General features: G+C 52.1%; 57 protein-coding genes and 1 pseudogene (2 of these 58 cut by a window edge). 20 read left to right on the plus strand and 38 right to left on the minus strand.

The features are described from left to right. From pyrE to H9X86_RS01355, 13 genes are all read left to right on the plus strand, one after another. Positions 1–353 carry the 3' portion of an orotate phosphoribosyltransferase gene (gene pyrE / locus H9X86_RS01295; protein ID WP_204899789.1) on the plus strand. Its footprint begins 322 nt before the window's first position, so 353 of the gene's 675 nt are visible here — the last part of the coding sequence; its start codon lies beyond the left edge, outside the window; the stop codon is at positions 351–353. Further along, entirely contained in the window at positions 353–1,066 is a 714-nt protein-coding gene (locus H9X86_RS01300; RefSeq protein ID WP_204899790.1) for a JAB domain-containing protein, read from the plus strand. The genes pyrE and H9X86_RS01300 overlap by 1 nt, the downstream gene beginning before the upstream one ends. 23 nt (positions 1,067–1,089) lie before the next feature. Then, positions 1,090–3,051 carry an excinuclease ABC subunit UvrB gene (gene uvrB / locus H9X86_RS01305; protein WP_204899791.1) on the plus strand — a complete coding sequence of 654 codons (1,962 nt, stop codon included), beginning with the start codon at positions 1,090–1,092 and terminating at the stop codon, positions 3,049–3,051. Positions 3,052–3,059: 8 nt separating this feature from the next. Continuing rightward, positions 3,060–3,554 carry a Cys-tRNA(Pro) deacylase gene (gene ybaK, locus H9X86_RS01310; RefSeq protein WP_204899792.1) on the plus strand — a complete coding sequence of 165 codons (495 nt, stop codon included), beginning with the start codon at positions 3,060–3,062 and terminating at the stop codon, positions 3,552–3,554. Positions 3,555–3,566: 12 nt separating this feature from the next. Continuing rightward, positions 3,567–4,577 (plus strand): aldo/keto reductase, encoded by a 1,011-nt coding sequence (locus H9X86_RS01315; protein ID WP_204899793.1) that lies wholly within the window; start codon positions 3,567–3,569, stop codon positions 4,575–4,577. A gap of 30 nt (positions 4,578–4,607) precedes the next feature. Then, positions 4,608–7,448 (plus strand): excinuclease ABC subunit UvrA, encoded by a 2,841-nt coding sequence (gene uvrA / locus H9X86_RS01320; RefSeq protein ID WP_204899794.1) that lies wholly within the window; start codon positions 4,608–4,610, stop codon positions 7,446–7,448. 3 nt (positions 7,449–7,451) lie between these two features. Beyond that, complete coding sequence (locus H9X86_RS01325; RefSeq protein ID WP_346011407.1) at positions 7,452–7,937, plus strand: COG2426 family protein; 486 nt, start codon at positions 7,452–7,454, stop codon at positions 7,935–7,937. A 64-nt stretch (positions 7,938–8,001) separates the two neighbouring features. Beyond that, a complete protein-coding gene (locus H9X86_RS01330) occupies positions 8,002–8,289 on the plus strand; it encodes a hypothetical protein (protein WP_204899795.1) in 288 nt (95 codons plus the stop codon). 53 nt (positions 8,290–8,342) lie between these two features. Further along, positions 8,343–9,839 (plus strand): carboxypeptidase M32, encoded by a 1,497-nt coding sequence (locus H9X86_RS01335; protein WP_204899796.1) that lies wholly within the window; start codon positions 8,343–8,345, stop codon positions 9,837–9,839. Between the two features lie 10 nt (positions 9,840–9,849). Further along, complete coding sequence (locus H9X86_RS01340; RefSeq protein ID WP_204899797.1) at positions 9,850–10,410, plus strand: TIGR01440 family protein; 561 nt, start codon at positions 9,850–9,852, stop codon at positions 10,408–10,410. After that, positions 10,394–11,554 (plus strand): helix-turn-helix domain-containing protein, encoded by a 1,161-nt coding sequence (locus H9X86_RS01345; protein ID WP_204899798.1) that lies wholly within the window; start codon positions 10,394–10,396, stop codon positions 11,552–11,554. Before H9X86_RS01340 ends, H9X86_RS01345 begins: the two co-directional genes overlap by 17 nt. A gap of 95 nt (positions 11,555–11,649) precedes the next feature. Beyond that, positions 11,650–12,879, plus strand: a complete 1,230-nt coding sequence (locus H9X86_RS01350; RefSeq protein WP_204899799.1) for an MFS transporter — start codon at positions 11,650–11,652, stop codon at positions 12,877–12,879. Positions 12,880–12,938: 59 nt separating this feature from the next. Beyond that, entirely contained in the window at positions 12,939–13,610 is a 672-nt protein-coding gene (locus H9X86_RS01355; protein WP_204899800.1) for a DUF421 domain-containing protein, read from the plus strand. 59 nt (positions 13,611–13,669) lie between these two features. Here H9X86_RS01355 and H9X86_RS01360 read toward each other — a convergent pair whose 3' ends face one another. Further along, a complete protein-coding gene (locus H9X86_RS01360) occupies positions 13,670–15,043 on the minus strand; it encodes an MATE family efflux transporter (protein WP_243416772.1) in 1,374 nt (457 codons plus the stop codon). A gap of 158 nt (positions 15,044–15,201) precedes the next feature. On the opposite strand from H9X86_RS01360, the gene H9X86_RS01365 reads away from it, so the two are divergent. Further along, positions 15,202–16,269 carry a GDSL-type esterase/lipase family protein gene (locus H9X86_RS01365; protein ID WP_204899801.1) on the plus strand — a complete coding sequence of 356 codons (1,068 nt, stop codon included), beginning with the start codon at positions 15,202–15,204 and terminating at the stop codon, positions 16,267–16,269. A 55-nt stretch (positions 16,270–16,324) separates the two neighbouring features. Here the strand turns inward: H9X86_RS01365 and H9X86_RS01370 are convergent, their stop codons facing one another. Beyond that, positions 16,325–18,127, minus strand: a complete 1,803-nt coding sequence (locus H9X86_RS01370) for a M56 family metallopeptidase (protein WP_204899802.1) — start codon at positions 18,125–18,127, stop codon at positions 16,325–16,327. Between the two features lie 2 nt (positions 18,128–18,129). Next, positions 18,130–18,495, minus strand: coding sequence for a BlaI/MecI/CopY family transcriptional regulator (locus H9X86_RS01375; RefSeq protein WP_204899803.1), 366 nt, complete (start codon positions 18,493–18,495; stop codon positions 18,130–18,132). A gap of 184 nt (positions 18,496–18,679) precedes the next feature. Between H9X86_RS01375 and H9X86_RS01380 the strand changes: the two genes are divergently transcribed. Beyond that, the gene (locus H9X86_RS01380; RefSeq protein WP_204899804.1) at positions 18,680–19,678 is read left to right on the plus strand and encodes a CPBP family intramembrane glutamic endopeptidase; all 999 of its coding nucleotides are present in this window, start codon (positions 18,680–18,682) and stop codon (positions 19,676–19,678) included. A gap of 78 nt (positions 19,679–19,756) precedes the next feature. Here the strand turns inward: H9X86_RS01380 and H9X86_RS01385 are convergent, their stop codons facing one another. The 6 genes from H9X86_RS01385 to H9X86_RS01410 form a co-directional block, all read right to left on the minus strand. Beyond that, complete coding sequence (locus tag H9X86_RS01385) at positions 19,757–20,905, minus strand: glycerate kinase family protein (protein WP_204899805.1); 1,149 nt, start codon at positions 20,903–20,905, stop codon at positions 19,757–19,759. A 325-nt stretch (positions 20,906–21,230) separates the two neighbouring features. Beyond that, positions 21,231–22,442 carry a tyrosine-type recombinase/integrase gene (locus tag H9X86_RS01390; protein WP_204899806.1) on the minus strand — a complete coding sequence of 404 codons (1,212 nt, stop codon included), beginning with the start codon at positions 22,440–22,442 and terminating at the stop codon, positions 21,231–21,233. 141 nt (positions 22,443–22,583) lie between these two features. After that, positions 22,584–23,816: a tyrosine-type recombinase/integrase gene (locus H9X86_RS01395; RefSeq protein WP_204899807.1), complete on the minus strand. Its 1,233-nt coding sequence runs from the start codon at positions 23,814–23,816 to the stop codon at positions 22,584–22,586. 67 nt (positions 23,817–23,883) lie between these two features. Next, positions 23,884–24,120: a helix-turn-helix transcriptional regulator gene (locus H9X86_RS01400; RefSeq protein ID WP_154258918.1), complete on the minus strand. Its 237-nt coding sequence runs from the start codon at positions 24,118–24,120 to the stop codon at positions 23,884–23,886. Positions 24,121–24,129: 9 nt separating this feature from the next. After that, positions 24,130–24,660, minus strand: a complete 531-nt coding sequence (locus H9X86_RS01405) for a type II toxin-antitoxin system PemK/MazF family toxin (RefSeq protein ID WP_204899808.1) — start codon at positions 24,658–24,660, stop codon at positions 24,130–24,132. A 610-nt stretch (positions 24,661–25,270) separates the two neighbouring features. Further along, positions 25,271–25,624, minus strand: a complete 354-nt coding sequence (locus tag H9X86_RS01410; protein ID WP_243416773.1) for a sigma-70 family RNA polymerase sigma factor — start codon at positions 25,622–25,624, stop codon at positions 25,271–25,273. A 603-nt stretch (positions 25,625–26,227) separates the two neighbouring features. Between H9X86_RS01410 and H9X86_RS01415 the strand changes: the two genes are divergently transcribed. Continuing rightward, a complete protein-coding gene (locus H9X86_RS01415; RefSeq protein WP_204899810.1) occupies positions 26,228–26,560 on the plus strand; it encodes a helix-turn-helix domain-containing protein in 333 nt (110 codons plus the stop codon). Between the two features lie 32 nt (positions 26,561–26,592). Here H9X86_RS01415 and H9X86_RS01420 read toward each other — a convergent pair whose 3' ends face one another. From H9X86_RS01420 to H9X86_RS01440, 5 genes are all read right to left on the minus strand, one after another. Beyond that, positions 26,593–26,778 (minus strand): cysteine-rich KTR domain-containing protein, encoded by a 186-nt coding sequence (locus H9X86_RS01420; protein WP_204899811.1) that lies wholly within the window; start codon positions 26,776–26,778, stop codon positions 26,593–26,595. A 202-nt stretch (positions 26,779–26,980) separates the two neighbouring features. Next, entirely contained in the window at positions 26,981–27,643 is a 663-nt protein-coding gene (locus H9X86_RS01425) for an ABC transporter ATP-binding protein (protein WP_204899812.1), read from the minus strand. Positions 27,644–27,655: 12 nt separating this feature from the next. Next, the gene (locus H9X86_RS01430; RefSeq protein ID WP_204899813.1) at positions 27,656–30,688 is read right to left on the minus strand and encodes an ABC transporter permease; all 3,033 of its coding nucleotides are present in this window, start codon (positions 30,686–30,688) and stop codon (positions 27,656–27,658) included. A 46-nt stretch (positions 30,689–30,734) separates the two neighbouring features. Next, positions 30,735–32,090 (minus strand): M56 family metallopeptidase, encoded by a 1,356-nt coding sequence (locus H9X86_RS01435; protein ID WP_204899814.1) that lies wholly within the window; start codon positions 32,088–32,090, stop codon positions 30,735–30,737. Between the two features lie 13 nt (positions 32,091–32,103). Further along, the gene (locus H9X86_RS01440; protein WP_204899815.1) at positions 32,104–32,463 is read right to left on the minus strand and encodes a BlaI/MecI/CopY family transcriptional regulator; all 360 of its coding nucleotides are present in this window, start codon (positions 32,461–32,463) and stop codon (positions 32,104–32,106) included. Positions 32,464–33,050: 587 nt separating this feature from the next. On the opposite strand from H9X86_RS01440, the gene H9X86_RS01445 reads away from it, so the two are divergent. The 3 genes from H9X86_RS01445 to H9X86_RS01455 are packed head-to-tail and all read left to right on the plus strand — an operon-like array spanning position 33,051 to position 35,872. Next, positions 33,051–34,433, plus strand: a complete 1,383-nt coding sequence (locus tag H9X86_RS01445) for a radical SAM protein (protein WP_204899816.1) — start codon at positions 33,051–33,053, stop codon at positions 34,431–34,433. 29 nt (positions 34,434–34,462) lie between these two features. Further along, positions 34,463–35,536, plus strand: coding sequence for a P-loop NTPase family protein (locus H9X86_RS01450; RefSeq protein WP_204899817.1), 1,074 nt, complete (start codon positions 34,463–34,465; stop codon positions 35,534–35,536). A gap of 15 nt (positions 35,537–35,551) precedes the next feature. Then, entirely contained in the window at positions 35,552–35,872 is a 321-nt protein-coding gene (locus H9X86_RS01455; RefSeq protein ID WP_204899818.1) for a hypothetical protein, read from the plus strand. Positions 35,873–36,747: 875 nt separating this feature from the next. On the opposite strand, the gene H9X86_RS01465 is transcribed toward H9X86_RS01455, so the two are convergent. The 22 genes from H9X86_RS01465 to H9X86_RS01570 form a co-directional block, all read right to left on the minus strand. Continuing rightward, entirely contained in the window at positions 36,748–38,577 is a 1,830-nt protein-coding gene (locus H9X86_RS01465; protein WP_204899819.1) for a CHAP domain-containing protein, read from the minus strand. A 33-nt stretch (positions 38,578–38,610) separates the two neighbouring features. Next, entirely contained in the window at positions 38,611–39,399 is a 789-nt protein-coding gene (gene srtB / locus H9X86_RS01470; protein ID WP_204899820.1) for a class B sortase, read from the minus strand. 16 nt (positions 39,400–39,415) lie between these two features. Next, a complete protein-coding gene (locus H9X86_RS01475) occupies positions 39,416–39,826 on the minus strand; it encodes a DUF6075 family protein (RefSeq protein ID WP_204899821.1) in 411 nt (136 codons plus the stop codon). After that, entirely contained in the window at positions 39,826–42,183 is a 2,358-nt protein-coding gene (locus H9X86_RS01480; RefSeq protein WP_204899822.1) for a VirB4-like conjugal transfer ATPase, CD1110 family, read from the minus strand. Before H9X86_RS01480 ends, H9X86_RS01475 begins: the two co-directional genes overlap by 1 nt. Further along, the gene (locus tag H9X86_RS01485; protein ID WP_204899823.1) at positions 42,176–42,589 is read right to left on the minus strand and encodes a PrgI family mobile element protein; all 414 of its coding nucleotides are present in this window, start codon (positions 42,587–42,589) and stop codon (positions 42,176–42,178) included. The genes H9X86_RS01480 and H9X86_RS01485 overlap by 8 nt, the downstream gene beginning before the upstream one ends. A 14-nt stretch (positions 42,590–42,603) precedes the next feature. After that, positions 42,604–43,440, minus strand: a complete 837-nt coding sequence (locus H9X86_RS01490) for a VirB6/TrbL-like conjugal transfer protein, CD1112 family (RefSeq protein WP_204899824.1) — start codon at positions 43,438–43,440, stop codon at positions 42,604–42,606. Between the two features lie 70 nt (positions 43,441–43,510). After that, complete coding sequence (locus H9X86_RS01495) at positions 43,511–43,864, minus strand: TrbC/VirB2 family protein (protein ID WP_204899825.1); 354 nt, start codon at positions 43,862–43,864, stop codon at positions 43,511–43,513. Continuing rightward, positions 43,851–45,671, minus strand: coding sequence for a VirD4-like conjugal transfer protein, CD1115 family (locus H9X86_RS01500; RefSeq protein WP_204899826.1), 1,821 nt, complete (start codon positions 45,669–45,671; stop codon positions 43,851–43,853). Before H9X86_RS01500 ends, H9X86_RS01495 begins: the two co-directional genes overlap by 14 nt. Next, positions 45,658–45,855, minus strand: a complete 198-nt coding sequence (locus H9X86_RS01505) for a hypothetical protein (RefSeq protein WP_009258141.1) — start codon at positions 45,853–45,855, stop codon at positions 45,658–45,660. The genes H9X86_RS01500 and H9X86_RS01505 overlap by 14 nt, the downstream gene beginning before the upstream one ends. 14 nt (positions 45,856–45,869) lie before the next feature. After that, entirely contained in the window at positions 45,870–46,793 is a 924-nt protein-coding gene (locus tag H9X86_RS01510; RefSeq protein ID WP_204899827.1) for a hypothetical protein, read from the minus strand. A 6-nt stretch (positions 46,794–46,799) separates the two neighbouring features. Next, complete coding sequence (locus H9X86_RS01515; RefSeq protein ID WP_204899828.1) at positions 46,800–47,609, minus strand: PcfB family protein; 810 nt, start codon at positions 47,607–47,609, stop codon at positions 46,800–46,802. A 6-nt stretch (positions 47,610–47,615) separates the two neighbouring features. Continuing rightward, positions 47,616–49,052, minus strand: coding sequence for a relaxase/mobilization nuclease domain-containing protein (locus H9X86_RS01520; RefSeq protein WP_204899829.1), 1,437 nt, complete (start codon positions 49,050–49,052; stop codon positions 47,616–47,618). A 3-nt stretch (positions 49,053–49,055) separates the two neighbouring features. After that, positions 49,056–49,385 carry a plasmid mobilization protein gene (locus tag H9X86_RS01525; RefSeq protein WP_154521674.1) on the minus strand — a complete coding sequence of 110 codons (330 nt, stop codon included), beginning with the start codon at positions 49,383–49,385 and terminating at the stop codon, positions 49,056–49,058. Further along, positions 49,378–49,488 (minus strand): DUF3789 domain-containing protein, encoded by a 111-nt coding sequence (locus H9X86_RS01530; protein ID WP_148316359.1) that lies wholly within the window; start codon positions 49,486–49,488, stop codon positions 49,378–49,380. The genes H9X86_RS01525 and H9X86_RS01530 overlap by 8 nt, the downstream gene beginning before the upstream one ends. Before the next feature lie 138 nt (positions 49,489–49,626). Continuing rightward, positions 49,627–49,818, minus strand: a complete 192-nt coding sequence (locus H9X86_RS01535) for a DpnD/PcfM family protein (RefSeq protein WP_204899830.1) — start codon at positions 49,816–49,818, stop codon at positions 49,627–49,629. Beyond that, positions 49,815–50,786, minus strand: a complete 972-nt coding sequence (locus H9X86_RS01540; protein ID WP_204899831.1) for a DUF3991 and TOPRIM domain-containing protein — start codon at positions 50,784–50,786, stop codon at positions 49,815–49,817. The genes H9X86_RS01535 and H9X86_RS01540 overlap by 4 nt, the downstream gene beginning before the upstream one ends. A gap of 182 nt (positions 50,787–50,968) precedes the next feature. After that, positions 50,969–51,181, minus strand: a complete 213-nt coding sequence (locus H9X86_RS01545) for a DUF3791 domain-containing protein (protein ID WP_204899832.1) — start codon at positions 51,179–51,181, stop codon at positions 50,969–50,971. A 2-nt stretch (positions 51,182–51,183) separates the two neighbouring features. Beyond that, positions 51,184–51,423 (minus strand): hypothetical protein, encoded by a 240-nt coding sequence (locus H9X86_RS01550; protein WP_204899833.1) that lies wholly within the window; start codon positions 51,421–51,423, stop codon positions 51,184–51,186. After that, a complete protein-coding gene (locus tag H9X86_RS01555) occupies positions 51,423–51,914 on the minus strand; it encodes a DUF3990 domain-containing protein (RefSeq protein WP_204899834.1) in 492 nt (163 codons plus the stop codon). Before H9X86_RS01555 ends, H9X86_RS01550 begins: the two co-directional genes overlap by 1 nt. Continuing rightward, positions 51,911–52,219 carry a DUF6788 family protein gene (locus tag H9X86_RS01560; protein WP_204899835.1) on the minus strand — a complete coding sequence of 103 codons (309 nt, stop codon included), beginning with the start codon at positions 52,217–52,219 and terminating at the stop codon, positions 51,911–51,913. The genes H9X86_RS01555 and H9X86_RS01560 overlap by 4 nt, the downstream gene beginning before the upstream one ends. A 208-nt stretch (positions 52,220–52,427) precedes the next feature. Beyond that, on the minus strand, positions 52,428–52,760 hold the full coding sequence (locus tag H9X86_RS01565) for a DUF6664 family protein (protein ID WP_204899836.1): 333 nt from the start codon (positions 52,758–52,760) through the stop codon (positions 52,428–52,430). A gap of 184 nt (positions 52,761–52,944) precedes the next feature. Next, positions 52,945–53,298, minus strand: a complete 354-nt coding sequence (locus H9X86_RS01570; RefSeq protein ID WP_204899837.1) for a DUF1273 domain-containing protein — start codon at positions 53,296–53,298, stop codon at positions 52,945–52,947. Between the two features lie 115 nt (positions 53,299–53,413). On the opposite strand from H9X86_RS01570, the gene H9X86_RS01575 reads away from it, so the two are divergent. Further along, on the plus strand, positions 53,414–53,788 hold the full coding sequence (locus tag H9X86_RS01575; protein ID WP_204899838.1) for a helix-turn-helix domain-containing protein: 375 nt from the start codon (positions 53,414–53,416) through the stop codon (positions 53,786–53,788). Positions 53,789–53,893: 105 nt separating this feature from the next. On the opposite strand, the pseudogene H9X86_RS01580 reads toward H9X86_RS01575, so the two are convergent. Both H9X86_RS01580 and ltrA read right to left on the minus strand, forming a co-directional pair. Then, a pseudogene (locus tag H9X86_RS01580) lies at positions 53,894–55,780 on the minus strand (helicase-like domain-containing protein); the annotation flags it as partial. Between the two features lie 162 nt (positions 55,781–55,942). Further along, positions 55,943–57,671 carry the 3' portion of a group II intron reverse transcriptase/maturase gene (gene ltrA / locus H9X86_RS01585; protein WP_207752576.1) on the minus strand. 197 nt of this gene lie beyond the right edge of the window, so the window shows 1,729 of its 1,926 coding nt (coding positions 198–1,926); the start codon falls outside the window, past its right edge; it ends in the stop codon at positions 55,943–55,945.

Here is a 57,671-nt window from a genome sequence, read left to right on the forward strand (position 1 = left end):
GCGGCTCCATGGTGGGCTATAAGCCCCAGGACGGGGATCACATTGCCATCATTGAGGACGTGGTCACCGCCGGCACCGCAGTGCGGGAGTCCATCGAGCTGTTCAAGCACGTGGCAGATGTGCATATTGATGCTCTGTTTGTCTCCGTGGACCGCATGGAGCGGGGTACCCGGGAGTGCACCACTCTGGATGAGCTGCGGGAGGACTACGGCATCCAGGTCTATCCCATTGTCACCATCCGTGAGGTGATGGAGTGCCTGCACAACAAGCCTGTGGACGGCAAGGTGTACATTGACGACGCTATGCTCGCTCGCATGGAGGAGTACCTGGCCACCTACGGGGCTAAGGGCTGATGGCTGTGTCGGACAGCCCGACGAAAAAGAAACCCGGTGGGGTGCACCAGGGGCACCGCCAGCGGGTAAAAACGGAATTTATGGCCCGTGGTCTGGCAGGAATGCCAGACCATCGGGCCTTGGAGCTGTTGTTGTTTTACGCCATTCCCCAGGGGGATGTGAACCCCCTGGCCCACGCCCTGGTGGAACAGTTTGGCTCTCTGGCCGGAGTGTTCACTGCCACCCGGGAGCAGCTGTTGGCGGTGAAGGGGATCGGGGAGAATACCGCTACCCTCATCCATCTGATGCCGGCCTTGGCCGGGCGTTACTTGGAGGAACGCTCCAGTTTTGAAGGTCAGCTCACCGACAGCTGGCACTTCAAGGAACTGCTGATGCCCATGTTTTTCGGGGCCCGCAACGAGATGGTGTACCTGGTGTGTATGGACAGCAAGCAAAAACTCATTACATGCCCCAAGCTGTGCGAGGGGCTGCCTGACCGGGTGGACATCACCGGGCGACAGGTGTTGGAGGCGGCGTTGGCCTGTGGGGCTACCCGGGTGGCTCTGGCCCATAACCACGTCTCCGGCATTGCCATGTGTTCTGCCCAGGATATCCAGACCACCCGACATCTTCAGCAGCTACTGAACCAGGTGGGGATCTGCCTGGTGGATCATTTTGTCATCGCAGAGGATGAGATGGTGTCCATGCGGGACTCCGGCTATCTCAGCATATAAATTTCGGAGAAGGGAGGGATTCCATGCAGCGCTTTGAAGTGGTATCCGACTATACCCCCAGCGGGGATCAGCCCCAGGCCATTGAGGCTCTGGCACGGGGGATTGAGAACGGGCTGGATGAACAGACTCTGTTGGGCGTCACTGGATCGGGCAAGACGTTTACCATGGCCAAGGTCATCGAGGCGGTGCAGCGGCCCACCCTGGTACTGGCTCACAACAAGATTCTGGCTGCCCAGCTGTGCGCCGAGTTCAAGGAGTTTTTCCCCAACAACGCTGTGGAATACTTCGTCTCCTACTATGACTACTACCAGCCTGAGGCCTACATTCCCCACACGGACACTTTTATTGAGAAGGATTCCGCCATCAACGAGGAGATCGACCGACTGCGTCTGTCCGCCACTGCCTCTCTGCTGGAGCGGCGGGATGTGATCGTGGTGTCCTCCGTGTCCTGCATCTACGGCTTGGGCGAGCCGGAGGACTTTGCCAGCATGATGGTCTCCCTGCGGGTGGGTATGGAGATCCCTATTCCGGAACTTTTGAAGAAGTTGGTGGCCATCCGGTATGAGCGCAATGACATCGCCTTTGAGCGCAATATGTTCCGGGTGCGGGGGGACACGGTGGAGATCTGGCCCGCCTATTGGAAGGACACCGCCCTGCGGGTAGAGTTTTTCGGGGACGAAATTGACCGGATCAGTGAGGTCAATGCCCTTACTGGCTCCGTGATTCGGCGGCTGAATAATATCCCTGTGTGGCCTGCCACCCACTACGTGACCCCCAAGGAGAAGATGGATGCCGCCATCCAGGAGATTTACCGGGAGCTGGAGGAGCGGGTGGCCCAGTTTGAGGCGGAAGGAAAGCTCATTGAGGCCCAGCGCATCAAGCAGCGCACCATGTATGACATTGAGATGATGCAGGAGATCGGCTATTGCTCCGGCATCGAAAACTATTCCAGAGTGATTGAGGGGCGGCCTGTGGGGTCGCCGCCTCACACCCTGCTGGACTACTTTCCCAAGGATTTCGTGCTCTTCATCGACGAGAGCCATGTGACCCTGCCCCAGGTGCGGGCCATGTACAACGGCGACCGGGCCAGAAAGACCTCCCTGGTGGACTACGGCTTCCGGCTGCCCTGTGCCTATGACAACAGACCCTTGAAGTTTGACGAGTTTGAAAAGCGGCTCAACCAGGTGGTGTATGTCTCCGCCACTCCGGGAGAGTACGAGCGTACCCGGTCGGGGCAGGTGGTGGAGCAGGTCATCCGGCCCACCGGACTGCTGGACCCCCTGGTGGAGGTGCGGCCCATCGAAGGACAGATGGACGACCTCATTGGAGAGATCAACCAGCGCACCCAGAAAAACGAGCGGGTGCTGGTGACCACCCTGACCAAGAAAATGGCGGAGACGCTGACGGACTATCTGAAAAACGCTGGGATTCGGGTGCGGTATATGCACCACGACATCGACACCATGGAGCGTATGGAGATCGTGCGGGACCTGCGCCTGGGCGAGTTTGATGTGCTGGTGGGCATCAATCTGTTGCGGGAAGGCTTGGACCTGCCCGAGGTGTCTCTGGTGGCCATTTTGGATGCGGATAAGGAGGGCTTCTTGCGCTCTGAGACCGCTCTCATCCAGACCATCGGACGAGCGGCCCGAAATGCCCAGGGTCGGGTCATTCTCTATGCGGATGCCATTACTCCGTCCATGGCTCGGGCTATGGCGGAGACGGAGCGCCGCCGCTCCATCCAGGATGCCTTCAACCAGGAACACGGCATTGTGCCCAAGACGGTACAGAAGTCGGTGCGGGAGCTGGTGAGTGTGGCTCAGGAGGCGGAGGAGACCACCAAACGGGCCAAGAAGATGACGGATGCTGAGCGCAAGGCCGCCATAGCCCGCCTGGAGAAGGAAATGAAAGAAGCGGCAAAGATGCTGGAGTTCGAGTTGGCCGCCCAGCTAAGAGATCAAATTATTCGCCTGAAAGAGAAGGACTGACGAGAACCATGGCAAAGAAAAAAGAGGAAAAAACCAACGTGATGCGGGTTTTGGAACAGAAGAAGGTGCCCTATCAGGGCCACACCTATCCCCACGACGGGGAGACTGCCCCGGACGGGGTGAGCGTGGCACGGAGCTTAGGCCAGGACCCGGCATGCGTGTTCAAAACCCTGGTGACCCGTGGGGCTTCCGGGGGATATTATGTGTTTGACATTCCAGTGGCTGCCACCTTGGATTTGAAAAAGGCGGCAAAGGCGGTGGGGGAGAAGTCGGTGGCCATGCTGCCCAGCAAAGAACTCCTGCCCCTCACCGGATATGTCCACGGTGGCTGTTCCCCGGTGGGCATGAAAAAGCAGTTCCCCACGGTGTTTCATGACAGCTGCCTGGAGCAGGAGACTATCTATGTGTCCGCCGGGAAGATCGGCTTTCAGGTGGAGGTGGCACCCCAAGCCCTCATGGACTTGGTGCGGGCCACCGCAGCTGATGTGATTGTGGATGAATAGAGGAGAGAGAATATGAACATGGTAACATTGGGGAATACTGGATTACAGGTGTCTGCCATCTCTTTTGGCGGCATTCCCATCCAACGTTCCGATGCCGCTAACACCATGGCGGTGGTGGACGAGTTGGAGAAGTTCGGCATCAATTTCATCGATACTGCCCGGGGCTATACCGTCTCTGAGGAGTATTTGGGCAACGCTCTGAAGGGTCGGCGGGAGAAATTCATCCTGGCCACCAAGTCCATGTCCCGCAGCAATGAGGCTATGGCAAAGGACATTGATATCAGCCTGGGCAACCTGCAAACCGATTTCATTGACCTCTACCAGATCCACAATCTGCCCTTAAAGGATTTTGACCAGGTTTTTGGCCCTGATGGAGCCTATCAGGCTCTGGCAGAGGCCAAAGCGGCGGGGAAGATCGGTCACATCGGCGCCACTGCCCACTCCCTGGACGCTCTGCGACTGCTGGTGGAAGAACATGCCCACCAGATCGAGACGGTGATGTTCCCCTACAACATTGTGGAGATGCAGGGCCATGAGGTGCTGGCTCTGGCCCGGGAGAAGGGCATTGGCACCATTGCCATGAAGCCCATGGCAGGGGGCAACCTGGAGGACTGGAATCTAGCTCTGCGCTTCATTGCAGCCTCCGGAGTGATGGATGTGTCCATCCCTGGTATGGGCAGCGTGGAGGAAGTGCAGCGCAACGCCCAGGTGGATTTGACCACTCCCTTGACCCAGGAGGAACTGGAGGAATGCCAGCGCATCCGGGATGATCTGGGCACCCACTTCTGCCGCCGCTGCGGCTACTGTGCTCCCTGTACCGTGGGCATTGATATTCCCTCTCAGTTTCTCATGGCAAACTACGCCCGCCGCTACGGCCTGGCAGACTGGGCGGTGAGCCGCTATCAGGCGCTGGCCCATCACGCAGGGGAGTGCGTGGAGTGTGGGGCATGCGAGACTCGTTGTCCCTACGAACTGCCCATCCGGGAAATGCTGCGGGATGTGGCAAAGGAATTTGGCTGCTAAACACAGCCCAACATTTGAAGGAGACCCAATATGTTAGACCATATTCTCATTAAGGGCGCCAGAGAGAACAACTTGAAAAACATTGATGTGGAGATTCCCCGGGACAAGCTGGTGGTGCTTACTGGGCTGTCTGGCTCGGGAAAATCCTCCCTGGCCTTTGAGACCCTGTATGCCGAGGGCCAGCGCCGCTATGTGGAGTCCCTGTCCTCCTACGCCCGCATGTTTCTGGGACAGATGGAAAAGCCGGATGTGGACTACATCGAGGGTCTGTCCCCGGCCATCTCCATCGACCAGAAGACCACCTCCAAAAATCCCCGTTCTACCGTGGGTACGGTGACGGAGATCTATGACTATTTGCGTCTGCTGTGGGCAAGAGTGGGCACCCCACACTGCCCCAAGTGCGGTAAGGAGATCCACCAACAGACCGTTGACCAGATCATTGACCAGGTGCTGGCCCTGCCCCAAGCCACCCGTATTCAGGTGCTGGCCCCTGTCATCCGAGGGAAAAAGGGCGAGCACGCCAAGGTGCTGGAGGATGCCCGGCGCTCCGGCTACGTCCGGGTGCGCATTGATGGAGCTCTCTACGATCTGTCTGAAGAGATCAAGCTGGAGAAGAACAAAAAGCACAACATTGAGGTGGTGGTAGACCGCCTGGTCATTCGGGAGGACATCACCCGCCGCCTCACCGACTCGGTGGAGACGGCCACCGCCTTATCCGGCGGTGTGGTCATCGTCAACCTGGTGGAAAACGATGAGGATCTGCTCTTCTCCCAGAACTACGCCTGTGAGGACTGCGGTATCTCCATTGAGGAGCTCACCCCCCGTATGTTCTCCTTCAACAACCCCTTTGGCGCCTGTCCCACCTGTACGGGACTGGGGGCCCAGCTGAAGGTGGACCCGGATTTGATTATCCCAAACCGTAGCCTGTCCATTTTAGAGGGAGCTATCACCGCCTCCGGGTGGAACAACATCAAGTCCGACGGCATTTCTCGGATGTACTTTGACGCTCTGGCTGCAAAATACCACTTCAACCTCACCGATCCCATCGAGAAACTTACCCCGGAAGTGCTGGACATCATCCTCTACGGAACCAAGGGTGAAAAACTCACCATCCACTATGACCAGCCCCGGGGGAAGGGTGTGCTGTACCAGCCCTTTGAGGGCATCATCAACAACCTGGAGCGCCGCTATAAGGAGACCCAGTCCGACGCCATGAAGCGGGAGATTGAGGAGTGTATGAGCGAGTCTCCCTGTCCTGACTGCCACGGCCAGCGGCTGCGGCCTGAGTCTCTGGCGGTGACGGTGGGGGGCATCTCCATCCACCAGTTCTGTGAGATGCCAGTGGACGAGGCCTTGTCCTTTTTGGACACCATCACCCTTACCGAGACCCAGATGATGATTGCCGACCGCATTTTGCGGGAAATCCGGGAGAGACTTGGCTTTTTGAAGAGCGTGGGTCTGCAATACCTGACCCTGAGCCGTCAGGCCGGCACATTGTCCGGCGGCGAGAGCCAGCGCATCCGACTGGCCACCCAGATCGGTTCCTCCCTCATGGGAGTGCTGTATATCCTGGACGAGCCCTCCATCGGCCTGCACCAGCGGGACAACGACCTGCTGCTGGGCACTTTGAAGCACCTGCGGGATTTGGGCAATACCCTGATTGTGGTGGAGCACGACGAGGACACCATGCGCTCGGCGGATTATATCATCGACATTGGCCCCGGCGCAGGTGTCCATGGCGGCCAGGTGGTGGCCTGCGGTACCGCTGAAGAGGTGATGAACACCCCGGGCTCCATTACAGGCGACTACCTGTCCGGGCGCAAGAAGGTGCCGATACCCGACCATCGGAGGGAGGGCAACGGAAAGGTGCTGCGGGTGCTGGGTGCCAGTGAGCACAACCTGCGCCACATCGACGTGGACTTCCCCCTGGGCACCTTCATTGCGGTGACCGGCGTGTCCGGTTCTGGTAAGTCCTCTCTGGTCAACGAGATCTTGTACAAGCGGCTGGGGGCGGAACTCAACCGTACCAAGGCCAGGCCTGGCAAGCATGACGGCATTGAGGGCATTGAGTACCTGGACAAGGTCATCAACATTGATCAGTCTCCCATTGGCCGTACGCCTCGCTCCAATCCCGCCACCTATACGGGGCTTTTTGGAGATATTCGAGATCTGTTTGCCTCCACCCCCGATGCCAAGAGCCGGGGCTATGGGCCGGGCCGATTCTCCTTCAATGTCCGGGGCGGTCGGTGTGAGGCCTGCGCCGGAGACGGCCTGTTGAAGATTGAAATGCACTTTTTGCCGGACATCTATGTGCCCTGCGAGGTGTGTAAGGGCAAGCGGTACAACCGGGAGACCCTGGAGGTGCGCTACAAGGGCAAGAACATCCACGAGGTGCTGGAGATGACGGTGGAGGAGGCTTTGGGCTTCTTTGAGAATCTGCCCCGGCTGAAGACCAAACTGCAAACCCTTATGGATGTGGGTCTGGGCTATGTGAAGCTGGGCCAGCCCTCCACCACCCTGTCTGGCGGCGAGGCCCAGCGGGTGAAGCTGGCCACCGAGTTGGCCAAGCGCTCCACGGGGTCCACCATCTATATTCTGGACGAGCCCACCACCGGATTGCATACCGCCGACGTACACCAGCTGGTGGAGGTGCTCCAGCGCCTGGTGGAGTCGGGGAACACTGTGGTGGTCATCGAGCACAACCTTGATGTCATTAAGACTGCCGATTACCTCATTGATCTTGGCCCGGAGGGAGGAGCCGGGGGCGGTACAGTGGTATGTACCGGGACACCGGAGCAGGTGGCGCAGTGCCCCGAAAGCTACACTGGTCGCTATTTGAAACAAATTTTAGAGAAAGACAGAGGAGTATAAGAGATGGATTTGATGCAATGGCTGACCACCGACTTGAACGGTGAGTTTTTGCTGACACTGCTGGTGTCTATGGTGCCTGTGGTGGAGCTGCGAGGTGGTATTCCCTTCGGCGTGGCGGCAGGCCTGCCTGTGTGGGCAGCGTATCTGGCAGCGGTGATTGGGAATCTGATTCCCGTGCCGTTCATTGTGGTGTATATCCGCCGAATTTTCCTTTTCATGCGCCAGCACATGCCTCGGCTCAACAGCCTGGTGGACAAGATGGAGCGGAAGGCTCATCTGAAAAGTGCCTCGGTGCTCAAATATCAGTATTTGGGTCTGGCCATCTTTGTGGCCATCCCGCTGCCCGGCACCGGAGCCTGGACCGGAGCGCTGGTGGCAGCCTTCCTGGATATGCGCCTGAAGAAGGCCCTGCCCTCCATCGCCGGGGGCGTGCTGTCCGCAGGGCTGATTATCAGCATTCTCTCCTATGGAGTGAAAAGCCTTTTTTGAGGCAGAAGCCCTGTGACCTCCACCACCTTTGGGGCATAGAATGACCCAAAGGTGGTGGTTGGTTATGGGTGCATATCTGGTTTTAGGACTGCTGGCGGCCCTGGGACTGCTGGCTCTGAGCTGGCTGGTGCTGGGGCGACTGCTGCTGCCCATCCCACTGGCCCTCACCGTGTCTTTGAAAGGATATGGGGACGGAGAGGGACTGGAGCAGGGGGTCAAGGCACTGCACTGGATGCGGCGCACTGGCTTGTGGCGGGGCGAAATCCTCATTCTGGATGGCGGAATGTCCCCTCAGGGGCTGGAAGTGGCCCGGCATCTGGTGGAGGAATACCATGCACAATTAAACATATGAGAACTTGCCCCCCAGAAGGTTTCTGGGGGGCTTATAAGAAAGGAAGAATGGATATGGACATTCAACAGGCACTCAATCAGCTGCAAGAACTGCAAAAAAAGCTCTACGCATTTTCCGCAGCCCAGTCCTCTTTGTACTTAGACGGGGTCACCGTGGCCCCCAGGGACACCTCCGCAGGCCGTGGCGTGGCCCTGGGCGTTCTGGCTGGAGAGCAGCACAAGACCCTGTCTGACCCCCAGGTGGGGGAGATGCTGGAGGTGCTGTCTGCTGCTGGGGAGCAGCTTACCCCGGCACAGCGCCGCCAAGTGGAGCTGCTCACCCGAGAGTACCGCCAACTCTCCCGCATCCCTGCCCAGGAGTATATGGAGTATGCCATGCTGGTCAACGAGGCCAGCGATGTGTGGCACCGGGCCAAGGAGACCAACGACTTCCCCCTCTTTGCCCCAGTGCTGGAGAAGCTGGTGGACTACAACCGCCGCTTTGCCGGCTATTACGACGCCAACAAGCCTCCCTATGATGCTTTGCTCAATGAATATGAGCGTGGGATCACCATGGCGGAGCTGGACAAGTTCTTTGCTGCGGTGCGGGACAAGCTGGTGCCGCTGATCCATGCCATTGGGGAGAAAGAGCAGCCGGACGTGAGTTTCCTGCACCGCCACTACCCGGTGGAGGTCCAGCGTAAGTTCTCCGACTACCTCATGGAGGTGCTGGGCCTGGATCGGGCTCACTGCGGCATTGGGGAGACGGAGCACCCCTTCACTCTGGGCTTCAACACCCAGGATGTACGCATTACCACCCATTACCTGGAGGACGACGTGGCCAGTTCCATGTATTCCGTGATCCACGAGGGGGGGCACGCCATGTATGAGCTGAACGTGGAGCCGGAGTATGACTACACTTGTCTCACCGGCGGGGCTTCTATGGGCATCCACGAGAGTCAGTCCCGTTTTTACGAAAATCTCATTGGCCGTTCTCTGCCCTTTGTCCAGGCCATTTTCCCCAAGATGCAGGAGCTGTTTCCCCAGCAGCTGGCGGATGTGACGGCCGAGCAGATGTACCGGGCGGTGAACATGGCCCAGCCCTCCCTCATTCGCACTGAGGCAGACGAGCTGACTTACTGCCTCCACGTCATGGTTCGCTATGAGATGGAAAAGCAGCTTATCGGCGGCACTCTGGAGGTGAAGGATGTGCCTGCTGTGTGGAATCGGCTGTACAAGGAGTACCTGGGGGTGGATGTGCCTGACGACACCCACGGCTGTCTCCAGGACTCCCACTGGTCTGGCGGCATGATCGGCTACTTCCCCTCCTATGCCCTGGGCAGCGCCTATGGGGCGCAGATGCTGCGCAACATGGAGCAGGATGTGGACGTGTGGGGCAGCGTGGCCCGGGGTGATTTAGCTCCTGTGACAGGCTGGCTGAAGGACAAGGTCCACCGCCATGGCCGCATGCTGGACCCTGCCCAGCTGGTGGCGGAGGCATGTGGCACGTTTGATCCCACGGTGTACACCGACTATCTCACCGAAAAATACTCCAAACTCTATAACCTGTGAGGTGACAGACATGGCGTGGACATTGGAACAGATTGAGGACCAGAGCCGTCAGGCTGTTTTGGAGCTGCTGGAGGTGTCCGGCATGACCTCCGGCCAGATCCTGGTGGTGGGCTGTTCCTCCTCGGAGGTGGTGGGGGGCCACATCGGCAAGGCCTCCAGCCTGGAGACGGCACAGGCTATTTTCCGTGGGATTTGGCCGGTAGTGCAGGAGCGAGGCATTTACTTAGCTGCCCAGTGCTGTGAGCATCTGAACCGGGCTTTGATTGTGGAGGCAGCATGTGCGGACAAGTACGGCTATGAGCCGGTGTGCGTGGTACCTCAACCCAAGGCGGGGGGCTCCTTTGCCACCACCGCTTGGCGCAGCTTTGAACACCCAGTGGCGGTGGAGCACATTCGGGCCCACGGCGGCCTGGACATCGGCGGTACCCTCATTGGAATGCACTTGAAGGACGTGGCAGTTCCGGTACGCCTGAGCCTGGATCATATCGGGGAGGGGCTGCTGCTGTGCGCCCGCACCCGGCCCAAGTTCATCGGCGGCAGGCGGGCGGTGTACGATGGAGAGCAAAGGTAATCGACTGTTTGTAGGGGCAGTCATTCGCAGAGAACGCCTGCGCCGGGACTGGATCCAGGAGGGGCTGTGCCGTGGCATTTGCACGGTGTCCTACCTCTCCAAAATCGAGCAGGGTAAGGCGGAGGGCAGCGGCGAAGTGCTGGGCCTGCTGCTGGAGCGGCTGGGAGTGCCCTGGTATGAGGACCAGGAGACCCTGGCGGCAGGGGAGAAGTGGGTGGAGCGCTGCTATGAGGCGGTGCTGTCCGGTGATCCCGAGTCTCACGGCGCTCTGGCTCCGGAGTTTGATGCCCTGGCGCCCCGGCTTGCAAGCAGCCCATATGGGCTGGATGTGGCAGTGCTGCGGGGCTTTGTCCGCCCGGAACAGGCCATGGAGGACACGGGGCTGGAGGAGTATCTGGACCGCCGCCAGCTGGCCCTGCGCCGGGTGCAGCAGGAGCGCTACCAGGAAGCTCTGGACCTGTACCCCTGCGCCTATACCTGGATGAGGGCGGGAGTAGACCACTATTTCCGGGGGGACAGCTACACCGCTGCTGTGGAGTGTCTGAGTCAGGCCTATCAGCGTGCCTGTGAGCAGGGTTATGTGCGCTTAATGCTGCTGGCCAAGCTGTACATGGGAAATTGCTACTGCAACCAGCTTCATCTGAAACAGATGGAGGAGCAGTACCGAGTGGCCCGTCGGCTGGCCCAGGCTCTGGGCGATAAGGAAATCTTGCGCAGTATGGCCTATAATCAGGCATCGGGCTATTTGGAGTGCGGGCAATACCAGCGAGCCTACGAATATTTCTCTGCGGTGGACGAGCCCACAGGGATGGACTTGCACAAGCTGGCTCTATGCTGTGAAAAGCTGGGGTTGACGGCCCAGGCCCTGGAGGCCCTGGACCAGGCAGACGGGATGGACTGGGACTGGGAACTGGGCAGACAGATGTGCCATCTGGTGCGCTACCGCCTGGAGTATCCCGACTATCTGCGCCACACGGAATACGGGGCGCAGCTCTTACAGGTGTTCCAGGACTGCCAGACCCAGCTTCCCATCGGCTATGCGGCGTTCCACCTGCCCTGGGTGCTGGAGTGGTACACGGCAAACCGACAGTACCGCAACGCCTACGAGCTTCTCCGGAATTTTCCCATCAAACTGGATTTATAACCCATTAAGGCCCTTCCTTGGGAGAACATTTTCCCAAAGGAAGGGCCTTTTTCTACCCTTATACCCTGTGCTACCATGAATGTGAGGTGAAAGACATGAGACAGACCCTTTGGACGAAAAACTTTACCCTGGTGACTCTGGCCACCACCCTGGGGGCCATTGGCGGCATTGCGGGCAGCTTTGCTCTGTCTTTTTTGGCCTTTGATGAGACGGGGAGCACTTTAGCCTCCTCCCTCATTCTGGCTATTCAGATGGTGCCCTACTTTATCATTCCCTTATTCGCCGCCCCCTGGATGGATCGGATGCCCCGCAAGCCATTTCTGGTGGGCGGCGATGTGCTCAACGGCATCCTCTACGGGGCGGCAGGTCTTTACCTGATGTTCTGGGATTTTCACTACCTGGGATATCTGGGCTTCTCTCTGCTGCTGGCCTCTCTGGGGGCCTTTGATGAGCTGGCATACAACTGCATCTATCCCAAGCTCATTCCCAGCGGCCTGGAGGAAAAGGGGTATGCGGTATCTGCCACCCTCTACCCGGTGCTCAAGGTTATCATGACCCCGGTGGCGGCGGTGCTGCTGGACACACTGGGAGTGGCGTGGATCCTCCTCATCCAGGCCGGGCTGTCCCTGTTGGCGGCAGGGGTGGAGAGCCGCATCCAGATAGTGGAGCATGTGGAGAAGGGGGCAGCCCGGTTTTCCCTGGGTCTGTGGTGGGGGGACATCCGGGAGGCGGCCCGGTACCTCAAACAGGAGAAGGGCCTGCGCAGCATCTACGGCTATATGGCAGTGACCAACGGAGTGGCCAGTGGATATTCCCCACTGCTGGTGGCCTTTTTTCGCACCATGCCCGGCATGAGTGCATTCCTGTATGGGCTGTTCTCGGTGGCGGAGTTTGTGGGGCGCAGTCTGGGCGGGGTGGTGCAGTACCGGGTGCGTATCCCCGACGAGAAGAAGTACGGCTTTGCCTTCTTTGTCTATCAGTTCTACGAGGTCATGGACATCTGCCTGTTGTGGCTGCCCTATCCCCTGATGCTGTTCAACCGGGTCAGTGCGGGCTTTTTGGGAGTCAACAGCGCCACCATGCGTCAGGCGGCGGTGCAGCGGTATCTCCCCGAGGGACTCCGGGCCAGAATCAACGCCTTTGAGAGTATGTGCATTATGGCAGCCTCGAGTATGTGCAGCCTGGGCATGGGAGCGCTGGGGGAAGTTTTGGACTATCGGCTGTGCGTCACTCTGGGTGCTGCCTTCACTTTGGGGGTATGCTGGCTCACCATCTGGAAGAACCGAGATCGAGTGCGAAAGGTTTACCAGCCTGAGAGCGTGTAGCAGCAATGTGCATATTTCTGAGATTTCTCGCCAGAATACCAGAAAAGGAGGAGTTCGCCATGCCTGTACTCACACTCTGTCTCACCGCAGTGGGTTCCTTTGTGGTTCTGTTTCTGGTGGCAAAATTCATCGGCCACAAGCAGATCGCCCAGCTGGATTTCTTCGACTATATCACAGGAATCACCATTGGCTCCATTGCCGCCGAGATGGCCACCGAGCTGGAGGAGCCGTGGAAGCCCCTGGTTGCCATGGTGATTTACGGCGGAATCACGGTATTTTTGAGTTTTCTCTCCAGCCGCTATCCCAGGACTCGAAAGTATCTCAACGGAACTCCCACCATTTTGTTGGATCATGGCAAGCTGTACTATGAGAACATGAAAAAGGCTCGGCTGGACTTGAGTGAGTTCCTGGTCATGTGCCGTCAGCAGGGGTATTTTGACCTCACCACCATCCAGACCGCCATTTTTGAGTATAACGGCAAACTTACCATTCTGCCTGTGACCACTCAGAGGCCTGTAACACCCCAGGACATGGCGTTAACGCCAGCCCAGGAGCTGATTTTCACTGAACTCATTATGGATGGACGCATTTTGGAGGACAACCTCAAACGCATGGGATTGGATCGAACCTGGTTGGACAAGCAACTCAAGCAGCACCATATCTCCTCAGCCAAAGAGGTGTTTTTGGCGGCCTGCGATCGCAATTTGAAGTTTGTGCTCTTCAAGAAATAACCTGAAAAGCCCCCGGATGTGTGCATCCGGGGGCTTTTCAGGTAAGTGTAGGACGGAACTCAAGGGGCGTTGTGCAGACCACTTTCCAGCCGCCGGAAGAGACGGCTTAGCGTGATCACTGCCGCAATGCTGAGGATGACTTCCGCACAGAACTGCGCCCAGGCCAGACCGTACAAGGGGAACAGCAGGTTGAGAATGTAGAGAGCGGGAATTTCCAGCACGATTTTGCGCAAAATGGCAAAGATAAGAGAGTTGCGGCCCAAACCGCAGGCCTGGAATACGCCTACAGCCAAAAAGTCTGTGGCGAAGAAGGGAAGTGCCAAGCACATAGCGCGCAGGAAGGTGCTGCCGTACGCCACAACCTCAGGGCTGCTCATGAACATGGAAATGAGGTTGTGACTGAACAAGAAGTAGCAGGAAGTGAGTACCACCAGAAACACCACGGTGATCTGTCCGGTAAAGAGAATGCCTTTTTTCATGCGCTGGTAATTTTTGCTGGCATAATTGTAACTGACCAGGGGCATCAGACCTTGGGACAAGCCCATGGCCACATACATGGGCACCATATTGATTTTTTGAGCGATGCCCATGGCGGCCACAGCATTGGCGCCAAAGGGGGCTGTAAAATTGTTGAGCACCGTCATACCGGTGACATTGAGCAGGTTCTGGATGGAGGCGGGAATGCCCACGCCGCACACTCCTTTGACAATGTCGGGGCGGAAGGAGAAGTGCTTGGGATGGATGCACACGTAGGTGTTCCCCCGCCGCACCCACAGCAGCACGAAGAAGTACAGGCAGGCCACGCAGTTGGAGATGCAGGTGGCCAGACCCGCGCCCGAGGCCCCCATATGAAAGCCCCAGGGAAGGATGAAAATGGGGTCTAGTATGACGTTCAACAGACATCCGCTCATGGTGCCGATGCTGGCGTGGAGGGCGGAGCCTTCCGAGCGTACCAGATAGGCCATGACCACGTTCAAAATGGCGGGAACAGCGCCCAAACCGGTGGTCCAGTTCAGGTATGCAATGGTGCCCTGGGTTGTCTGGGCATCTGCACCCAACACCACCAGCAGAGGGGTGCGGAGGAGAAAGTAGAGCAGGGAGAATAGCGCTCCGCAGATGAGGGAACAGTAGAAGCCGAAGGCAGAGCTTTTGTACACGGTATCATAGTCCTTGCGGCCCAGAGCCCGGCTCATCATGCTGGAGCTGCCCACCCCGAAGAGGTTGTTGACGGCGTTAAAGGCCAGCAAAACGGGTGCCGCCAGGGTGACAGCGGCGTTTTCCACAGGATCGTTGAGCATACCTACGAAAAAGGTATCTGCCAGATTGTACAGTACCATCACCAGGGAGCTCATGACGGTGGGAATAGCCAGAGATGCAATGGCCCGGGGGATGGGTATGGTTTCAAATAATTGGGTTTTGTCGCTGGTAGCCAAGGGTAAAATTCTCCTCCTTTGATGGATATAAATGCTATTATACGCCAAAAGGGGAGAAAGAGCAAGGTTTGGGGAATTTGTCCAGGAGTGGAAGGAGTGTCTGATACAGCCTGCCGATATCCTGCGATGGCCGATCAAAAGAAAGGAGTCATGGAACCGTGAATCGTACCAATGGGAAGGGCAGGCGAATGGGGAAATGGGTGAGTGGGGCTTTGTTTGCAGCTATGCTGCTCTATCCCATGCCGCTGGCAGCGGCGGGATCGGACGGTGGACGCTGCTATGTGGCCCTGGGGGACAGCATTTCCAGCGGATATGGCCTGAAAGAGGAAGAGCAGATGTTCACCCAGCAGGTGGCCAACCAAAATGATTTTCAGCTCACCTCGCTGGCTCAAAATGGGGAGACCTCGGAAACTCTACTCCAGCGCTTGAATGATCCGGAAGCTGCCGCATCGGTGGCACAGGCGGATGTCATCACCATCACCATCGGCGGCAATGATTTGATGAATGCGCTGTATGCCTATTTGTTTCACCAGTATCAGGAGAAAAATCCAGATGCCACCATTAAACAGGAGGATATAAAAGCGGCTATGATGGGTGGGGACATGACCATGCTGGCCTTTGCGTTGGACGTGACTCCAGGCTTTGCGGATTCTCAGGAGGAGAAAGATGCCTTGGCCCTCTTTGTGTCCAATCTCACCCAAGTGGTGACTGCGATCCGAGACGTCAATCCACAGGTATGCCTGGTACTCACCAATCAGTATGACCCGTACAGCCATTTGGTCAAAGAGCTTTCCAAGTACCCCCTGGTTTCAGATGCAGCTGAGCAAATTTCCTGTGCGTTCAGCACAGGGGTTTCTACCCTGAACTCGGCCATCGCATCTGTGGGGGCGCTGATGGGCTGTTCCGTGGTGGACGTGTACACGGCCTTTGCCGATGCCCAGGAGAATCCCTGCAATGCTGGAATGTCTGCTGCTATGAAGCTAAACCTGGATTTCCATCCCAATGCCTATGGCCATAGTTTAATTGCCCAGGCGGTCACCGCTGCTGCCAATGCCCAGCTGGGAACTGGCACCCGCACCGTCAGCGGGCAGACCACTGACCTGATCCAGGGGGAGGACAAGGCAGGGCAGGAGATATGGCTGGTTACAGCAGGCACAGCAGGTGCGTGTTTGGTGGCTGTTGTTACAGTCTGGCGCAGCAGGCGCTGTGGTGGCTGGAAGAGGTAAGTCCAAGATGAAACACACCCCCACGGGCACCTGGCGGTTCCGTGGGGGTGTGACGTTATGGCAGATAGGCCCAATCTTCCAGGTCCAGGGGGTGGGTGGAGGCACCCGGGTCATAGACCAGGGTGTCCCCCTCTTTCCGGAAGACATAGGCATAGCGCCCTTGATTGGTATATAGGGTCAGGGTGTCCTCTGTTTCCTCATAGAGACCGGTGGTAGCAAAACTGGAGGCCATGGAGTAGGACCACCAGAAGGTGCCGTCGCTGCCCAGGTGCAGATAGGGAGAATCCAGGCCGGAGGGGGAGGCATTGGAAGCCAGAGTGCCAGGGGTGTCCGTCCCCACATAGCTGCCCTGGGTGGTGCGGCTCTCATCGCCGTAGAACAGGTCAATGACGTCCTCCCCGGTTCCATGGTACCCGCTGTCCTCTTTTTCGTAGAAAGGCTGGACTTGCAGGTGGAGGTACCACCCGTCAAGGGGCTGTACACCCTGGTCGGTGTAGGAGATGGAGCGCTCATCGTTGTCCGTAGCTGCGCTGTCCACCAGGGTCACGCAATACAAATCCGCATCCGGGGAGAGGCGGCGGATCTCCTCCTGGGGCAGGTGTTTCAGCGCCTGCAAATAAATGAACAGCTTGTAGAAACGATCCTTCCAGGGGCCGGGGCTGGGAGTGGTGACGGAGTATGTGCCCTCATCGGCGGACAGCTTCAACTGGGCATCGTAGATCTCCTGGTTCTGAACATAGAAGAAAGGAATCACTGCGGATTTTCGGATTTGAAAATCGGGTGTAAGGAAAAACTCAAAAGAAGTGGTGGACACCTGCAAAACCGAGCCATCGGACAGTCCCTCCATGGCGGCGATTTCGTCCACCATCCATTGGGGGTCCAGGTCCGCAATTTGGTCACCCGACATGGGGAGGACGCGGCTGGCCAGGGGGTTGGTGAGAAACGATACCCCCACCAAGATACATACCAGCGCTGAGGCGGTGACAGCCAGGAAGGTGGGCCTGCGGTAGCGCAGGACCGCCTTGACCCGCTGCTTGACGCTCACTTCCCCAAAGCACAAAGGCCCGGCCTTCCAGGCGGGGTGCCCCACGCTGCACAGCAGCAGAGCCTGAGAGTAGTCCGCCCGCTGCTTTGGCTCCAGGTTCTTCACCACAGCCTCATCACAGGCCAGTTCCACGTCCCGGCAGAACATTCCGTAGGCCACCCACATCAGGGGATTGAACCAGTGGACACACAGCAGCACAAAGCCCAGTGCTTTCCACCAGTGATCACGCCGTGCCAGGTGTGTCCGCTCGTGGGCTACCACATGGGCCAGGGTGTCCCCATCCAGGGAGAAGGGAAGGTAGATGCGGGGATGCAGCAGCCCCAGCACAAAGGGGGAGCGGACAGCCTCACTCTGATAGAGATTGTCCTCCAGCCACACCGCTGTGTCCAGCTGACGGCGCAAACGCAGATAGCCCAGGACGGCATATGCTAGCCCCACGGCCACCCCTAACACCCACAGTGCTGCCAGCACCGGGAGCCAAATCTCCAGAAGGTTAGGAGTGGCATCCGGCGTGGAGGAAACAGCCTGAGAGAGGGCGGGGTTGATGCTCTGGTTCAGGGTGGGAAAGCCGGTATGTACGGTGGGGGTGGAGTCGGTTAAAATGGTGGGAGAGATGGTCTGAGCGCTGGGAATGAGGCTCCAGACGCTTTCCAGAGAGAAGGGCCACACCAGGCGCACCCCAACCAGACCCCACAGCAGCATGGAAATCCATTTGGAACTGCGTCGGAGTATCAGGCGGAGCACCAACACCGCCAATACCAGCCAGCTGGCTGCAATGCTCAGATTCACCACACGCAAAAACAGCTCGGTCATGGTCACCCCTCCCTTCGGAACCGGTCGATCATCTCCTGCACCTGGTCAATCTCCCTCTGGGTCATCTTTTTGTGGCGGGTGAAGGCCGCCACAAAGGCGGGCAGGGAGCCGTCAAATTTTTTCTCCACCAGCTCGTCGATCTCAGCGGCCTGCATCTGGTCTTTGGATACCAGAGAGGTGACGATGGTATGCTCATTTTTCAACACACCCCGCTGGGACAGCCGCTTGATGACGGTGTAGGTGGTGGAGTTTTTCCACCCCAGCTGCTGCTGGCACAGGGCCACCAAATCGCTGCTCTTGATGGGCTCGTGCTCCCACAGAATGAGGCAAAATCGGTACTCGCTTTCAAAAATTTTGGGGGTCTCCATGAAATCACCTCGCAAGTCTAATGTATTAGATCTTGTGATTAGTCTAACACATTCGACTAATCTGCGTCAAGGGGGATATGTGGTTATTTATGTAAACACATAAGAAAGAATTGATTTTACAGTGGGATTGTGGGACAATGACAATATCAATCGGTGAAAACCAGAGAGAGAGGAGAATTGATTCATGGAAGAGAACTTACAGATGCGCATGTCCGCAGCCAAGGCCTGTTTCAGCCGTTTGGGCGCCGCTTTGGTGCTCATTGCGGTTATCACATCAGCATTGCAGGTTGTGCTGGGGGTAGCAGCAAAGATATACATGGAACTGACCGGCGTGGATCTCAACAGTATTTCGTGGGTCATGTGGGCCATGACTTTTGTGCCCCTATATGCGGTGGGCGTGCCGGTGGGGTTGACGGTACTCAAGGGAATGTCCAAAGATGAGGGAACGCCCACACCCTTGGGAGTCGGACGGTTTTGGACCATGCTGCTCATCTGCTTTCCGGTGATGTATGTGGGCAATTTGGTGGGCACAGTGTTGTCCTCCCTTCTCTCCGGCGGCACGGCGGTCAATGGACTGGAGAGCTATGCTCTGGATAACAGCATCTGGAAGGTGCTGGTGATGGTGGTGTTGGCCCCGCTGGTGGAGGAATACGTGTTCCGCAAGCAGCTGATGGACCGCTGCCTGCGCTACGGTGAAAAGACTGCCGTGGTGTTTTCTGCCCTTACCTTTGGCCTGTTCCACATGAACCTGTTCCAGTTTTTCTATGCCTTTGGCCTGGGCTTGATTTTTGCCTATGTGTATTTGAAGACCCGTCGGCTGCGCTACTGTGTGGCCATGCACATGGCGATCAATTTCACAGGCTCGGTGTTGGCCCCCTGGGTTGTGTCTCAGTTGGACATGGACGCCCTGTCCAACCTTAGCTCTCAGACTTTGGATGAGGCCACCCTGGCGGCCATTGCCCCCGGCCTGCTGTTGTTCCTGGGCTATATGCTTGTGTACCTTGCGCTGGTTGTTGTGGGACTGGTGCTGCTGGTGGTAAAGAGAAAGCAGGTGGAGTTCCATCCCGCCCCGGAAGAGTTGCCCAGGGAGGGCCGCTTGAAGGTGGTCTATGGCAACCCAGGGGTGATCGTGTTCATGGTGCTGTGCGCCATTGCGGTGGTATCGAGTTTGTTGCCAGTATAACCTATTGAGAAAGATTGCCGCCCGGCTGTGTGCCGGGCGGTGTTTTGCATATATCTTGTGAAAGTCAGGTGGGGGTATTTATCTTCTTTTTCCAACGCACCAAAGCCGGAACACTTGCTCGGCAGTGTCGGCAAGGTTTGCCCTGGCAGTTTGGGAGTCCATGGCCTGCTCCAGGGTACATGGGGTTCTCAGAATGGGGAAAAATGCGTCGATACCATGGTGGTTACAGGCGGAAGTGTCTTTCGTAACACAACCGGCAAAGGCCACCACTGGCTTATGGTACTTCTTTGCCAGCTGGGCTACCCCCATAGGAGCTTTGCCCATGGCGGTCTGCCCGTCCAGCTGCCCCTCGCCGGTGATGACCAAATCGGCATCCCGGATAAGGGTTTCCAGGTGGGTCTCCTCCAAGATGATCTGGATGCCGGGCTCCAACACGGCTTTGGTAAAGGTGAGAAAAGCAAAGCCCAGGCCACCGGCGGCTCCCGTTCCCGGGTGGTTGGGGTCAGCTGTATTTGGAAAGGCTTTTTGGGCCAGGGCGGCGTAGTGGCCCAGCCACTTGTCCATATCCCGAATCATTTCGGGGGTGGCCCCCTTCTGGGGGCCGAATACTGCACTGCAACCCTGCTCCCCACATAGAGGGTTGGTTACATCACAGGCGATTCGGAACGAACATTCGGCCAACTGTGGTATCACCTCGTCATCGGTGATTCGACAGATGTGTTTGAGACCATTTGCGCCGAATGGAACCTGCTGATCGTTTTCATCCAAAAAGCCATAGCCCAACCCTTGCAGCATTCCAATACCACCATCGTTGGTGGCGCTGCCGCCGATGCCAACAATGAAGCGGCGGCATCCTTTGGCAATGGCGTCTCGGATGACCTCCCCCACGCCGTAGGTGGTGGTATACAGAGGGTTGCGGTGCTCCTGGGGAACCAAGGTAAGTCCTGCTGCCCCGGACATCTCCACCACCGCTGTGCCTGTGGTGGGGAGGATACCGTAGGTGCAGGACACAGGGGCACCCAGGGGACCAGTCACGGTCACCTGTTCCAGCACTCCACCCATACCAGTGATCAGCGCCTCCACAGTGCCTTCGCCGCCGTCGGCCAAAGGATGAATGGTTACCTGCGTGCTGGGATCCACACGGAGAAAACCCTCCCGGATGGCTTCTCCTGCCTCTATGGAGGAGAGACTGCCTTTTAAGGAATCTATGGCCACAACGATGTTCATGGTATACCCCCTAAAGTGTAGTTTTTTACCATGATATCACAGAGGATCGGAGCTTACAAGACAAAAGCCACCGTTGCCACAGATCACAGGAAGCCCATGGGTTTTTGCGGATAGGAAAAGCCCCGGAAACCATGGTTTCCGGGGCTTTGAAATGCCAAAAATGCAGTTTAGCGCTTGGAGAACTGGGGAGCACGACGGGCAGCCTTCAGACCGTACTAAAACTCTCTTACGCCCGATTTTCCTTGATATTCTGGGCTTTTCAGGGGTTCCCTCTCTCCGGTTATCCTATTTTTTAATCGTAAAAATGGATAGCGATTCTCTGGCTTTATTCTGAACGTGGCTGGCGAAATGCGCCATTCACTACGCTACAAAGTTCTTCAGGCTTATTATACTTCACCTTTGCATAAATGTCCATCGTTGTCTTACTGTTTTCATGCCCTGCAAGGTACTGGACAGTTTTGGGGTCAACGCCTGCGTACAGCAGGTTGGTGATGTAAGTGTGCCGCAGCTGATGTGGGGTCACATCAAAATCAATGGCATATACCAGCCCCGGATTGTTCTTCTGGTGGCCGCCTGGGGTGGGGGTCACGGTGGTTTTGATGCATTGGCCATTGACATACTTATAATAGCTATGAGGTTTTGTTGAGCGAACGGTTACATACTTCCAAACTCGCTGAAACTGCGAATTGGAAAGTGGTTGACCTGTTCGATCCGCAATCACATATTCAGATATGGTGGTTTCCTTGACCTTTCGCAAGCAATCAACCAAACATCCGGGAATAGGAATATCCCTGCGGGATGCTTTGGTTTTCAATGTCGTAGATACCACCGGCCTATTGTGTTCCGAGCGCCATGCCCTCCGCACAGAAATATACGGTGTGGGAACATCCAGAAATACACAGTCCCATTGCAGTCCCAGGATTTCCTCCCGCCGCAGGCCGGAGTGCAAGGCAATCATAATAAATGTATAGGGCGGAAGTCCTCTGGTGGTATCCAAAAGCACTTTTACCTGTTCATCTGTCAGGGCATCCTTTTTCTTTCCCTGCTTTCCTCCTTTCGCTGAGATCCCAACGCAGGGATTTTCGTCAAGCAACTGGTTGCGCTCAGCTGAATAGAATACGCACTTGATGAGCATATTCACAGTGCTGTAAAGACCAGCCGATTTTGACATTAGAGGAATCAGCGCCAGACGAATATCATCTGCTGTTACATCCTCCAGATACATCTTTCCCAATGGCTTGACTATGTAGTTGTTCATGTGAGAGGTGTAGCCTTTCATAGTAGCCGGGGAAACCTTTGCGGATTGCATTAACAGCCATTTTTCGCAGTATTCAGCAACCGTGGGGTGTTTCCTTCGGAAAAGGATTTCCTCAACCTGCCGCCGAGTTTCCTGTTCTTTTTGATACAATTCCTCACAGGAAAGAGCATACAAGCTCACCTGTTTACCATCGGCATCTAAAATTCGTGTACGATAATACGGTATTCCTTTCAGAGTAATGGTTCCATACTGAGGAATACGTTCTTTTTTCTTTGCCATATCATCATTTCCTTTCTAATATAATATGTAGGTCGCCCCCTATCTCTACTTTTATCAGAAATCAGCAGCACCCTCAAAGGTGCAATCAGAGGAAACGCAAAGGGCGAGGAAAACTCCTCGCCCTTGCCTCTGCTTCTTATTTTATTGTGCAATTCCATATTCGTTTGCGTCCCACACGGCAAATGCGCCGTTCAAAACTCCTGCCAATTCGTCAGGACGATTGTATTTGGCCTTCGCGTAAATGTCCATCGTGATTTTGCTGCTCTCATGTCCGGCCAGATACTGAACCGTCTTGGGGTCAACCGAGGAATGGATCAGATTGGTGATGTAGGTGTGCCGCAGCTGATGCGGGGTGACATCAAAATCCAGACTGTAAACCACATGACCATTGTTCCGGGCCTTTTCCCCCAGTTTGGGATAAAGCATATAATTCACATATTTTCCGTCCACCAGTTTGCGAGCCTTTCGCGGCTTCGCTGTTCTGGTCACAATATACTGCCACAGGCGTTTGAACTGTGTGTAGGACAGCGGATCACCGTCCTGATTGGCAACCACATAGTCCGAGGTCGATTGTTTCTTCGCCTCTTTCAAACACTCTGCCAGACAATCTGGGAGCGGAATGTTCCTCTCCGCAGCCTTTGTTTTTAGCTCTGTAAGGATGACCGGCCTGTTGTGTTCTGTGTGCCACGCCCTTCGCACTGTCAAATAGGGGGCATTGGTGTCCAGATATACAGAATCCCATTGCAGCGCCAGTATTTCTTCCCTCCGCAATCCGGCATACAGGCCAATCATGACGAACACATAGGGCGGCAATCCTCGAACAGCATCCAGAAGCCGCTGGGCCTGTTCATCGGTCAGTGCCTGACGCTCCTCCTGCGGAACACCGCCGCCCTTTGCTTTGAGATAGATGGTCGGGTTTCTATCAATCACATGGCTTTCTTTTGCTGCCCGAAAGATAGACTTATAGAGAATAACCACCGACTTGTAGACCGAAGCTGATTTTTTGGAAACCGGGACGAGGGCCACTTGAATATCGTCCAGTGTTACCTCGGCCATTCGCTTCTCGCCCAGCTCCTTGATAATGTGACGCCGCACTTTGGACGTGTAATCCGTCAAGGTAGTGGCGCGCACATGGACGGACTGCATCAACAGCCACTTTTCGCAGTATTCCGCCACTGTGGGGGATGTGCGCCGGAAGGTGGCGCTGTCAACCTGCTCCAATGCCGCAAGTTCTTTTTCGTATAGTTCCTCACGGGTCTTTCCGTATAGAATAACACGCTTTCCCTCCGCATCCTCAATGTCTGTTTTGTAATATTCATAGCCGTTTACCTGAACCCTGCTGTATCGAGGGATTCGCTTTCTTTTTACTGCCATGATCTTCACCTCCGAAAAAAATAGTACCAGCGCTGTATCTTTGTTTTATCAGAACGGCTCTATTTCCTCAAAGGTGCGTTTTTCCCACTCGCACATTGCGGTAGGTATCTTTTCGCTCCACCGGCTTTGCACGATGGGTACATTTGGCGACATATTCCTGGAGTCCGGCAGATGTAAAGTAGACGCAGCCATTGGGTACATATTGAATATAGGAAATCAATCCGCTGTTTCTGGCTTCATCCAAAGTAGTCAGGCTGATCCCTAACAGTTTCGCCGCCTCTTTACGGGTAATCAGTTTTTCCATATTCAATGTTCACCTCCGATCTGCTTTCTTTACAACCTCATAGTCATACCCCACATTCTGTCCGCAGTAGGTGCAGACATCTCTTTGTGCTTGGTGCGGATTGACCCTCCGCAAATAATAAGAGCCTGTGCCATAAAAATTATGGGCGCAGGCAGGGCAGAGGCACATGATTAAGTTTTTGGGAATTTCCTCGATCAGCCCCACACTGACTGCAAGAGCGCGGTTGATGCGCCGGATGTGATATTCGTCCAGCCTGCCGAGGTAGGATTGCAAACGCCGTTTGTCAATGGTGCGAAGCTGTTCCAGTAAAACAAGGGATGGGAGTTCCAGACCGTTTTCCGCTTTGAGCAGATAATGAGTGGGCAGCTTGGCTTTGGCATCTACCTTACTGGAGATTGCTGCCACAACAACAGTAGAGCTATATTTGTTGCCAGTGTTGTTCTGGATAATCAGAACCGGGCGATAACCTTCCTGCTCGGAACCGATTCCCCGGCCCAAATCGGCATAGTACATATCGCCGCGCAAGTATGTCCTGTTCATATTGTAGACCTCCTTTCAAAAGACAGGCGCTTTTCTGCCTATGTAGAGGCCATACAACAGGACAAGAGAAAGACCGGAAAAACACATGGAGTTCCTCTTATTTCACTGACTGTCCTGCTGCATGACCATATTTTCTACACAATCCCATTTGTCCTCGACACCCCGGATTGTCTTGGGAAGTCATCAAACGGCTGGCAGCTCACCAGCTCCACGGGGAATCTCACCCCTTGCGTGGTTCTCACGCAACCGCCCCCATTGCCTGCGACGGATCACGGCGAAAAACCGCTTCAACGCTCGGACGTTAGGCTGGACGGGAGTATCATTATCCCTGCTTCCGGTCATGGCCGATACCGGGAGCCACCCGGTACTGGCAGCCAACTATTTCTCGCTCCCTGTCATGCAAATCAAGCCAAAGACCGTCATATCATTCGTTTGGTGGTGTCTTGCTGTTTTGCATGACAGATCATCACGCAGCCGCTGCCTGGGCTTTGACTTTCGCCAAAGAAGCAGGAACGTATCTGATGAATGTGTATGCGGTTTTCAAGGTGCCGTGAGGGGGATAAAAGAACCTCTCACCCTTTTTGCCGTTGGGTGAGAGGTTTGCACAACGTTATTCCAAAAGTTTTTTCAGTTTTTTGAGAATTCTGGTTTTCCGCACATGGATGGCATTGCGATACACACCCAATTCTTCCGCATACTGCCGCTCTGTCTTTTCCTCAAAGAACAATGCCTGAATCAAAGCCTGCTCCTCTGGGACCAGCATTGCCAGGGCAGTATGTAACTTGTCCACCTCCAGCTTATGAAGCACTGTGTTTTCGACACTCTCCTCATGGGCGAACTGCTGGGCGTTTTCATCCATCAGCCGGTCTAAAGAATCTTCCCGGCTGGGAATGACCTGTACCACCTGCCCCTTCTCTCCAAGAACAAACCGTTCGGTTTTCAGATCGTTCTCAAAGTAACGCATTTTTCTATCGCCCTGCATATAGGCTGTATATACTTCATCCGTGACCTCAACATATTGACCGCGAACCCATATTTTCTTTTTATCAGCTTCCATGCTGTTTACCTCCGATCAGTCTGAATTTTGAGAAATTCAGACTGATCGGAGGGCTACGGCACCGTGGGATTAAGCTGTGGTAATATACAAAAACGCACCTGCATGGTGGGGCTGTTCCCCACATAGCAAGTGCGTTTCTTTTTAGTTCGTATAAATTATGGCATGACAGTTCATTAAAATGGGCAAATGATTCCGCTAAAAAAGAGGAACTTTTTTTGACCGTGTACCCTTAAATGATGATACACTTACTTCATCGAATCAAACTCGCTGCTTTTGATTAGCAGCGAGATGCGGGTATTCCAGCACATAAAATATCCCCCCAAACTCAAACGATGGAGTGGAGGGATGAACACGACAATTTCCCCTGCCAAAACCTCGTTTTTTTTATTGGCAGGGTTATTTTTCTCTGGTTTTCTATTTTCTGCACTTTCAGTTCTCTAAAATTTGAACTGGTATACCATTATCAAATTGACATGAATCATTAGAATAAAAATAAGGAGTGAACTGAAAGTGCAGAATTATCATGAATCCCTTGGCGAGATAGTAAAAAGTGCTCGGACAAAGGCGGATATGACCGTTGAAACACTGGCCAGCAAGGTCGGAGTTACCGAAAGGTTTATATATCGTATAGAAAATGAAGGGAAAAAGCCCAGCTATGAAATCCTTTACAAGCTCATCCGCGAACTGGCTATTGTGCCAGACCAAATCTTTTTTCCCGAAAAGCAGATTAAGGATTCTGAAATGGAAAACCTTGTTCGAATGCTTTACAACTGTGATGAACGTTCCATGCAGATTATCAAAGCCACAATAAAGGCCGCATTGGACAGCCAACCTAATAAGTAAAAAAGAGCCGATGACTGTGATTACTCACAAGTTCATCGGCTCTGCGTCTTTGCGTCTGGCTCTTTGATGATAGTAATGTGTAAATGTTTTGCATTGATCAAGCATTCATGCTTGCATTTCGGGCAATAGAGAGGATAGTTAACCAAAACTGTATCCTCCCTTATTTTATCACGGGTTTTTCCCCCACAAAGAGGACATAACACCCACTCTGTACCCATGTCATTTCCCCTTTATCTTGATTCTTTGTTGATCTATATTCTCTAAAAGTTCACTACCACCTTTATGTGTATCCTATACTTTCTGCGGTTATAACAGCTACCGTGCATTTGGTCCCTTTTCTGATTGGAATAGCAACTTCAGAAAATACCGGACGCAGGAACAAGAAACAACTCCGTCCGATATTTTCTTATGTGCAAATAATTACTGTTGCGTAAGCGTTCCATCTCTCATATAAAGAATATTATCAGCCCGTGATGCAAGATCGAGATCATGAGTGACAACAATGACACAGCGACCTAAAGCGTGAGCTAAGTGGAGCAACAGATCCATGACCTGGATACTATTGGCCTCGTCCAAATTGCCAGTAGGTTCATCTGCCAGCAGGATACCAGCCCCAGTGGAAAGAGCCCGTGCAATTGCCACACGTTGCTGCTCGCCGCCGGAGAGATTGGAGGGATAACGTCTATGCTTTTCTGCGTGAATACCAACTTCTGCTAATAATTCTGTTGCTCTCCGCTTGGCTTCCGCTTTGGATACACCATTGGTTTCCATCGGAAAAGAGACATTCTCCACCGCCGTCAAGAGAGGAAAAAGCTGAAATGCTTGAAAGATCATGGACAATTTCTCACGTCTGGTTCGATCTAAATCCATCGTGTTGTAGCTTACTTGATCCAATGTCAACTCGCCATGAGTGGGGGTATCAAGACCAGCCATGAGGCTGAGTAACGTGCTTTTTCCGCTGCCGGAAGGCCCGACAATTGCGTACACGTTTCCACTCTCAAATTTGCAGCTGATGCTGTGTAACACGTCCCGCTCTGTATTTTTATAGCGGTAACACACATCTTGCAATGTTAATTCAGACATCTTAGATTCCTCCTACTCTTTTACCTGGAGCAATTCCAAGGGTTTTTTCTTTGTGATAGCCATACATCCAACCATAGTACCCACGGCCAGCCCCAGAATATAGATGGCTGCACACAAGAGCAGTTGCATACTCCATTTCCCTAACAAAAGGACAACTAGTATACCCATGAAGACTCCTATTACTCCTAAGATAAGCAGTTCAGTTCCCAGCATCCTTTGAACCGTGCGTGTTGGGATTCCCAAGACCCGAAGGATAGCAGCCGTTTTTGCCTCCTGCAACAGCAACAGCAGCGCCACCACACCAGCAACGAAAAAAGCCACCGTTTGAGCAATGGGATAGAGTACCTGCATCAACGTCAAATTTTTTTCCATGGGTTGAACAACCGTGCGCAACTCTTCATCCCAAATTACCAGGTTGAGGGAAAGCAGGCTCTTGGTATCGTCTGCAATCACTTGTTCAGCCGTTGTTCGGAACGCTTCTAAGTTCCTGTTTAAGGATGGGTCTAAAACAAAATCCGCAACAGAATAATACAAGTTATCTCCATAAAGCTCTTGCATCAACGAAAGCGGCATCAATACGGCTTCTCCGGTGAGATTTCCAAGTCCATTAAATTGTCCGGTGTAGCTCCCTTTGATAATTGCAGTTACGGCACGAGAACCTGCGGAAAGGATTAGTTGGTCGTCTAAATTGACATTCAATCGCTCCAGCATCATTTCAGATACCACAATTGGATACCATTCAGCATTACCATAATCTTTCTCGAACATGGAGTCATCCCATCCATTCAAATAGGTAATCACGCCATCCCCCCCAGCTACCATCATCCCGGATGATAGTTTCTGATTGACCATATCTGTGTTGGTAATACCGCAGAGAGTAAAGTTTGTAAATAAACTTCCTTGACCATCAATCTTGGACAGACCAGCATCTGTGGTTGCCGCAACCGAGCGATTCTCTTTTACAAAATCGGTGGCGACAATCGCATCTACGGTCGCACCCGAAATAAAGCCGGGATCGCTGGTATAACTACCGGAAACACTCCTGAGAAGTTCGGCTTCCACCGAAACGTTGCTGTACATTTCATTGATTCTCTGGTCTGTTTGCAGGATGGCTTTCTGTATCCAACCAAGTGCCAGGATAAAAATGATAGAAACAACAAGAAGCAGTAGCGTTGTGCCTTTACTACGGCAAGCATATCGTCGCATGAAGCGTACCAATCCAGATGTACCATTGGCAGCCGCAGGAACAGCTGAAGAGGGGGCAGAAGCTGGCTTTTCTGCTTGAATAAGAGGCATTACTGCATCTGTGGGCGTTGTTTCTGTAGTTCTTGGGGTGTTCTGTGGACGCTGGGTTTTGTGTGCCTCATGCAGAATGTCCAAAACAGAATGATGAGAGAGCGCCATGTATCCCAGAAGTACCACCATAATGAGTAAGACCAACGAGCATACCATGATGATCACAAGAATCCAAATTGGTAATGAGGCATTCACGTTCTGATCATCACGGACAAGGGCGGAAAGTGTGACTTGCACTTGTCCTAGGGCATATCGCCACGCCAATAGGCTCCCCACACCGATGCCAACGGCACCCATCAACGTCACAGGCAACAGATGCCACGCTGTGGCTCTTGTTGCAGGAATGCCCAACGCTCGAGCAATGGCAAACTCCCGGCGGTGCTGTCTGCGATAGAGAAAGGATACTAAAATCAGTGCCATGATCTGTACGATTGCAAATATGACGGCACTGTAACGGGCAGATTGGCAAATGGGTTGCGCCGAAGTGGAAAATTCGGACCAACCGTTCTCAATCATGGTGATGGTGTACCCCATACTTTCCAATTGACTGCGGTATTGCTGCATGAATTCATCCTCGGCGTCCGGTTCTATCAGTACAAAGCTATACCCACTTTCAAATATTGTGCCGTTTTGAAAGGAAGTGACAGCCGATTCATACTCAGCTGGCATACAAGAGTCCGGGATATATACCGTCAAGCTGCGGTAGCTGGCAGAAGTATAGCCTTCTGAAAAAATAGTGCGGTTAAAAATGCCAACAATCGTAAATGTAGTTGTGATATTGGAAGATTCAATGTCCTCTATAGCCGTTCCTTCTGGGTAATAGCCATACGACATCTGTTCGTCATGTAGGGTGATGGTAAGGGTATCACCCACACCAAGGCCGCGTGCCTCGGCGAAATCCTGTAAAATCACGCACGCAGGGTTGCTGTTTTCGTTGTCTGCGGAGTTGAGCCACCGACCTTCAACTAGGTAGCCATCTCGATTGACCTCTTGTGTAAAGGGCAGAGCACTCATATCCTTTGTGCTGTTGAGCGTGATCCGGTGGCGGTTGATTTCCTGCACGGCATCTGCTTCAACCAGATCGTCCATCCTTGGGTCACCCTGGGATAGAAACCATTCCCCTTCTGGAACGGCTTGTCGTAGCGAAAGATGAGAGGCATACTCTCCCTCACCCGGATAGTAAGCCCGTACACCGTACACTTGGCTGGGCAGCAGCGCATCAAATGCGGCACTCCAATCCGTATCATTGTGGTCGGGGTAGTAGGTTACAGTGATATATTCGTCCTCAGGGGCATAGTCAGGGTAGCCACACAAACGTTCAACCACACGAAACCGCAGGGAGTAATACTCCGGAATCAGTGTGGATGTGGCCTCTGGAACATAGTGCTTTTTATCCATCAGTTCGCCCCAAATCAGGACTTCGGCAACGTTGTATCCCTTCGTACTGGTCTTTCCATCCAGATCAGAATTATAGATTCCATTTAGCGTGCCAGAACAATACCGTTGTACATCGTTTATGGCGACCAGATCACTTTCTGCCAGCAGTTTCGCACCTTGTGTCACATCACCATCGCTGGAACTCAGGTAACCAATCGACTGGTAGTATTCGGAAAGTTCGCCCACCGCCCGTGTGACAACGAGATATTCAACCGCTCGGGCGGTAAAACCAAAGGATACCGCACCGAGAAGCAAGACAAGCAGAATGAGACGCAAAGGACGTCGCATCACCGATTTGAAATGTGGAAACACATTAATTCCCTCCTATCTTCGAGGATGATTCATAAAAAATCCGAAATCAGAAATCCCCATCAAAGGACAACAAATTTTGACCTTGGGGAAGAATTACTGCAATATCGGGGTATGTTCCCCCATCAAGGAGACTTGCTATGGAACTATCCACATCTGGAGGAATATAGTAAAGCTCGTCTAGGCTACATGAAATTTGTTGCGAACTACCGTTCGCTTGGTCAATCATAATTTCGTCATCAGCCGCAGAAGCAGACAATAGATTAGCCACTTGATTCTGGTAGAACAGCAAAAAATCACTGGCTTGCTGCTGGGTCAGCTCTCCACGTTCAACCAGGGCGTTTGCCTCCGTTTGTAGTACGTCCAGCCAATCTTCCAGTCCATTCAACGTGTAGACATCATCCAAAGCTCCACCCAATGTTTGGGCTGTTGTTGCATTGGAAAAATCTGAAGAAGTGGGTGGAGACATGGCAAGACATAGCGTTGCGCCAAGGATCAACATTACTGCCAGAATAGCCATCAAAGGGGAACACTTTTTATATTTCATAATAGATAAAGTTCTTTCCTCCATGGCACAGCTGCTGAAATGGCTGCATAAAGAAGAAGTACCGCTCTTGATTTCTTCCATATCGAGAAGTGCCAGTGCATAGGCGGCTTTCTTTTTCTCACCTAACGTTTGTATCACTCGCTCATCGCAAGATAACTCCATATCACGATTGGCCAAGATATACATAACCCAAACAAGAGGGTTAAACCAATGCACACACAATACTGCTGCAAACATCATCTTGGATGCCATATCAAATCGTCGGATATGCACATATTCGTGGGTTAGTGTGTAGGTGAGCAAGGAAGTATTCTCATCATCTATGTTCTTTGGCAGCAAAATGACCGGGCGAAAGAAACCATAGGTTAAGGGAGAGAGAATGCAATCTGATACTTTGACCTGGATCGGGCGAATCGTCTGGTGATTTGCCAACCACTCCTTAATGAATTCTATATCGCTGGGAATTGACAATCTAAATTTACGGATATTTTTCAAATAGATCCTTACAAAGTAGAATGCCATGAGACCAACCCCAACTAACCAGACCATTGTCATAATGGAAAGTCCAGCAAGCGAAGAAGAAATCGGCGTATCTGCAAGAACGGAACTTGCAGAATGACTCTGTTGCGAGAAGATGATAGGAGACACAGTTTGTTTGACTGGGGCAAGCAGTTGCTCTGCATAGGTATATATGCTGAAGGGGGATGAAATGGAAAAAGGCAACAGCAAGCGGAGTGCAGCTACTCCCCACAGAATGAAAAAAGTTGCTTTTGGCAAGCGATGAACGGTCAAGGCTCGCAACACAAGGATAAAAACAATGAATACTGAGCCAGTTAGGCTCATCTGCGCAAAGCTCACGGGAATATGCCTCCTATTCCATATCTGCAATCATCTTGCGAAGTTTATCAATTTGCTCCTTGGAGAGTTTTTTGTGACTGAGCAGAGATGCAAACAGAAGGTCGGCATTACCGTCGAATAGTTTACTAATCAATTCATCGGTCTCCGCTTCCTGAACAGCTTCCTTTGCCACAAGGGCATGACACATAAAGTGAGGCTCGCTCCGTTCAATGGCCCCCTTAGCAATGCACTTTTTGATGACCGTGTAGGTTGTGTTCATATTCCAACCAATTTCGGCCTTCAAAATATCAGAAATCTCTTTTGCTGTTGTATCGCCTCTGTTCCATAGTACACGCATTACTTTTGTTTCTGAGTCAAAAAGTTTGATTTTCACTGAGATCCCTCCGAAATTTATGTTTTCTAATATAATCACATTATCACAGTAGCGAGGGATTGTCAACACTACTGGAATAGTGTGTAGGCGTAAAGAAAGAATACTACTTCTCTGGTTACAGATGTATCAAGGAATATCTTCAACATCTGTTAGCGAGCAACTATATGTTAAACTTCATAGCTTAACATACATGGGAACTTCGGAAGTAGTATTCGTTAGGAAATATTAACATGTAAATTTTTTTACAATGTAGTTGCATTACATACCAAATAATTTCTGTTACCGCTCGGATATTCTTGGTAGCAAAAACCAATGTATTGTGATACTCGGGATTGTCAAAATACTCCAAATCTATATTGAGCGAACGTTGCATTATATACTGGGACAATTTGAAATTTAAAATATCCGTATGAACAGCCTGTACATACTGAACGATTTTTTGGGAACTCGCTATAAGAATGTTTGTAAGGAGCATAGCTCCGAGTAAGAGGATGAAAGTATATTTACCACCATATGAGTTATCCCCGGATAACGTATCTAGAATATATTTTCCGATATAGGATAACAAAACGGTCAGAATTGATGGAATGGTACTAGAAACAGTTCGAAGAAATGTGTATAAAGGAGATGCGTTCCAAGAAAAATTCAGGCAAAATAAAGTATTTTTCACTAAGCTTTGGATTTTTTTTACACCCATAATACATGCTCCTTTAATTACAGCATATAAAGCTATCTATATTGTTCTTTCTAATTGTATTCGTTGTAGGCTTAATAATACAATCAATTTTAATAAATATATCTTATCCTATCACAAAAATAAAAGAAATCAATATGTAAGAGAAAATTACACAAATGCACTTGAAATTTTTGGAGCAAAAGTAAATGCTCGACAACGTTCTCATTCTGATGCTACAATGAGTTTAGAAGTTGCAAAGAGGGCGATAGATTTCTTGTGGGAACATTCTGTGGATAGTGAAGGGGTTGCGATTGGTCTTTATGGCGGAGAACCTTTGCTACAGTTCCCGTTAGTACGCAGCATTGTTGAGTACAGTAAAAAGCGATTTTTTGGAAAAAATTTAACTTTTTCTATGACAACCAATGGATCACTGCTATCTGACGAGATTGTTAGCTTTCTGGAAGAGAATGATGTTAGTCTTCTAATCAGTATGGACGGCCCCAAAGAGATTAATGATCGAAATCGAGTTTTTCGTAATGGGACTGGTACATTTGATGTCGTGGCTCGTAATTTACAGTCAATGAAAAGCAAATTTCCAGAGTACTGGAGTAAGGTTCGCATTAGTATGGTAATTGACACCAACAATGATTTGGATGAGGTTGGTAAGATTATATCCGAACTTGGAATTGAGCCTAGTAAGTTGAAGCCCTCGCTAATTGATTGTGAATATGACAATTTGCCAACAACAATGACTAATGAATACTATTGTAAGCAGGAATATCATCGTTTTTTGTCTTACTTAGCGCACTGGAACCGTTATCCGACTGGAAAAGTTTCCCCTATTCTGCAATCAAGAGTTGAAACTACAATCGAAAATCGAGATCAGATTTTCCAAAAGGCTCCGTTGAGAGAGTATGATTCGCCTTCTGGTCCGTGTGTTCCTGGACAGCTACGTTTGCTTGTCGATGTTAATGGAAATTTTTATCCGTGCGAGCGTGTAAGTGAAACTTCAGATGTGGCACATATTGGCTCACTGGACAATGGATTTGACCTTGATAAAGTCGAACGCTTTCTAAATGCGAGCCGGGTAACACGTGATGTGTGCATTAACTGTTGGTGCTTCCGGTTTTGCAATCAATGTGGTAAACGTGCTGATTCTGGCGGGAGTGAACTAGATGCGCAATCAAAGCTGAAGTATTGCGCTGCCACAAGGCGTGCGGCATTGTTTGAAATTGAGAATTACCTTCTCACGAGTGAAATTCCAATGTATTATAAGGATTTTGTTGAAGTGTAGTAACACACATTTGTCTAAAGGAGAATGAAATGGAACATGCTACTATTTACCCGTACAGTTCTTCCTTACTTCCCATTGTAAGAAATTTTCACGAGTTGCAAAATGAATATGTGTTAGATCATATCATTTCTCACCCTGGAAGTGGACTTACAGGAAAAGACGCTGCTTATGTATGTAACCAACCTAACATCAGCATCGATGTGGAGGAAACCCTAGATTTGCAAGCTCCGTGGACAACGTTATTCGTAGATGTTTCTCGGCTTACAGATCGCGAAAGCGCAAATAAATTATTAGCAGATGCAAATGCTTCGCACAAAAAAGTATTCCTCATTGAAGATACGAGCGGACACATTCCGTCTTGGCATAGAGATATTCAGAGTCGGCTATCAAAAAATGAGTTTCCTGCGAGACTCTGTAAAGAGGAAATTGATCAAATACAGTCCGAGATGATGCATGAAATTACCACACCAATATTCTTGGTCGGTGGCTTGGTTGAGCAAGCGGACACTTTGGATGTTGTTTGTTCTATTACGAAAATACTGCGACAAAAGGGATTGCGTGTTGAGGTTGTAACATCCAAGCCCGCATGTCGGTTGTTAGGATTTCACGATATGTCGTACTTGTTTGATCGAACAAAGGTGTTGGAAGACATCATCCAAAGTATAAATAAGTTTATATATGCTGTACAGAATAAGTTTTTGCCAGATGTTATTCTTGTACTCGCTCCAGATGGCATGATTCAATACAATTCACTGGTTCCAAATGGCTTTGGCATAAAGACATATATGACTTGCCAAGCTGTATGCCCTGATTATTGCTATTGCTGCGTACCTGCTGATATGAGTAGTCCAGAGATGATTGAATCGCTCAGCACCGATTTTATGTATCGGTATGGAGTGGCAATTAATGCTGCACATATTAGTAATTTAGTAGTTGATACAATGCAGATACTGCAAGACCGAAAACTTTCTTTTTCATATCTTGAAATGGAATCAGTAAACAAATATTTATCACTTAGTGCCAATAGTAAAATTCCGGTTTTCAACGTTTTTACACAGAAGGAAAAAGTAGAAAGTGCACTGGAATCTATGCTATCGTATTGATGAAGGAGACTATGAATGACTGACGTAAATAGAGAGCAGGTTCGCAAAAAAATTGAAAACTTGCTGGAGAGAAAATTCAGTGTTGACTGGTCAACTATTAGTCAAGAAGATTGTGCTAAAAGCATTTTCTTACAACCATTCAACTTTGACGGTATCATTTTGGTATATCTTCTAGCCGAGATTGAGAAATACTTCGGAATTAAGATCCCACAAAATTATTTTGATGAGTATTCCTTTAGCACTGTGGATGGGATTGTGAATGTCGTGTACCAAGTGTGCAGAGAAAATTCACATGATATTCCAACTGGAGTTTGCGTAGTTGAGAGGAATGATTAATGGTGATACTTTTTCTCTTAATCAACTCTCTTCTAACTTTAAAAGAAAGGAGGGAAATGGTATGAAGTTGAGAAAGACTGCATCTGCGCGCACGGTGGAGGCGTATGCTATTTGCGCTTGTGCATATGCTCTGGGTTGTTCCTGCACAGGCTACTGCGGTTGCTATTGCACTGGATCTCACAGAGAAGATAGCGTTAATGATTATAACGATGATCATAGTGGTGAGATTTCCACTGCGTCGAACCATACATCGGGCGATTCTGCGAATATGTCTATGTAAGTTCGAAAGCAAGGAAGTAAGGATGTGTCGCAAAACGAAAGTTTTGTGGCACATCCTTTTTTATCCAACAGCAAAAACAGATAAGGTAGAATAAGTTTTGCGTAGGTAGTGTCAATGACCCGTCCTTGAGGGCAGACTGATTAGAAATCGCACAAAAATCGCCTTTTAATTCTTCCTTTTCTTATCTAGGATTGCTTGCAGTTGATTAATGTCCTCATCAGACAGTTCATTTTGATCCATATAACTGACAACCACTTGACTATCTTTGTCGTGCGTGATTACACCTTTTTCAAGACGAAACAACATCGTTTGAATTGTTTTGGGCTTTCATACTTTATTGTAAGAAAGACGCTCAACAATATCATTCGTACTGATAGGAGTATCTTTCCAGATGACATTCATAATTTCAAACTCAGCATTGGGAATTTGCGGTAAATTATTCATGGCATTTCTCCATAAGTATTATATTTGTAAGAGTTGGTATAAATGATATTTGAAAAAGTCAAGCTGATATATATATTTACCCGCTTTTAGTGCTACAATAGTTCATTATGTACCCAGCCGTTTTGCGGCTGGGTCTTTTCTTTTTGGGCAGTTAATACGCTGGGGTTCCATACCCATAAATCTCATAATAACCAACCGGGTAACTGTTCTGGCGGCAGCTATCGCCGGAGTTCCCTTCAATGGTGTAGACACGGCCATTCTCCACCTTCTCCACAATGCCCACATGGTCAGAAGAACCATCCTGGCCGCCATCATCCCAATCGAAAAAGATAATGTCGCCGGGGCGCGGCTCATAGCTGTTGTCCTGCCACAGTCCCCGCTCTTGGAACCACGGCACACCCTGAGAGGCACAGGCCGCAAACTTCGGAATGACGCCCGCCTCGATATAACCGCACTCGTTGGCACACCAGCTCACAAAGCAGGCGCACCATTCAACACGAGAGCTGAAACCGTACCAGCTCCAGTACGGCTCACCGCCGACATTCCCCACCTGAGAGAGTGCCACGGTGACGATCTCGCCGTCACCTCCGCTGATGCCGTAGAGGACTTGTGACCAGAGAGGATTGTTTTCATCAGCCAGAAGCTCCGCCATCTGTTCCCGCTGATCCTCATTGAAGCCAAAGTGATCGGCCATCTCCTCGGCAGTTTTGTGGCTGACGGTGATATAGAGGTATGTCCTCGTAACTGTGGTTTCTGTTTCCACGATATTGCCGTTTCCGTCATCCGAGGTTTCAATCACCGTTTCGCTCTGGGTTTCCGTACTGGATGAGATCTCATTCATCTCCCAAAAGATGTCCTTCAGGAGCTGCTTCTTGGTATCATCCATTGTGGCGACTTCCTGGGCAGCATCCGGATCAGTGGTTGTCTTGACGGCATAAACCGCCAGAACCTCCTTCCATACGGCACGGGAACCGGACATCTCCAGAACATCATAGCTGTGGGATGCTTTGATCTCATCCAGCCTGTCCTGATAGTCCGTGTTGATTTCCCGCACAGCGGTCTGCATGGTCTGCCCGGTGCCAGAGTCCTCACCAGAAAAGAAAATGCCAAAGCAGGAACCAAGAATCATACCGATCATACAAATGACGATTACCACTGCCACCGCGATCCATCCTCCGGCAGCAATGGCCGCGATCAAAGCCTTTGTCGCTGCAATGATGGCTTTCACCGCTGCTGCTGTGGCGTGAGCCGCTACCTTGATGGCGTGGGCCGCTACCTTGATGGCGTGGGCCGTGGCAATGGCTGCTGCACGGGCGGCATGGGCCGCAGCTCTGGCGGCTCTGGCTGTGGCAATGGCGGTCTGCTGGGCTGCCTTTGCCGCCTGCTGGCTGGTTTTGATACTGGCCTTTGCGGTGGTTTCCGCTGTTTTGATAGATTTGCTGGTGGTCTTTACAGTGCCTTTGGCGGTGGATGAAGTCTGTTTGATGGTCTTTCTGCTTCGATCCACCGTCTTGATACCTTTCTGACCGCGATCCAGCGTCTTAATGGCGCTGCGCTCCTGATGAGCGGCCTTAACCGGCTCAGAAATAGTATCCGCCGCCTGTCGCCCATTCCAGTGACCAGCAGGCTGCCCAGTTTGTTGTGCCGCCCTCTTTTCTGCTTGTTTTTTAGGCTGTTCAGCGGCAAATTTCCGCTTTTGGATGTTCTCCTTGACCTTAGAGAGATTCTCTTTGGTGGTCTGTACTCCCTTGCGGCCCTGCTTATCAAATTGGTGGACTGCCTCATGGGTGGCACTGTCCACACCATAGGAAACACGATCAGCCGCATATTCACCGGGGGAATTTTCCTCTGCATACAGCCCATGTTCTGCCTTGTCTTTGGTGCGGATAAATGCCTGTTTCATTCGCTCGGCAGCTACGGCACCTTTATCCAGTGCTTTTACATCTTTTATGGTGGTCTTTGTCTTGATACCCTTGCTCATGGGGTTCACCTCCTTTCCGGGGCAGGGCAGCCCTTATTCCTCCAGCAGCTTTGCCACCACAACCATCCGCCCGTTTGTCCGGGAATACTCGCAGGTGGAAAGGGTGATGAGCTTGTCGCCGTATTCAGCGGTTACGCCGGTGTCATAGAGGGCCAGTTCTTTGCATTTTGCAATGTACTCGTCAAACTGCTCGGCACTTTCCGCCCGGACAAAGTGGTAATACTTGAATCCATCCTGAGAATAAGCCACCGTTTTGAAGGCGGCAATCACTTCATACTCTCCAAAACTCTCCAGCGTATCAAAGTGGATGATTTTATGCTCCTGATAGAAGTCCTCGCTCTCGTACTTGCAAAGGTCGGAGAACATGGAGCCATTGTTCATGTGGTGGCCGTACAGTACCAGATTATCAGATATACCGATGTCGCAGTTTTCCTGCATATACGGCACACCGTAACTGCTGTACGACTTATCAAAGGCGCGCTTGAGATAGAAGTTCGGATTGTCCTTTGTCTGCATGATGGGATAGTCAATCTGCGTCCCTTCAATGGATACCCAGCCCACCAGATCGCTGTTCTGGGCATACACATCGGCATACTTTTCAAAGGCCGTCACTTCCTCCTGCACCGGCTCTTGCCCGTTTTCCAGTTCCAGGGCGGGCAGTTCCGGCTCATCTTTCACCAGCTCTGCCACAGCGTCAAAGGCTTCGGCGCTCTGCTTCTGGTCGAGATATTCCCGGCAGAGCATAAAGCCGGAGAAAAGGAAAAGGGCGGCACAAAAGGCCGCCCCAGCAATCATCATTTTGGTTTTCATTTCGTTTTTCATGTCTGCCCTCCTGTGTTTATCGTGCCGGTTCCGCCTGCCTTTTGACGGGCGGAAGTTCCCGGCAGTATTCGGGATAACGGATTTTGATGCCCTCCATGAAGTAGGGCGCAAACTCACAGCAGAACAAGTCCTCCGGGGAAAAAGCGTTGCTCTGCTCCGGGTCGGTATAACCATTCCAGAGGTTAAAGGCCAGACGGCACACCCGGACGGTGCTGCTGGTCTGCCAGCCGCCGTTCATTCCATCCGGCTCGATGCAGTCTTCCTTGAAATTGAACATCTGCTGGATATTGGCTCGTGTTTCCGGGGCAATCCCCATCACATAGAAAAAGGAACGGTGATAGCTGTCATTGTGCCGGGACTTGGACATCATGGACAAAAAGAAGTCCCTGTGTTCCTCGGATGCAAAACGGATGTTCTGTGCGCCCATCACATTGCCTCCTTTTCACCACCGAACACACCCTCGCCGGGTTTGGTGGTCATCAACTCATAGAGCTTGGTGTCGCGGGGGAACCGGTTGATAAACGGAACCAGGGCGCTGCCATACCGGATCAGGCCGCAGCCTGCGTCTGCATTGGTGACGTAGCTCATCTGCTCTTTGGAGATATTGAGGAGCTTGGCCAGCTTTTCCCGGTCAGAGGCCGCCTGATTGAGCATGACGATAAACTCAGAGTTGGAGAGCATGGTGCTGGCCTGCACGGAGTCCAGCAGGTACTCCACGTTCTGAGTGATAGCGGTGGGATAAGCGCCGCGCTTGCGGAACTGACGCCACGCGGAGTTGAAGAACACGCCGCTTTGCTCGTTCTCAAACACCACATGGAACTCGTCGAGGAACACATGGGTGCGCTTGCCCCGTTTCCAGTTGAGGGTAACGCGGTTGAGGATGGTGTCGGTAATGACCAGCAGGCCGGTGGGCTTTAATTGCTGCCCCAGACCGCGAATGTCGAACACCACCACGCGCTTATCCAGATCGACGGTGCTTTCCCGTCCGAAGATGTCCAGCGAACCGGTGGTAAACAGCTCCAGAGAAAGGGCAATATCCTTTGCCTTTTCCTCCGGCTGCTCCAGCAGCTTTTTGCGCAGATCGCAGAGCGTGGCAATCCTTCCGGTGCGCTCTGCGTCCTGATACACCAGGGCGGTACAGCGGTCAATGATGGACTTATGCTGCGGCCCCACGCCGGTCTTGTCGATCTGCTCGATGAGGGACATGATGAACTGAGATTTTTCTACGATGGGATTCTGCTCACCATAGCCCTCTACCATATACATGGCGTTCAGACGGTCTTTGCCACCCGCAGCCATGTGAATCACGGAAGCCATGTCCCGGCCCAGCGCCTGACACAGCGCACCAAATTCGTTTTCAGGATCGCAAATCAGAATATCATCGTTGGCATAGTCTGGGTGCAGCATCAAAAATGCAATTAGCTCTTTGGCACTGAAGGATTTACCGGCTCCCGGTACACCTAGCAGGAAAGCCGACTGATTCAAAAGGTTTGCCTTGTTGCACATAATGAGATTGTGGGAAATTGCGTTCTCTCCGAAGTAGATGCCGCCCTTGTCCTGAATCTCCTGCACTTTGAAGGGAATGAACACCGCAAGGCTCTCGGTGGTAAGGGTGCGGAACGCATTGATTTTGCGCGCCCCAATGGGCAGCGCGGTGTTCAGGCCGTCGAGCTGCTGGAACTTTAATGTGGCAAGCTGGCACATATGCTTGCGGGCCACAGAGAGAACCGCCTCAGTATCGCTGTCAAGCTGTTCTTTGGTGTCGGCGGTGATGGCCAGCGTGATGACGGCGAACATCATCCTCTGATCGCGGGTGGTGAGATCGTCCAGAAACTCCTTGCTCTCCTTGCGCTGCAATTCCATATCATACGGCACCACCGCAGAGAAGTTGTTGTTGGCGTTCTGGCGACGCTGCCAGTTGGTGATGTTGGTTTCCACGCCCAGCAGCCGGTTTTCCACCTCGCGGACGGCCTCATCGGTGGGAACCGGCACAACGTCGATGGAGAGCATCATGTTCCGGTTGAAGTCCGTCAGCTCCGTCACCATGTTGTCCTTGATATAGCTGGCGTAATCCTTGAGGAACAGGACGCGGCAGTATTTTTCGCCCAGCTTCAGATAGTCGCTGTTCTTCTCAATCCCGTCCGGGCAGATATAATCGCGGAAGTCATGGCCGCGCTTCATCATCTCGCGGGCATTGAACCGGAACTCGGCTTCCTCGCCCTGACGGTAGAAATCGTGCAGGATACGCAGACGCTCGGTGGCGTCCAGCTCAACACATTTGGAACCCAGCGCCGCAAAGTGAGAAACAAGGTCAGCCCCCACACGGGCAAAGTAGGCACGGGCTTCTTCAATGTCCTTTTTCACCACGGAAATGGTGATATACTTCTCCTGCGTGATTCCGTTTGCACCGGTGGCCTTATCCAGCAGCATTTGATTGTACTCCCGGCGATACTCATCACGGAAATCCCCCTGCATGGGCATGAGGATGGACTGCTCAAAGTTGGCCTTGTTCATACGGCGGTTGTTGACGGTGATCTTCGTCACCGCGCCGGAGTCCAGAGAGTTCAGCAGCTCCGAATAAGTCAGGAACATGGATTCCTTGTCCTCGCGGCTGGCCACAAGATAGTTGATGTCGGTGAACTTATAGGTCTTGGTGAATTTCGTCCCCACAAGAAAAATGCCGTCCGGCCAGATACGGCGGACGGGGATCACATCCTGCACCTTGCGCGGGACGTTGTAGCGTTCCTTTTCCTGTTTGGCCATTGTTTTGATGGTTTTAATCATGCTTTTCCTCCTTCCGTTTGCTCAGATATTTCGGTTGTTTTTTGCGTTTTCTGCCGGAGCTACCACTCTGCAATTCCTCGATAGTTCCTTTGAGGGCCGCATAGTAATAGTTGCTGTCCTCGAACTTAAGTTCTTTTGGTTCCAACATCTCCGAGCGCAGCCATGCCCAGATGAACTGCTCCGCCGTCATGCCATGATAAGTGATGAACCCCAGCAGGGCAAAGGGGGCCGCGCCCAAAATGCACATCCAGGAAAGGGTTTCCACACCGAAGTAGGGACGCAGGATAAAGTAAAGGCCCACGGCTACACCGCAGGCCAGTACCGAAAAGATGAACTGCCGCATGGACAGCCCAAAAAACATACTCTCCGTGTAATTACGGATTTCTCGATTGATCTTAACTTCCACAATATCTTCCTCCTTTACAGGCCCATCATCTCGCGCACCACACGGTCTGCCATCTTGACCGCGCCTACAAGGACGAGCATATTGAACAGCAGCTCCCCGACATAGCTCCACACCTGTGTGACAGCCGCCGCATTTGGATCAACGGCTGGCGGAGATGCAGCGAACAGGGAGAAGATAATGCAGGCCAGCACGATAATGGCACCCTCCAGACAAACCGCCGCATAGCTTTTGATAAAGCTCTTGCCCACGTTCTGGCTCGGTTCTCCGGCGAAGGTGGACAAAGGCACCGACGCGATGGCGGTGTAAAGGTAGAGCTTAAAAAATCGCCCGTAGACGGTCATAATCATCACGAAGGAAAGTACGGTGATGAACAGCCCGCCGATGAGCGTTACCGCCCAGAGGGGGATGCTCTCAAAGAAACCGCAGCTTTCTACCGCGTCGATAATCTCCTGCGGCAAAACCGTCTGTTGGGCGGAGCCGAAGCCGGAAGCATTCATAATAGTGCTGACCAGCCCCTGTGCGATGTTAAACAGGGCCATCATCAATTCCAGCCCATAGGTGACAACGCCTTTGGCAATGGCAAACCGGATGAACAGCTTGAGCGCGTGTTCCGGCTTTTTGACCTCGGCAAAGCTGCCGCAGGTTTTCATCACTCCCACAACAAAGAACAGCACCAGCAGCGCCAGGCCGATGGCGCGCACCGCATCGTGGTTGTTGACGATGACACTCCAAATGGTGCCGCCCTTGAATTGCTCCGGGCTTTGTGTGATGAGCTGCCAGATCTCCGTCAGGTACTTGTTCCAGGTATCCAGCGCGTTTTGCAGATTTTGTACTACCCAGTTATCGGACATCGAAAAACCTCCTTTCCGGCAAAGTCAGGGGCAGGCCGCAATCGGCCCGCCCCCAGACTGCCGTTTTGAATCAGCCGGTAATCAGGGTCAAAATCTCCTTTGCAAAGGTGATGATAACGCCGCCGGCCAGAGTGAGGAAGCCGTTGGCGCGCTGGCTGGGGTCGTGGGACTTGAGGGACAAGCCGACCTGCACGATGCCGAAGCCCAGCAGGATCATGCCGATGGCGCGGATCAGGCCGAAGATGAATTCGGACAGATTGTTGATGACCGTCAAGGGATCGCTGGCGGCAAAAGCCGTGGTGGTAAAGCAGCCAAACATCAGCACCAGCGCCGCGTACACAGCAAAGGCACGTTTGCTCTTTTTGCTCATAGGCAGGCGATGGGTTTCCTTATTCTGCTTGTTGTTCTTGTTAAACAGTTTCATTTTGCGGTTCCTCCTTGAATTGGAAAATATTCTCCATGTCCTCATCGGACAGAAGCTCATAGGTTGTTTCCGGTTCCTGCACATTGGCAAGATCGGCGGGTGTCAGGCGGCTGACCGAAAGACCGGCCACGGCATATTCCGTGCTGCCATGCGTATAAGCAGGCGCGCCGCCGTCTGTGGTGTATTTGACATTGGGATGTTTCAGCAGGTCGTATTTTTCGTCCATCAGCGGCGCTTCGCCTCGGATAAAAAGCAACGCCAGATTGTTGTCCAGCATACGGACTTCATCTGGCGTCATCAGTTCACGGCCTGTCAGTTGGTTGTTGGTGGAGTAGCTGCCGGAATGCCCGGTGCTTTTACCATAGGTGTCCAGCCAGAGGGTGCTTTTTCCCAGATAGTTCTCGGAGATCAGCTTGTGGGTGCTGGTTTCATTGCCGCCCAGGTACAGGAATTCATCGCAGTTGCCGATAATGGATTCCCACTGTTTTTCAAACAATGCCTTTAACTGCGCGATGTTCTGGATGATGATGGACACCGAGATATTTCGGGAACGCATGGTAGCCAGCAGCTTGTCAAAATCATCCGGCAAGCTCACATTGGCGAACTCGTCCATGAGAAAATGCACCGGTACAGGCAAGCTCCCGCCGTGTTTTCGGTCAGCCGAGTAGAACAGCTCCTGAAAGGTGCTGGCGTACAAAAGGCTCACCAGAAAGTTAAAGCTGGCATCGTTGTCCGGGATCAGCGCAAAGAGCGCCACTTTTTTCTCTCCCATGCTGGACAAATCCAGTTCATCCGTAGCAGTCAAAGCCGCAACAGAGGAGAGGTTGAACTTCTCCAGCCTGGATGCCAGCGTGATCTGGATGGATTTCAGCGTCTTGGCCGAGCCGGAACGATAGTCCTTGTAATACTTCACCGCGATGTGATCGGGCGAGCGCATTTCCAGCCGGTCAAACAGCTCATCCAGCGGGGATTGGTAGGAATCATCATCCTCCCGCACCTCACCGGCCCGAAGCATTTCCATGACCATCGGAAAGTTTTTTTCATCCTCCGGCGCTTCGTACCAAAGATAAAAGACCAGCGCCAGAAGGAGCATGGAAGCTGCCGTATCCCAGAAAGGGTCGTTGGACTGGCTGCCTTTTGGCGTGGTGGCCTTAAAAAGATTCGTCACCATCTTCTGCACGTCGTTGTCATTTTTCAAATAGGAGAAGGGATTGTAGCAATGACTTTTCTCCATGTTCAAAAGGTCAACGATGCGGATTTCATAGCCCTGCCGTTCCAGCAAGGTGCCGCAGTCCCGGAGCAGCTCGCCCTTACAATCCAGCACAAAATACGAGGTGTTGGCTTGGCACAGGTTGACTTTCGCATAGAACCGGCTTTTTCCTGCACCGCTGCCGCCCACCACCAGGGTGTTCAGATTGCGGCGGTGCTTCCTGCCGTCCAGTCCCATGCGGACGTGCTGGGTGAAGATGCGGTTTTGAAACGGGTCTTTCGCCCGGTACTTCTTGTTCACGGCTCTGGCGTCGCCCCATTTGGCCGAACCGTGTTCTTCGCCCCGTCTGTAATTGCGCCGAGATGAGAGATAAATCCCGATTCCCAGCCCATAGGCGGCAATAAAAATGAGGACAGTTTTTACGCTGTCCTCACACCACATCAGCTTGAATGGATTGTTCATTGCCGCAGGCAGGCCGTTCATAATCTCCGCAAGGCCACCGGAAACAGACGGCGCAATCAGAAGGGCGAACCAGATGACCGGGATCAGCCCCAGCGCATAGAGCCAGGGGCCGCCCGTCCTGTTATCTGGCTTCATCCCGGCGCTTCGCTTTCTTGTCTTTTTGTGCAGGGGCGTCAATGGTTTTCAGCAGCACATCCTCCACCGGGCCGGGGTCGCGCTGTTCCTCCAGCATATCGTTGCGTAGCTCATTGAGCGCGCGGATCATGATACCATGCTCATAGCTGTCCAGCGTGAGTACGACTTTATCCTGTCTTTCCATCACTCAAACCTCCTTTACCGTTCCGGTTCCTTCTGTTTGGTGTCGCGGGTCAGCCCCATCGCTCTGGCCATGCGTCCGTTCAGCGACTTGAAGGTTTCCCGCATATCGCTGAGGGCTGCCGGAACATCCTCTCTGGGGTCTTGGCCCTTGAAAACGCTGTTCAGACGGGCAATGTCATAGCCTTTGGCCTCAATGCCGTATCGCTTGCAGAGCATATAGCTGACGGCGTAGGCTTTGTAGCCGTCCGCTTCTCTGGAATACCCTTCGTTGCTTCTGGCAAGCTGGACATTGGCAATCTCCAGCGAAACACAGCGGAAGATGTCCGGCGCGTCCATTCCTTTCTTGACCAGAATGGCGTTCTGTTCCTCAGAGAACACAGCGCCGCGCCCCTGGGGAAGTTCGTCCACCGCCCGGATTTGCACCGGAGAGCTGGCGATCAGCCCTTTCAATAGCAGCCGGTCATCATAGGTGACCTGGGGCTGGTGCTGGCCCTGCGCCGAAGTCTGGGAAATGTCATAAACCTCTTTGGCATAAAAGTTCTGGCCGATGGAGCCATCATCCCTCCGGTACGCTTTGCCCGGTTCCAGAATGATAATCGGAAGCCTCTTTTCTTCCTCCAGAATCTCAATGCCCTGGGCAGTCCATTCCTTATAGCCGCCAACGCGCTGCGCCTGGGGGCATTGTGCGCCGATCAAAAGGGCGTTGCGGGCAGAGTGGAAGGGAAACCGGCTCTGCACGTCCAGATATGCCTCCATGTTGCCGTTGCCTTCCGCAAACGCCCCAAAAATCTTATCCAGAGAAGCATAGGCTTCCTTGCGCTGCTTCTCCTCGCGGATCTGCCACCACTGGCGCTTGGGGCGTTCCTTCTGTTCTTCCCGCTTCTGGGGCGCGGCCTCCTTTTGAGGCTGCTGTTCAAACAGATCGTCAAAGTTGTTCATAAGCGTTTACCTCTCTTTCGATTTGGGTTTCTTTTTGCTTTTGGGCGGCTGGTGCTGGGTGGTTTTCTGTGCCGCTTTCTTGGATACAGAAGGTTCTTCTGCCTTTGCTACTTCCGCTTCCTTCTTCCGCTGGGCCTGAATGTCCCGCAGCTCCTGGCGGACAGACGGTTTCTCCGGCCCGTCAGAAGTACCCCTTGCGGACTTGCTGCTGCTCTCGGAGATAGGCGCGGACGGATGGGATTTTTCCGCCGCCGGAGTAAAAGAATCCGTTTTCTCCGCCACAGGGTGTTCCGGCTCTGCCTTTTCTTTTTGGGAAGGCTTCTCCATCAATTCGTCCAGCAGTTTGTCGTCCTGGCTTTTTTCCGGGGTGGCCTGCTCCGGTGCTGCCGGTTCGCTGCCGCGCTGTTCGCGGGATTTCTGGATGTCCTCCTTGATGGACGCCGTATCCACCACAGTGAGATTGAACTTCTCCACGATTCGATTGGCTCTGGCCGCATCATCCTCGAATACCAGAATGTCGATGGTGTTGTCATCCTTTTTGACCGGAATGGGCGCATAGAGAATGCCGTAGCCTTTGGCCTGCCGTGCAAACTCCGGGGCATCTTCTTTCTTGATGGTGTAGACCGTCATAGGGCGCTTTTCCCTCAGCATGGTTTCGATGCGGGCTTTGCCTTTGGTCTTTTTCTGGTCTTTCATGACCGTATACAGGGCGGCGGCAAGATTCTTTGCGGCAGAACCGCTGATCTTGAGGGCGAATTCGGCACCCTCCAGGCTCATCCGCACAACCTGTTCCGCTGCATCGCCTGAGCTATACATAGAAAATCATCTCCTTCCTGGAATACCCGCACGACCTTGTTCCGGCCCCTGACGGGTTCCTTGTTCCGTCCATGCTTCCTCACGGACGGCCTTGATCTTTTCCTTGATGGAAAGGGAGCGTACTGCTATATCCTCACATAACCTCACCTCCCTTCGCAGTTCCTTGATCCGCCCGGAAAGGACGGCAATTTCTGCTTTGATCTGCTCCTGCTGTTCAGGGGCGGACCGTACCTCTTTGGTACGCAGCCTGCGGTACAGGGCTTTTCGCTTCTCAATGTCCGCGTTCATTTCCGACTCCGCACCTGTCCGATGGGCAGTAAGCTGTTCCAGTGTGTCAATGCGGTGACGGGACAGCAGCCGCGCCTCATCAGTCAATTCTTTCGCCCGGATCAAATCCTCCCGGCAAGCATGAGATACCCGCCGGGGCTGCCGGTTTTGCTTTTGAGGAAATACGCCCAACAGATAGCAGTAATGAAAATAGAGGGCGCGAAAGCCTGTCACTTTTCTGGCTTGCTTCAAATCGCCATGAAGCCTGCACCGCTGTGGCTTCGGCCTGTACGTCCTTTGAGGATGGCTCTGTGCCAGTATCCGCCTGCGGATGCTTTCCAGGGAATATTCCTCGCCCAGATTGCGGCACAGCTTTCTGCCGTTCTCTCTGCCGGGTGCGCGCAGGGTAATGTCTTTGCCCACTTTGATGTCGTAGCCCATCTGTTTCAGATGATAAAAAAACTGCCGCTCCGTCATTGACTGACGAATGGCAGTATCCACATCTGCTTTGAGAAGGCTCAGATAGGTGGGGCGGCCTTCCTGTTCGGCCCGCCACGCTCCATAGTGCTGGGACTTCCCACGCTGGGGATTTTCAATCACGGACAGCCCATACTCCCGGCACAGCCGGTCAGATTCCCGCTGCATATCATAGTAGTCCTTCTCGGTGCGGTGATACTTGATGCCGTCCACAAAGGACACGGTGTTGACCACAAAATGATTGTGCAGGTGATTGGACTTATCCAGATGGGTGGCAACCACTACCTGATATTTTTCACCCCACAGTTTTTTGGCCAGCTTCAGCCCGATCTCATGGGCGGTCTGTGGGTCAGCTTCTCCGGGGGCAAAGCTCTGATAGCCATGATAGGCCACCGTGCCGTCCTCCTTGCCGAACCGCTTTTTGACTGCGATCATCTCGTCGCGGGCAGTAGAGGGGCTGCAATTCACCCCGGACACAAACCGCTGCATGATGGCGATTCCTTCGTCATCGGCTGCGACTTTTTCCGTCTTTTGCTGTTGGACAGCGTATTCGATGACATCCGAGAGGCCCTGGGCATCGCGCCCTTCCATATCCGGCTTTTCATAAGCGGCGGGGTTTTCTGTCTTGTCCGGGTTTTCTACATAGATGACCACCTTTCCCAGCCAGCCGCCCACCCGCCAGATGGATGTTGTGGCCATAGCTTACTCCATCGGTCTGGGCAGGATCACAGCTTTGGTGATGTCCCTGACGAGCTGATCGAACTTCCGCATTTCTTCATCATAGCGGCGCTCATCAATGACACCCAGCACATGGGCTTTCTGGGCGATCTGGTTGAGGTTGTTTCCTACGCCGTGCAGCTCCCGCATGAAGTCAAAGTAGTCCGGGGGCGGTGCATCCTGGGGAACCACGCCGCTGATAAGGTGACGCAGATACGCCTCGCGGGAAAGCCTGCTCTTTTTCACGCGCTTGTTCAGGGCCTCGGCCTCCTTGCGGTTGAGGCGTACCTTAATTTCGATATTACGCTTACTCATTGTTGTCCTCCTTTCCAATGCGGTTGATCTGCACCAGGCACATGAGGGTAATCCCACTCAGGCTGCCCAGCAGAAAACCAATGACAAAAAACAATCCTTCCATGAAAACCTCCATTCTGCAAAAGGGGTATTAGGGGGTGCTCCCCCTAACAAGCTGCCGTTTGTCCCCAAACGGCGATGCTTGCTGGTACATACACATTCCATTCCCCTGCGGGGAATCCTTCACGGCGAAAAAAGAATCTCACCGCTCGTCCCGCTCACGGTTCCGGTCTTTGGTGCGGAATGTCACGTCTTTGAAGTGGTCGGCGTCCAGGATATAGTCGCCGTTCTTCCAGTTGTCCGAGGCGATCTGCTGCGCCTCCTCACGGCTCTCCGCTTCCACGGAAACTGTCATCTCCAGCGTTTCGGTAATGGTCACATCATACTCTTTCATCGTTCTTGCTCCTTTCCGTTGCTGCACCGAATGGGAATCCCAAGCCGGTGACAAAGGGTGTCGTTCACGTCCTTGCCGGTGGGCGGCGGGCGGTTTTTGACTTCGTATTCTTTGGGAATGACCGCCATGATTGCCTTTGTTGCCAGTCTGCCGGGGCCGTCGTTATCCAGGTGCAGATAGATGGTTTTGACGGATGGATAATCCTCCAGAAACCGGGTGAGGGCAGCGGGCAGCTTGCTTTCCGCCAACACCTTTTTCGGCTGATAAATCCCAGCCAGGGACAGCAGATTATGACGCCGCCAGTCGGTGCCGTCCAGCTTGCAGAGGGTCGCATAAGACATCACATCAATGGCGGATTCACACAGGTGAACCGCCGGATTGTCCACGCAGGCGGGCAGGGCAAAGGAATAGTGCTTGTCGCTGCCACTCAGATCGCCGTGGAAGCGCCCTTCCCCAATCCCACGCAGGCAGCCGAACCGCGCCTTTCCGTCTTTGTCAAAGCCCACGAAAATGGCATTGCTGTGGCCCTTGTTCCGGCTCTCATAAAGCCGCCCGGTCTGGATGCAGTAGTCAATCACCTCCGGGGCGATCCCTCTTTTTTTGAGGTAGTCCACCATAGCCCGGTTATCCGGCGCGGCCTGCGGCAAAAGCAGGTGCTTGGGCTTTTCCTCTTTAGGCGCTGGCACAAAAGAAGGCGGCTTGATTGCCGCCCTGCCGGTGATGGTTTCCATTGCGTCCATAAATGAATACCCATTGACCTTGATGAGATAGTCCAGGGCGCTGTATCCGCCGATTCCACGGGAAAACCAGCACCACTTGCCGTTGGAAATCCGCAGACTGTCATGGGTCTTGGTGCAGTAGACATTGCCGGACACATGGACAAGTTCCTGGGGTTCACAGGTTTGCAGATAGGTGAGCAAGTCCACCTGCCGCGCTCGTTCAATCGCTTCCGAGTCGTAGTAAGGCATAAAAATAGCCCCCTTTCCATAGCCGTGGATTTGCCATCCGCTTGGGATAGCTGACTATGTAAAGGGGGCTGTTTCTGTGATATGTAAAAAGCCGACTGGATTGCTCCAATCGGCTTTTCTGCATATAGTTTTGAATTTTATATGCAGTTCTTGGTGGTGGATATGCAGTTTCGATGATAGCTTTACGCCATAGCAGGTTTCCTGGCCTCGATATAGAGGTCGATGTCCTCTACGATATAGTTGGCTCCCGTGGTATGCAGAGCTTCAAAGCAGGAGTACACATACTCCCATACGCGATAGCGGGTGAATAGATCGGCTACCTGTTTGCCTGTCAAATGCTTGGCATTTTTATAGGTTTCCACGCAATAAATGAGAAAATCACCTTGCCTGCTCATGGTTATACCTCCTCTGGCATTTGGAAATCTCCTGTTCTTTTTTCCTCGTCAAACATATTGAACAGGGTAAGCGGGCTGAAATGCCACAGCTTTGTGTCCTCTTGCTCCAACAAGGAATAGACTTTCGATTCATAAAACTCCCTGGATGCTGTCATTTCATCCAACGGATAATTTTCACAAATCAGATTGATAACCTGCGGAACAAGCAGGGTCAAAATTGCTTCAAATTTTTTATCTACCATCAAAATTCCTCCTCCGATACTGTACCGACAAAGTGCAGATAGGACAGTGCCTTCTCCGAAGTCAATACCAACTGATTATACAGCTTCTTGATTTTAAGCTGATCCAATGTCTGCTCTTTCGTCAGCACTCCAGCAGTATAGAGTGTGAATGTCCGGTACACATCATCATTAGCCACAGGCCCAAAGATGAAATCATAGGCTTCCCCCTCATAATTACCGGATCGGTTGTCTGATACGAAGTCCAGCCACGCCTCGTTCGGTTCATCAAAGCGAAGGATCGAACATTCCGAAAAAGCAACCGCCTCGTCGATCTCGTAGATACTTACCGCCCTTTGTCCAGTTTTCCGGCGCTTTGTAACCTTATCAGCAAAGCTGATCGCCTGGGCCTTGTTCGTCGTGGTATAAAAACCAAACCCAAAATCCAGATAGCGGTTTTGCTGAATGAGTTTAGGCCGGTCAACAATCACATTGCTGCCATGATATAAAATCATATATGTCCCTCCAATGCTTGCTCGGCAATTGCACGTTCTTCCTGCAAAGACCGAATCATTGTTTCGATATGTCTGCGTTTTTCCACCTGTTTCCGCACATCCTCTACATCCTTTTTGGGGATGTATTGAGAGATGACTTTTTTTCCATCGCGATACTTCAAATAAAAGTAGGTGGATTGTCCGGCTTTCTTTTCAGAAAGCGTTCCTTTGGGGAGTTTTTCTAACTCCTCCTGATATTTTTTCAGCATCCGATCAATGCGTTCTTTTTCCTGTAAGATGGTGGTTATTATTAAATTCAATCTCATCACCCATCTTTATTATACACAACATAATCTAAAATATCAATATTGTGTTGTGTATTTTCTTTCCCCATAATGCGTTTGACAGCCAAAAACTTTGGGAAATCCAGAAGTTTTTACTTGTCATCCGTAAAAACTTTCCTGGAAAGCCGTTTTGAGGCATAGAAACTGATACATAAAAAGCGGCATGGATTTTTCCATACCGCCGAAAGAATTATTCTGTTTTGAATGCTCCTATTTTCTTCAGATAGGAAAAGCCATCCGTGTGGCCCCGGAAGTAGATGTGCTTGCGCTCCATGTTGTCGGCCTGCAAATACAGACGGAAATACTGATTTAAGACCTCATGTTCTTGGGCGGTAATCTGTACTTCGCCATCGCCCTCCAGCAACTCGTCGATAAAAGGATGTTGTCGCCTCATGTCGCTCATCTTATGCTTCACATCGGAATATTCCTGATCGGCAGCGGTCAGCTCAAGCATCAGATCGCTGTCAATTTCATCAAATGCTTCGGAAATACGCTCTATAATGGGCGTATATTGTTCACTCATGGAAGTCACCTCTTTTCGGTTTTTATTATACTATACCCGCCCACAGAAATAATATCAAATGTGCGATTTCAGTCCATCTTTGCAAGGTTCAAAACGTGCTTGCCCTGACGCAAGGCATAGTTTACAGTGTCAAAGGCACCGCCGAAATCACGATAGATATATGATAACACTACATCTGACCGGTCTACCATCCAACGGTTCCTTTTTTGATGGCGGCTTTATGGTGAACCCCCATCAGTTCCATTGGAATGATAATATCATCAAATCTTTCCTCGTAGTATTCCTTATCTCGGTTGATCTGATTGGTCATGTAGGGAAGTACCAGATTTAGCTGAATGTTCAAGTGTGGACACCGCTTTTTCAGCCTTCGGACGGCTGCCTCACACATGAAATCAAAGTCGCCCATCCCACCGGAATAAAACACATAATCATCTTCTGACTGTACCAATTCTGACAGAGTATGGTCTATATCCTGATTGACAGACGATAAAAACACCTCCCGATGACCGGCGAAAGTACAGACGGTCATAAAAATCACCTATTTTCCTGATAACTTGGGCTATATCCGTAGACTACGGATATAGCCCATTATAATATGCTGTTCCCGTAGTTACAATACTATTGTGTAAATTTTGCAGTAAAGGGGGCGCAATATGGAACTTGATTATAAAGCAATCGGCAAACGGATCAAGATTGCCCGTATCAAGGCTGACCTAACGCAGGAGCGCCTTGCCGAACTCATTGAACTCTCTCCCTCACACTTGAGCAACATTGAAACCGGCACCACCCGCGTTAGCCTGAATACAATCATCGCCATTGCAAATGTGCTGTCTGTCACCAGTGATGACCTTCTCTGCGACAACATCGTCATGGCAAAAGCGCAGTTTGAAAAAGATATTGCGTTTCTGCTGGAAGATTGCGATGAATATGAAATTCGTATCATAAAGGATATGGTCGCTTCTTTGAAGGACACTCTGCGCCGGGATAAACACCTCCGCATGATGAGCAGCAAAGAAACAAAATCATAAGAGAAACTCCTTTATACAGCTTCATTTTCAAGAAAGTGGCTGTATAGGGGAGTTTTTCTTATGTAAACACCGACTGGAACGTTTCCAGTCGGTGCAGGGAACAGGCTATCGTTCCAGCCCTACTGCCTTTCGCATGGGCGGTTCCTCGCCCTCATCGGGAGCCTCGTCAATCAGCGTTTTGTCCTTCTCATCCATATTAAGCAGGATGTTCAGTTCTTTCAAACGTGCGGTTTTCTCGGTCAGCTCCTCCTCACGGGCAAACGGTGTTGCCAGTTCGGTGCGGGCATTTTCAAGCTGCACTTTGGCTTCCTCCAGTTTGGCTCGCTCTGCATCAAGATTTCCAGCCAGATTCTCCAGCGCGTTGTCCAAGCGGGTGATGTTGCCGAACACATCCGCACCCAGCGTCACCGTATGGGACAGGGTGCCTTTCAGCGTGATGCGGTACTCGTTGCTCATCCCGTCAAAGGCCAGCACCATAGAGAAGCCCCGGTACTGCCCCAGAAGGACAGCATCGGAGCCGGTCATCTTCGTGCAGACGTCGATGATCGCCTTGCCTGCATCCTCTTTTTCGGTGTAGTGTTTGCCCTCCACTTCCATGCCGCAGAATCCCTCTTGCGCTTTCGGATGGGCTTTCGCCAGCTCCACATCTTTTTCATAGCCTGCAATTCTCTCTGCCAATCGGGTGATCTCTGCCGGATATTTGCGGTGTACCAGTTCCTCCAAAGCATACACCTGATTCAAGTGGCTGGCCTTGAGCATATTCAGCCTTGCCACCTCCATATCCAGATTGCATTTTTCGATAATAAGTGGGTTGCCGGTGGCCAGCGCCTTGATCTCAGAATAGCTCAGGGCGGTTTCGTCCACATCATCCGCCACGCGGACAGGGGCTTTGCTGGTCATGATTTGAGCGATAAACTTCTGCTTGTTCTCGACGAGCTGGTACAAATAAGCGTCGAATGTTCCCTCAGTTACATAGCGGAAGATCTCCACCTCCTCATTTTCGTTACCCTGACGGACAATTCTTCCAAGCCGCTGCTGAAGGTCGCTGGGCCTCCAGGGACAATCCAGATCGTGCAGGGCAATCAATCTATCCTGGACGTTGGTTCCGGCACCCATTTTCTGGGTGCTGCCCATGAGAACGCGCACCTGACCGGCGCGCACCTTTGCAAACAGCTCTTTCTTTTTGGCCTCTGAATCTGCTGTGTGGATAAAGGCAATCTCGTCCACCGGGATGCCTGCGTCCAACAGCTTCTTTTTTAGGTCGTCGTAAACGCTGAACGAGCCGTCCGTGGTAGGTGTAGACAGGTCGCAGAACACAAGCTGAGTGGAGCGTTTTTCTTTCGTCTGTTCCCAGATGCGGTAAACATTACGGGCGCAGACAGCCACTTTGCCATTTGGGTCATCCGGGGCCAGCGGCTGAATGAGCCGCATATCCAGGGCCAGCTTTCTGCCGTCATTGGTGATGCGGAGCATATTGTCCACATGGGGATCGACACCACCGCTACGGATTTTTTCTGCCCGTTCCGCCAGTCCCTGTATCATCTCCTGCTGGATTTCCGAGGGCTTGATGACCTCGGTGTGGAAGTTGGCTTTTGGTACGGGAAGGTGCAGCATATCCGCTGTCTGAATATCAGCCACCTGTTTGAATACGCTCATAAGCTCCGGCAGGTTGTAAAACTTTGCGAACCGGGTCTTGGCGCGGTAGCCGCTGCCCTCCGGCGATAACTCGATGGCGGTGACGGTTTCCCCAAAGTTGGATGCCCAATCATCAAAGTGGATCAGGCCCATTTCCTGCAAGGTGCGGTACTGCAAATAACGCTGGATGGTATAAAGCTCCACCATGCTGTTGGAGATGGGGGTGCCGGTGGCAAAGATCACACCGCGCCCGCCGGTCAGCTCGTCCAGATACTGACACTTCATAAAGAGGTCGGAACTTTTCTGCGCCTCGGTCTGGGCAATGCCGCCTACATTCCGCATTTTCGTCATAAAAAAGAATGGTGATAGGTAATCCTTTGAAGTAATCTCCGGATTTTCCCCCACCTCACGCCGGGCGTGCACCTTTCGGCGCACCCGGCCTACCATCAAACTGATTTACTTTCTTCCTTCAGATTTCAATACCACTGCACCCTCACGGGTACAGCGTACTCACAAATTTCACGATTTGAGTTTTTCTCGGTATTTCATAATTTTGCGCACTGCCTTTGCGTCCAGCTCAGGCGGTATTGGGCTGTTATGAACCATGCGGTGGCATGATTCGCAAAGCCATGCCAGATTGGGAACCTTATTGATTCTTTCGATTGGAAGCTGGTTGTCGATATGGTGACAGTGTTTTGGAACTGTTATGGAAAATGGTTTTCCACAGCATTTGCACTTTCCCTTATCCCGGTTATAGGCATATTCCCGATTCATGAAGTATTCAAAGTTTGCCTTCCAGCCCTTTCCGTCTGCATAGCAGGCAAGGGCAATGTCCTCCGGGGTGTTAATGGACGGCCGGTCACAGGGAAGCGGTTTGTGCTTGTTTCGGTAATTGACGTACCGCCTGCGGCCTTCCGCCGTGTAAGGGGTCATCTTCTGGTCAAACGGTTTGCTCTCATACCGGCTGTGCGTGATAAACGCATAAGTGATTCCAAACCATTTTCCCTCGATGGGAATTGCAAAGGTTTTGCTTTCATATCCTTCGTGCCTGTGCGGAAGATTGCAGAGTGTTTTCAGCGGAACCTGCATCTGGTTATACTGTTTCGGGAACAGCTTTTTCCAAACGGCCAGCGCTGCATTGTTTACCCTGCGGTCGATTGCATGATAGGCGTGCGAACAGATGGACGGCTGGTAATACTGCGCCAGTCCCAGAATGATGGAATTCACATACTGTATCTGGGCAGCCTGTGTATTTGGTTTGGAGTACAGTTCAATACGGTGTACCTGTTCCAGCAAACTGCCAATTTTCTTGGACAGCCGTTCCATATCCGGCAGTGGTTTTCCCACCAGATGTTCCGTCCACGTTGCAGGGTTCGGTGTTTTGCGCTTTCGTTCCGCCTTGACGATGTAACCGAGAAAATGTATCCCTCCTTTCCGCAAATCGGTTACATAGGTCTTTTCCTGCGACAGTTCCAGTTTCAGTTTTTGCCTAAAGTATTTTGTCAGCTCACGCTTCATACGGAACGCTTCCTTTTCCGTAGAAGTCAGCACCACCCAGTCATCGGCATAACGGAAGTTATACTTTGGGGTGGTTCCTGCCCATTTCAGCCTGCGTGTATCGTTGCATTTGTGCTTGCATTTGCGATGCGGCTCCATATAGGTCCGCCCCACATACCAGTCAAAATCGTTCAGATAGATGTTCGACAGCAGAGGGGAAAGGATTCCTCCCTGCGGTGTGCCTGTTGCCGTTTGATGGTACAAATCCCGTTCAATATACCCGGCTTTCAGCATTTGGCTGACGATTTTCAGCACCCGTTTATCATGGATGCCCATTCGCCATACCTTTTGAAGCAGTATCCGATGGCTGATGTTGTCAAAACACCCTTGAATGTCACCTTCCACTGCCCACACAGCCTGGTCGGGGGATTTACATCCGGCGTTGATTACATTGACAATATCCCGGATTGCGTGCTTTTGCGCCCGGTAAGGGCGGAAGCCATAGCTATGCGGATAAAATCTCGCCTCGCATATCGGCTCTATGATGAGCCGCACACATTCCTGTATGATTCTGTCCAGTACCGTAGGGATTCCCAGCGGCCGCATTTTGCCGTTGCTTTTTGGGATATATTCACGGCGGGCTGGTTTGGGCTGATATTTGCGAAAACACGATTGAATCAATAAAATCAGTTCATCTTTTGGCATTTGCAGATAGTTGTCCATTTTCACCTTGTCCACTCCGGCGGTTTTA

The organism is Pseudoflavonifractor capillosus, assembly GCF_016902575.1.
GTDB lineage: Bacteria > Bacillota > Clostridia > Oscillospirales > Oscillospiraceae > Enterenecus > Enterenecus capillosus_A.

What these genes read in the sequence shown, in the direction of transcription:
- H9X86_RS01300 (WP_204899790.1), top strand. Translation starts at nt 353, where the DNA reads ATGGCTGTGTCGGACAGCCCGACGAAAAAGAAACCCGGTGGGGTGCAC.
- uvrB (WP_204899791.1), top strand. Translation starts at nt 1,090, where the DNA reads ATGCAGCGCTTTGAAGTGGTATCCGACTATACCCCCAGCGGGGATCAG.
- ybaK (WP_204899792.1), top strand. Translation starts at nt 3,060, where the DNA reads ATGGCAAAGAAAAAAGAGGAAAAAACCAACGTGATGCGGGTTTTGGAA.
- H9X86_RS01315 (WP_204899793.1), top strand. Translation starts at nt 3,567, where the DNA reads ATGAACATGGTAACATTGGGGAATACTGGATTACAGGTGTCTGCCATC.
- uvrA (WP_204899794.1), top strand. Translation starts at nt 4,608, where the DNA reads ATGTTAGACCATATTCTCATTAAGGGCGCCAGAGAGAACAACTTGAAA.
- H9X86_RS01325 (WP_346011407.1), top strand. Translation starts at nt 7,452, where the DNA reads ATGGATTTGATGCAATGGCTGACCACCGACTTGAACGGTGAGTTTTTG.
- H9X86_RS01330 (WP_204899795.1), top strand. Translation starts at nt 8,002, where the DNA reads ATGGGTGCATATCTGGTTTTAGGACTGCTGGCGGCCCTGGGACTGCTG.
- H9X86_RS01335 (WP_204899796.1), top strand. Translation starts at nt 8,343, where the DNA reads ATGGACATTCAACAGGCACTCAATCAGCTGCAAGAACTGCAAAAAAAG.
- H9X86_RS01340 (WP_204899797.1), top strand. Translation starts at nt 9,850, where the DNA reads ATGGCGTGGACATTGGAACAGATTGAGGACCAGAGCCGTCAGGCTGTT.
- H9X86_RS01345 (WP_204899798.1), top strand. Translation starts at nt 10,394, where the DNA reads ATGGAGAGCAAAGGTAATCGACTGTTTGTAGGGGCAGTCATTCGCAGA.
- H9X86_RS01350 (WP_204899799.1), top strand. Translation starts at nt 11,650, where the DNA reads ATGAGACAGACCCTTTGGACGAAAAACTTTACCCTGGTGACTCTGGCC.
- H9X86_RS01355 (WP_204899800.1), top strand. Translation starts at nt 12,939, where the DNA reads ATGCCTGTACTCACACTCTGTCTCACCGCAGTGGGTTCCTTTGTGGTT.
- H9X86_RS01370 (WP_204899802.1), bottom strand. Translation starts at nt 18,127, where the DNA reads ATGACCGAGCTGTTTTTGCGTGTGGTGAATCTGAGCATTGCAGCCAGC.
- H9X86_RS01375 (WP_204899803.1), bottom strand. Translation starts at nt 18,495, where the DNA reads ATGGAGACCCCCAAAATTTTTGAAAGCGAGTACCGATTTTGCCTCATT.
- H9X86_RS01380 (WP_204899804.1), top strand. Translation starts at nt 18,680, where the DNA reads ATGGAAGAGAACTTACAGATGCGCATGTCCGCAGCCAAGGCCTGTTTC.
- H9X86_RS01385 (WP_204899805.1), bottom strand. Translation starts at nt 20,905, where the DNA reads ATGAACATCGTTGTGGCCATAGATTCCTTAAAAGGCAGTCTCTCCTCC.
- H9X86_RS01390 (WP_204899806.1), bottom strand. Translation starts at nt 22,442, where the DNA reads ATGGCAAAGAAAAAAGAACGTATTCCTCAGTATGGAACCATTACTCTG.
- H9X86_RS01395 (WP_204899807.1), bottom strand. Translation starts at nt 23,816, where the DNA reads ATGGCAGTAAAAAGAAAGCGAATCCCTCGATACAGCAGGGTTCAGGTA.
- H9X86_RS01400 (WP_154258918.1), bottom strand. Translation starts at nt 24,120, where the DNA reads ATGGAAAAACTGATTACCCGTAAAGAGGCGGCGAAACTGTTAGGGATC.
- H9X86_RS01405 (WP_204899808.1), bottom strand. Translation starts at nt 24,660, where the DNA reads ATGAACAGGACATACTTGCGCGGCGATATGTACTATGCCGATTTGGGC.
- H9X86_RS01410 (WP_243416773.1), bottom strand. Translation starts at nt 25,624, where the DNA reads ATGCGTTACTTTGAGAACGATCTGAAAACCGAACGGTTTGTTCTTGGA.
- H9X86_RS01420 (WP_204899811.1), bottom strand. Translation starts at nt 26,778, where the DNA reads ATGGGTACAGAGTGGGTGTTATGTCCTCTTTGTGGGGGAAAAACCCGT.
- H9X86_RS01425 (WP_204899812.1), bottom strand. Translation starts at nt 27,643, where the DNA reads ATGTCTGAATTAACATTGCAAGATGTGTGTTACCGCTATAAAAATACA.
- H9X86_RS01445 (WP_204899816.1), top strand. Translation starts at nt 33,051, where the DNA reads ATGGTACTAGAAACAGTTCGAAGAAATGTGTATAAAGGAGATGCGTTC.
- H9X86_RS01450 (WP_204899817.1), top strand. Translation starts at nt 34,463, where the DNA reads ATGGAACATGCTACTATTTACCCGTACAGTTCTTCCTTACTTCCCATT.
- H9X86_RS01455 (WP_204899818.1), top strand. Translation starts at nt 35,552, where the DNA reads ATGACTGACGTAAATAGAGAGCAGGTTCGCAAAAAAATTGAAAACTTG.
- H9X86_RS01465 (WP_204899819.1), bottom strand. Translation starts at nt 38,577, where the DNA reads ATGAGCAAGGGTATCAAGACAAAGACCACCATAAAAGATGTAAAAGCA.
- srtB (WP_204899820.1), bottom strand. Translation starts at nt 39,399, where the DNA reads ATGAAAAACGAAATGAAAACCAAAATGATGATTGCTGGGGCGGCCTTT.
- H9X86_RS01475 (WP_204899821.1), bottom strand. Translation starts at nt 39,826, where the DNA reads ATGGGCGCACAGAACATCCGTTTTGCATCCGAGGAACACAGGGACTTC.
- H9X86_RS01480 (WP_204899822.1), bottom strand. Translation starts at nt 42,183, where the DNA reads ATGATTAAAACCATCAAAACAATGGCCAAACAGGAAAAGGAACGCTAC.
- H9X86_RS01490 (WP_204899824.1), bottom strand. Translation starts at nt 43,440, where the DNA reads ATGTCCGATAACTGGGTAGTACAAAATCTGCAAAACGCGCTGGATACC.
- H9X86_RS01495 (WP_204899825.1), bottom strand. Translation starts at nt 43,864, where the DNA reads ATGAAACTGTTTAACAAGAACAACAAGCAGAATAAGGAAACCCATCGC.
- H9X86_RS01500 (WP_204899826.1), bottom strand. Translation starts at nt 45,671, where the DNA reads ATGAAGCCAGATAACAGGACGGGCGGCCCCTGGCTCTATGCGCTGGGG.
- H9X86_RS01505 (WP_009258141.1), bottom strand. Translation starts at nt 45,855, where the DNA reads ATGGAAAGACAGGATAAAGTCGTACTCACGCTGGACAGCTATGAGCAT.
- H9X86_RS01510 (WP_204899827.1), bottom strand. Translation starts at nt 46,793, where the DNA reads ATGAACAACTTTGACGATCTGTTTGAACAGCAGCCTCAAAAGGAGGCC.
- H9X86_RS01515 (WP_204899828.1), bottom strand. Translation starts at nt 47,609, where the DNA reads ATGTATAGCTCAGGCGATGCAGCGGAACAGGTTGTGCGGATGAGCCTG.
- H9X86_RS01520 (WP_204899829.1), bottom strand. Translation starts at nt 49,052, where the DNA reads ATGGCCACAACATCCATCTGGCGGGTGGGCGGCTGGCTGGGAAAGGTG.
- H9X86_RS01525 (WP_154521674.1), bottom strand. Translation starts at nt 49,385, where the DNA reads ATGAGTAAGCGTAATATCGAAATTAAGGTACGCCTCAACCGCAAGGAG.
- H9X86_RS01530 (WP_148316359.1), bottom strand. Translation starts at nt 49,488, where the DNA reads ATGGAAGGATTGTTTTTTGTCATTGGTTTTCTGCTGGGCAGCCTGAGT.
- H9X86_RS01535 (WP_204899830.1), bottom strand. Translation starts at nt 49,818, where the DNA reads ATGAAAGAGTATGATGTGACCATTACCGAAACGCTGGAGATGACAGTT.
- H9X86_RS01540 (WP_204899831.1), bottom strand. Translation starts at nt 50,786, where the DNA reads ATGCCTTACTACGACTCGGAAGCGATTGAACGAGCGCGGCAGGTGGAC.
- H9X86_RS01545 (WP_204899832.1), bottom strand. Translation starts at nt 51,181, where the DNA reads ATGAGCAGGCAAGGTGATTTTCTCATTTATTGCGTGGAAACCTATAAA.
- H9X86_RS01550 (WP_204899833.1), bottom strand. Translation starts at nt 51,423, where the DNA reads ATGGTAGATAAAAAATTTGAAGCAATTTTGACCCTGCTTGTTCCGCAG.
- H9X86_RS01555 (WP_204899834.1), bottom strand. Translation starts at nt 51,914, where the DNA reads ATGATTTTATATCATGGCAGCAATGTGATTGTTGACCGGCCTAAACTC.
- H9X86_RS01560 (WP_204899835.1), bottom strand. Translation starts at nt 52,219, where the DNA reads ATGAGATTGAATTTAATAATAACCACCATCTTACAGGAAAAAGAACGC.
- H9X86_RS01565 (WP_204899836.1), bottom strand. Translation starts at nt 52,760, where the DNA reads ATGAGTGAACAATATACGCCCATTATAGAGCGTATTTCCGAAGCATTT.
- H9X86_RS01575 (WP_204899838.1), top strand. Translation starts at nt 53,414, where the DNA reads ATGGAACTTGATTATAAAGCAATCGGCAAACGGATCAAGATTGCCCGT.